Origin of the sequence: Lysobacter cavernae (assembly GCF_042648505.1) — a bacterium.
GTDB classification, from domain to species: Bacteria; Pseudomonadota; Gammaproteobacteria; order Xanthomonadales; family Xanthomonadaceae; genus Lysobacter_L; species Lysobacter_L cavernae.
Genome location: NZ_JBHRXK010000003.1, coordinates 451941 through 505693 on the forward strand (window position 1 = coordinate 451941; position 53753 = coordinate 505693).

The window sequence follows — 53753 nt, forward strand, 5'->3', positions numbered from 1 at the left end:
CTGGAGACGCTGCTGTCGGGCATGGGCGACCACAACGTGGTGCTGATGTGCCTGATCTTCCTGCTCGCTGGCGGCTTCGTCGAAGTGTCCAAGGCGATCGGCGCGGTCGATGCGATCGTCGCGCTCGGCATCGGCAACGTGCATCCGGCGCTGTTGCTGCCGGGATTGTTCGTGGTGGCCGGCTTCATCTCGCTGTCGTTGGGGACCTCGATGGGCACGATCGCCGCGGTCGCGCCGATTGCGCTGGGCGTGTCCGATGCCTCGGGCCTCGACCGAGCGCTGGTGCTGGGCGCGGTGATCGGCGGCGCGACCTTCGGCGACAACCTGTCGGTGATCTCCGACACCGCCATCGTTGCCAGCCGCACACAGGGCTGCACCATGCGCGAGAAATTCCGCGAGAACCTCAAGCTGGCGCTGCCGGCGGCGTTGCTCACCCTGGTGGTGCTCGGCTTCGTCGGCGAAACCGCGCCGGTGCAGACGCTCGATCCGGTTTCGCCGTGGCTGATCCTGCCGTACCTGATCGTGCTCGGCCTCGCGCTGGCCGGTGTCGACGTGATCATCGTGCTGAGCCTGGGCTTGGTCATCGCCGGCCTGTTCGGTGCGTTCTTCACCGACGAGTTCGGTGTCGCGGCCTACGCCAACCACATCTGGGAAGGCTTCGAGAGCATGGTCGAGATCACCTTGCTGTCGCTGCTGGTCGGCGGTCTCGGCGCGCTGCTGAAAGCGACCGGCGGCCTGGCCTGGGTGGCCAAGGTAATCGGCCGGTTCGCGCGCGGCCACAAGAGTCGCCGCGCCGGCGAAATAAGCATCGCCACGCTGTCGGCGACCACCGATGTGTTCACCGCCAACAACACCGTCGCGATCCTCATCAGCGGCGGCCTGGCCCGAGACATTGCCCAGCAGCACGGCGTGCCGCCGGCACGCGCCGCCAGCGTGCTCGACATCTTCGCCTGCGTGACTCAGGGCGTGCTGCCCTATGGCGCGCAGATCCTGCTGGCGGCGTCGCTGGGGGCGGTGTCACCGCTCGCCCTCGCCGGCAGCGTGCATTACAGCTGGTTGCTCGGTGCGATCACGATCGTGGCGATGTTGTGGCCGTCGCGTAAACGGCAGCCGCGACCGGCGTCGGTCGCCGGGGCATGATCGAGTAGATGTGAAAAGGGGCGCGAATCGCGCCCCTTTTCACATCGCCAGCAGGCGCGAGGTCAATCGCGTGATTGCAGCTTGGCCAGCAGTCGCAGGAACTCCACATACAGCCACACCAGCGTGACCATCAGACCGAACGCGCCGTACCACTCCATGTACTTGGGCGCGTTCTGCTCGACGCCGGTTTCGATGAAGTCGAAGTCCAGCACCAGGTTCAGCGCGGCAATCACCACCACGAACAGGCTGAAACCGATGCCGATCAACCCCGACTCGTGGATGAAGGGGATATTGATCTTGAAGAAACCCAGCACGATGGTGGCCAGGTAGACCAGGGCGATGCCACCTGTGGCGGCGACCACGCCCAGTTTGAAGTTCTCGGTGGCCCTGATCAGGCCCGAGCGATAGGCGAAGAGCAGGGCGAACAGGGTGCCGAAGGTCAGCATCACCGCCTGCATCACGATGCCCGGGAAGCGCTGCTCGAACATCGCCGAGATGGCGCCGAGGAAGAAGCCCTCGACCAGCGCGTACAGCGGCGCCGTGACCGGCGACCATTCCTTCTTGAAGGTCGTGATCAGGGCCAACACCAGCCCACCGATCGCGCCGCCCCAGACATAGGGACCGGCGCCGACCACGCCGGCGGAGGTGAACTGCACCTGGTTCCAGGCAAATGCCGCGGTGAGCACGCACAGCAACAGCAAGACGCCGGTCTTGTTGACCGTGCCGTTCAGGGACATGGTGTCGCTGTCGCGGCGTACCACCGTGCCGCTGGCGAGGTCCAGAAAGGTGCTTTCCTTCAAGGCCGGATTGCCGCTGCGCATCATCATGTTGCCCCCTGTTCCCTGGTCAGTGTGAGAGCTCGAGCATACAACGGCACAACCAGAGAGCGGCTGCTCGTTGACAGCGGCCGGCGCGCCACCCAAACTAGTCGGCCTTTCGCGGCGTTGGCGCGCAACGGAAGTCCCGGCTTCGGGGTATAGCTCAGCCTGGTAGAGCGCCAGCTTTGGGAGCTGGATGTCGTGGGTTCGAATCCCTCTGCCCCGACCATCCGGACCCTGTGGCAAGTTCCGAAACGGCGCGTCAGTTAAGATTGAAGACTGGCGCCCGTAGCTCAACCGGATAGAGCACCGGCCTTCTAAGCCGGTGGTTGCAGGTTCGATTCCTGCCGGGCGCGCCAAACGTCGATGCGGTATCCAAGCTTTATGGTGGCTGTAGCTCAGTTGGTTAGAGTACTGGATTGTGATTCCAGATGTCGGGGGTTCGAGTCCCCTCAGCCACCCCAATCACTTGGCGAAATCGATTCAAGTTGTTATGATTTCGCTTCTACGTTGTTCCGGGCCGTTAGCTCAGTTGGTAGAGCAGTTGACTCTTAATCAATAGGTCCAAGGTTCGAATCCTTGACGGCCCACCAATCCGGAAAGCACCTGGCTCTGCCAGGTGCTTTTTTCTTGTCCGCGACCCGGCCTAGAATGCCGCCGCGGCGACCGCGTCCGGCGGCAATGCGAAAGTGGCGGAATTGGTAGACGCCCTGGATTTAGGTTCCAGTGCCTAACGGCGTGCGGGTTCGAGTCCCGCCTTTCGCACCAGCCCGCCTTACCTCCTAGCGGCCAGTGCAGTCCGAGCGAGCGCTCGCGAGTGGCGAGCTGAACGAGCCGGTTTCAAGGTGCAACAGGTCCACGCAGGCCGCCGGGCTAACTTCGTGCCCGGTCCGTCCACAAGCTGGCGGCGGCGGCCGTAATCAGCGAAACTATCCCGTTCCGCTGGCGGGCGACGGCCCCTCGTGCCCGACCAGCGGTCGGACAGGATCATCAACATCGTGCCGCGGCCGGCTGCCGCGGTGGCAGGAGTGGATATGCAAGTTTCGGTCGAAACGCTCGGTAACCTTGAACGCCGCATGACCTTCAGCCTCCCGGCGGATCGCCTGGAAAGCGTGGTCGATGGTCGCCTGCGCGAGATTGCGCGCGGTGCCAAGATCAAGGGTTTCCGTCCCGGCAAGGTGCCGGCCAAGGTGATCGAGCAGCGCTTCGGCGAGCAGGTCCGCGCCGAGGTGCTCGACGGCCTGCTGCGCGAGGGTTTCAGCAACGCGGTGCGTCAGGAGTCGCTGCAGATCGCCGGCAACCCGCAGATCGTGCCGGCCGCCGACCAGACGGAGCTGGCCTATGTCGCCACCTTCGAGGTGGTGCCGGACTTCGGCGACATTGATGTCGCCAAGCTCAACGTGATCCGTCACGCCGCGCAGGTCAGCGACACCGACATCGACGCGATGATCGAGAACCTGCGCCTGCAGCGCCGCAGCTGGAACGCGGTGGAACGTGCCGCGACGACCGGTGATGCGGTCGAGGTCGAGACCTGGTCGCAGATCGGTGACGAGCGTCTGCCGGCTGAGGGCGTCGAGCGCGGCGCCACTGCCATCGGTTCGGGCGCGATGTTCCCGGCAATCGAGGCGGCCCTGGTTGGCCTCAAGGTCGACGAGGAAAAACTGGCCGAGATCGAATTCCCGGCCGACTGGCGCGTGCCGCAGTTCGCCGGCAAGAAGGTCAATGTGCACCTGAAGGCCACCAAGGTGTCCGAGCCGGTTCTGCCGGAAGTCGATGCCACCTTCATCAAGAGCTTCGGCATCAAGAGCGGTGACGTCGCCCAGTTCCGCAACGACATCCGCAGCAACCTCGAGCGCGAGCTCAAGGGCGCGCTGATGACCCGCCTGCGCCGCGAAGTCGGCGAGCAGCTCATCGCCGCCTATGCGCAGGTCGAAATGCCGCCCAGGCTGGTCGAGAACGAGGCCCGCGACATGGCCCGTCAGACCATCGAACAGGCCCGCCGTCAGGGCCGTGCGATCGGCGAGATCCCGGCCGACGCCCATCAGGGCTTCATGGATGCGGCCCGCAAGCGCGTGCTGGTCGGCCTGCTGGTCGGCGAGATCGCGCGTCGCAACGAGCTCAAGCTCGATCCCAAGCGCGTGACCGAGACCATGCAGTTGATCGCTTCCACCTACGAAGAGCCGCAGCAGGTCATCGAGCTGTACCGCAACGATGCGCAGCTGATGTCCAGCCTGCAGTCGCGGGTGATGGAGGAGCAGGTGATCGACTGGATCGCCGAGCGCGCCCAGCACACCGAGCAGCCGCTGTCGTTCAGCGAGGCAATCCGCCAGTAATCGCTGCACCGGGACCACGGCGGGCATCCACCGTGGTCCGATCATTGACACAACGAACGCGCCCCTTGCGCTCCGCTCCGGTTGGCCCCAATTTGACCGGACATTGCTTCCCGCAAGCGCCCACTACAGCCCCAAGGTGCCGTCGAACATGGACAACCGGACCAAAGCCCTGAACCTCGTGCCGATGGTGGTCGAACAGACCAGCCGCGGCGAGCGCGCGTACGACATCTATTCGCGCTTGCTCAAGGAGCGGGTGATCTTCCTGGTCGGCGGCGTCGACGACCATGTTGCCAACGTGATCGTCGCGCAGATGCTGTTCCTCGAGGCCGAGAACCCCGAGAAGGACATCAGCCTGTACATCAACTCGCCCGGTGGCGTGGTCACCGCCGGCCTGGCGATCTACGACACCATGCAGTACATCAAGCCGGACGTGAGCACGATCTGCGTCGGCCAGGCTGCCTCGATGGGCGCGCTGCTGCTGGCGGCCGGTGCCAAGGGCAAGCGCTACGCGCTGCCGAACTCGCGGGTGATGATCCACCAGCCGTTGGGCGGCTTCCAGGGCCAGGCGACCGACATCGACATCCACGCCCGCGAGATCCTGACCCTGCGTCAGCGCCTCAACGAGATACTGGCCAAGCACACCGGCCAGGCGCTGGAGACGATCGCGCGCGATACCGAGCGCGACAACTTCAAGAGTGCCGAAGCGGCGCGCGAGTACGGTCTGGTCGACCAGGTGCTCGAGCGGCGTCCGGAAGACTCCATCCAGCCAGCGTGATCAGCCGGCCTGACCCGCCGGCTGCCGCCAAGCCGTTGATCCGACGACTTTTCAGGCCCGAGAGCCGACCCGCAGGACGGGCCGGAGCGCTGTGTTATTCTCGGGCCGCAGCACCTGAACACGTCCACTCAGGACGGGTTCAAGACATGAGCACCACCAAAAGCACCACTTGGGCACAAGCATGAGCGACGACCGACAGGGCCGCACTACCGGCGACAGCAACAAGATTCTCTATTGCTCGTTCTGCGGGAAGAGCCAGCACGAGGTCAGGAAGCTGATCGCGGGCCCCAGCGTGTTCATCTGCGACGAATGCGTCGAGTTGTGCAACGACATCATCCGCGAGGAGCTCGAGGAGAAGGCGCAGTCGGCACGCAGCCACCTGCCCAAGCCGCGCGAGATCCTCGAAGTGCTCGATCAGTACGTGATCGGCCAGCAGCGCGCCAAGCGCACGCTCGCGGTCGCCGTGTACAACCACTACAAGCGCATCGAGAGCCGGCAGAAGAACGACGACGTCGAGCTGGCGAAGTCGAACATCCTGCTGGTCGGCCCGACCGGCTCGGGCAAGACGCTGCTGGCCGAGACGCTGGCGCGCCTGCTCAACGTGCCTTTCACGATGGCCGACGCCACCACGCTGACCGAAGCCGGTTACGTCGGTGAGGACGTTGAGAACATCATCCAGAAGCTGCTGCAGAAGTGCGACTACGATGTCGACAAGGCGCAGCAGGGCATCGTCTACATCGACGAGATCGACAAGATCTCGCGCAAGTCCGACAACCCCTCGATCACCCGCGATGTGTCGGGCGAGGGCGTGCAGCAGGCGCTGCTCAAGCTGATCGAAGGCACCGTCGCCAGCGTGCCGCCGCAGGGCGGGCGCAAGCATCCGCAGCAGGAGTTCCTGCAGGTCGATACCCGCAACATCCTGTTCGTCGTCGGTGGTGCGTTTGCCGGTCTCGACAAGATCATCCAGCAGCGCAGCACCGAGGCCGGTGGCATCGGCTTTGGCGCCAAGGTCAAGAGCAGCGAGCGCAAGGTCGAGGTCGGCAAGATCCTGGCCGAAGTCGAGCCCGAAGACCTGATCAAGTTCGGCCTGATTCCCGAGTTCGTCGGCCGCCTGCCGGTGGTCGCCACACTCGAGGAGCTGGACGAGGCCGCGCTGGTCACGATCCTGACCGAACCGAAGAACGCGATCACCAAACAGTTCAAGAAGCTGTTCGAGATGGAGGGCGTCGAGCTGGAGTTCCGTCCGGACGCCCTGCAGGCGATCGCCAAGAAGGCGCTCAAGCGCAAGACCGGCGCGCGTGGCCTGCGCACCATCGTCGAGTCGGTGTTGCTGGACACCATGTACGAGCTGCCGTCGCTGGAGAACGTCAGCAAGGTCGTGGTCGACGAGTCGGTAATCGACCACAAGACCGAGCCGTACCTGATCTACCAGACCCCGCCGGCGGCTGCGCCGAAGGTCGCCGCCGCGGACTGAATGCGGCCACGTCGCCGCCTCCTTAGGTGGTGCCTGAAATCAGCTGTAACCGGCTGATTTCAATATGGATTCCCTTCTTGGCCTGGATCGTTGCATCCGGGCCGCTTGCATCCTTTCACGCAGGCCCCCATAACCGTGGCCAGGGGCCATCGCGCCCGCCGTCTTTCCGGGCGACCGCTGCCCGGGTCCCGTCTATCCGGAGCCCCCATCCATGACCGATTCCCCTGAACGCGAGACGCTGGCCCTGCCGGTTTTGCCGCTGCGTGACGTCGTCGTGTTCCCGCACATGGTGATTCCGTTGTTCGTCGGCCGCGACAAGTCGATCCGCGCGCTAGATCTGGCGATGGAGTCCGACAAGCGCATCCTGCTGGTCGCGCAGAAGTCGGCCGAGACCGATGACCCGGGTGCCGACGACATCTACGAGGTCGGCACGCTGGCGCAGGTGCTGCAATTGCTGAAACTGCCTGACGGCACGATCAAGGTGCTGGTCGAGGGCGTGTCGCGCGTGGCCGTGCATGACGTGGTCGAAAACGATGGCGCGCTTGCGGGGCGGGCGGAAGTGGTGGAGCCGCTGATCGACCGCGAGGAGCGCGAGATCGAGGCGATCGCGCGCTCGCTGATGGGCCTGTTCGAGCAGTACGTCAAGACCAACCGCAAGCTGCCGCCGGAGCTGATGCAGACGTTGTCCGGCATCGACGAGCCCGGTCGCCTGGCCGACACCATCGCCGCGCACCTGGGCGTGCGCATCGGCGACAAGCAGAAACTGCTTGATACCCACGCAGTCGGTGCGCGCCTGGAGCAACTGGTCGGTCTGGTCGATGGCGAGATCGACGTGCAGCAGCTGGAGAAGCGCATCCGCGGCCGGGTCAAGTCGCAGATGGAGAAGAGCCAGCGCGAGTACTACCTCAACGAGCAGATGAAGGCGATCCAGAAGGAGCTCGGCGAGATCGACGATGCGCCCAACGACATCGACGAGCTTGCTCGCAAGATCGCCGAGGCCGGCATGCCCAAGCCGGTTGAAACCAAGGCCCGCGCCGAGCTCAACAAGCTCAAGCAGATGTCGCCGATGTCGGCCGAAGCCGCCGTCGTGCGCAACTATCTGGATTGGCTGCTGGGCGTGCCGTGGAAGAAGCGCACCAAGGTGCGCAAGGACCTCAAGGCTGCACAGGACGTGCTCGATGCCGACCACTTCGGCCTGGAGAAGGTCAAGGACCGCATCCTCGAATATCTGGCCGTGCAGTCGCGCGTGAAACAGATGAAGGGGCCGATCCTGTGTCTGGTCGGGCCGCCCGGCGTGGGCAAGACCTCGCTCGGCCAGTCGATCGCCAAGGCCACCAACCGCAAGTTCGTGCGCATGTCGCTCGGTGGCGTGCGCGACGAGGCCGAGATCCGCGGTCACCGCCGCACCTATGTCGGTTCGATGCCGGGTCGCATCGTGCAGAACCTCAACAAGGTCGGCAGCAAGAACGCGCTGTTCATGCTCGACGAGATCGACAAGATGTCGATGGACTTCCGTGGCGATCCGTCGTCGGCGCTGCTGGAGGTGCTCGACCCGGAACAGAACAACTCGTTCAACGACCATTACCTCGAGGTCGATCTCGATCTGTCCGAGGTGATGTTTGTCGCCACTTCCAATTCGCTGAACATCCCCGGGCCGCTGCTCGACCGCATGGAAGTGATCCGGTTGCCGGGTTACACCGAGGAAGAAAAGCTCAGCATTGCCATGCGCTATCTGCTGCCCAAGCAGATCAAGGCCAATGGCCTGAAGCCCGAAGAGCTGAAGGTGGCCGAGAGCGCGGTGCGTGACATCGTGCGCTACTACACGCGCGAGTCCGGTGTACGCAGTCTGGAGCGCGAGATTTCCAAGATCTGCCGCAAGGTCGTCAAGGAGATCGCCCTGGCCGGCCCCAAGGCCAAGAAGGCCGCCCTCAACGTCACGTCCAAGAATCTCGACAAATACCTGGGCGTGCGTCGCTTTGACTTCGGCCGTGCCGAGGAGCAGAGCGAGATCGGCCTGGTCACCGGCCTGGCCTGGACCGAGGTCGGTGGCGACCTGCTGCAGATCGAGGCGACGCTGGTGCCGGGCAAGGGACAGTTGATCCTGACCGGCCAGCTTGGCGACGTGATGAAGGAATCGGCGTCGGCTGCGCTGTCGGTGGTGCGTGCGCGCACTGAGCGGCTGGGCATCGATCTCGACTTTCTGCAGAAGCACGACGTGCACGTGCACGTGCCCGAGGGCGCCACGCCCAAGGACGGCCCGAGCGCCGGCATCGCCATGGCGACCGCGCTGGTGTCGATGCTGACCAAGAACCCGGTCAAGGCCGACGTGGCGATGACCGGTGAGATCACCCTGCGCGGTCGCGTGCTGCCGATCGGCGGCCTCAAGGAGAAACTCCTCGCGGCGCTACGTGGCGGCATCCGCACGGTGATCATCCCCGACGAGAATCGCAAGGACCTGGTCGACTTGCCCAAGAGCGTGACGCAGGGCCTGAAAATCGTCTCGGCGAAGTGGATCGACGAAGTACTCGACATCGCGCTGGAGCGTCCGATCGCGCCGGTGCCGGCGTCGGGTCAAGGTGAGGTGGCGGTGCGTGACGGCAGCAAGTCGGTGAGTCAGGCCGACGTCAAACATTGATCGCAGCCACTTGTCGGAAAACGATCAAAAGCGCTGGAAGGCCCGTCATTGCTAGCTTTCAAGCTTGCACCCCCAAAATGCCGCTGGTATAACGATCGCAACCGCGCGCTGCTGTAAATCAGCATGCGCGCGGCAAGGTCGATCGGAGCAGTTCGCCGTGCGTGGACTGTCCCGATTCTCAGAACATGCGGCAACATCCGCACAGGGAGTCAATACGAATGAACAAGGCTGAGTTTGTTGGTGCCGTCGCCGACGCCGCCGAACTGTCCAAGACCGATGCCGCCAATGCTGTCGACGCCGTGATCAGCACGATCACCAAGGCGTTGAAGAAGGGCGACACCGTCACGCTCGTGGGCTTCGGCACCTTCCAGGTCCGCAAGCGCGCCGCGCGCCAGGGCCGTAATCCGAAGACCGGCGAGACCATCAAGATCAAGGCCTCGAAGAATCCGTCCTTCAAGGCTGGTAAGGCGCTGAAGGATGCCGTAAACTAAGCAACTCGCTCGCGGGTGCTTAGCTCAGCGGTAGAGCGTCTCCTTTACACGGAGAGGGTCGGGGGTTCGAAACCCTCAGCACCCACCATCAAGCACCAACGCCAGCGAACGCTCAGGTTTCAAAGTGCGGAGTGGTAGTTCAGTCGGTTAGAATGCTGGCCTGTCACGCCGGAGGTCGCGGGTTCGAGTCCCGTCCACTCCGCCAGTTTCACCAAAGGCGCCGGAAACGGCGCCTTTGCTTTTAAGTGAGGGCATTGCAATCGTTGCCGACAGGCGCGGTCGCATGGCCGGAAGTTGCAAAACGTGGAGTGGTAGTTCAGTCGGTTAGAATGCTGGCCTGTCACGCCGGAGGTCGCGGGTTCGAGTCCCGTCCACTCCGCCAGTTTTTTGAAGGCGCCGGAAACGGCGCCTTCTTTTTTGCCTGTCCCTTGGGCGGCGGGTCACCGCGACGACGGGCGATGGCCGGCGCGGAAGCGCGCTAAACTGTCCGGCTTACGACTGACGCGACCCGGACATGCTGCAGAAACTCCGTGACAAGACCTCGGGCTGGATCGCCACGGTGATCCTGGGCCTGTTGATCATTCCCTTCGCCTTTGTCGGCATCGAGCAGTACCTCGGCCAGCGCACCGACACCTCGGTGGCGAAGATCGACGTGCCGCCGAGCTGGTGGTCGTCGGCGCCGTCGTGGTGGCCGGTATCGGTGTTCTGGCAGCACGAGCAGATCGGCGTCGACGAGTTCCGCAACCGCTTCGAGCAGGAGCGCCAGCGTCAGCGTGCGGAGCAGGGCGAAGCGTTCGACTCGCGCGCGTTCGAGAGCGTCGAGAACAAGCGTGCGATCCTCGACAGCCTGATCGACGCCCGCGTGCAGCAGCTGAAGGCTTCGCACGACGGCCTGATCGTCAGCGACGCGCTGCTGCAGCAGACCATCCAGGAGATTCCGGGGTTCCAGGTCGACGGCAAGTTCAATTACGACCGCTACCGCCTGGCCCTGGCTTCGCAGGTGCCACCGCAGAGCGAGCGCCAGTTCGAACAGAGCGTGCGCGAGAGCCTGCAGCAATCGCTGTTGGCGATGGGCGTGGGCACCAGCAACTTCGTGACTGCCGGCGAGATGGAGCGGCTGATCAAGCTGATGGGCGAGACCCGTGACGTCAACCTGTTGATGTTGCTGCCACCTGTGGCTGACACGGCGCCGGTCGATGCTGCTGAAATCCAGAAGTGGTACGACGGCCATGTCGCCGAATACCGTGCGCCGGAGACGGTGTCGCTGGAGTACGTCGAGATCAACAGCGCCACCCTGCCGACGCCCGCGCCGGCTGACGAGGCCACCCTGCGCCAGCGCTACGAGCAGGAGAAGAACCGCTTCGTCGAGCAGGAGCAGCGTCTGGCGTCGCACATCCTGGTCCGCGTCGACGAAGGCGCCAATGCCGCCGCGCAGAAGGCGGCTGAGCAGAAGGCGGCGCAGTTGGCGACGCAGGCCAAGGCCGCCGGCGCCGATTTTGCCGCGCTGGCCACTGCCAACAGCGACGACAGTGGCTCCAAGGCCGCCGCTGGCGACCTGGGTTGGGTCAGCAAGGGCATGATGGTCGGTTCGTTCGAGAACGCTCTGTTCGCGATGAAGGCCGGCGAAGTGAGCGCGCCGATCAAGACTGATTTCGGCTGGCACGTGATCCAGTTGCGCGAGGTCAAGGCTGGGGCGCAGGAAACCTTTGAGCAGGCTCGCGAAGCGCTGGCACGCGAACAGGCTGAGAGCGACCGTGAGCGCAGTGCCAGCGAGTTCAGCAGCAAGCTGGTCGATTTGACGCTGAAGAATCCGTCCTCACTGGCGCCGGCCGCGCGCGCGATGAATATCCCACTGCAGAAACTCGGTCCGATCACCCGCGACGCCGCCAAGACCGGTGCGCAGGGCATCGCCGCCAATCCGGCCGTGTTGCGTGCAGCGTTTTCCGACAACCTGATCCAGGACGGCACGGTCAGCGACCCGATCGAGATCAGCCCGGGGCACAGCGTGTTGGTCCGCGTCACTGCGCACACGCCGGAACGCGCGCAGCCGCTGGCGCAGGTGCGTGATCGGATCATTGCCGAGATCCGCGCCGACCGCGCCAGCCAGGCCGCGCAGAAGGAGGCCGATGCGCTGCTCGCGCGCCTGACAGCCGGCGAGACCCTGGACGCCGTGGCTGCGTCGAAGCAACTGCCGCCGCCGCAGGCAATGCCGGGCGTGCCGCGCGGCATGCCGCTACCGGAAGCCAGCGTGTCCGAGGCGATCTTCGCCGCGCAGGCGCCGGCCGCGGGCAAGCTTTCGCCGGGCCAGGCCGTGCTGAGCGACGGCCGCGCCGTGCTGTTCACCGTCAGCAAGGTCACACCAGGCGATGCGGCGACGATACCGCCGCAGCAGCGTGAGATGCTGCAGCAGCAGGTCGCCCAGATCGGCGGTGCCGACGACGTCAAGGTGCTGGTCGCGGCGCTGCGCAAACGGGTCAAGGTGACCGTGGTCGAGCGCAATCTCTGACCGGTTGCTGCGCTTCAACGAGAAGGCCCGGCATTGCCGGGCCTTTTTCGTTCGCGGCTTGCAAGAAGCGCGATGCGCTTCCTGGTTTACTCGGTGTCGATACCGGTCATGCCGACGATGTTGTAGCCGGCGTCGACGTAGGTGATCTCGCCAGTCACGCCTGCGGCCAGGTCCGAGCACAGGAACGCGGCGACGTTGCCAACATCGTCGATCGACACGCTGCGACGCAGCGGTGCCTGGCTTTCGACGTGGCCGAGGATCTTGCGGAAGCCGGCGATGCCGGATGCGGCGAGGGTGCGGATCGGGCCGGCCGAGATCGCATTGACGCGGATACCTTCCGGGCCGAGGTTGAGCGCGAGATAGCGCACCGATGCCTCGAGGCTGGCCTTGGCCACGCCCATGACGTTGTAGTTGGACAGCGCGCGTTCGGCGCCGAGGTAGCTCAGGGTCAGGATCGCGCCCTTGCGGTTCTGCATGTGCGGGCGCGCGGCCTTGGCCAGGGCCGACAGCGAGTACGACGAGATGTCGTGGGCGATGGCGAAGCTCTCGCGGGTCAGGCCATCGAGGAAGTTGCCGGCGATCGCCTCGCGCGGGGCGAAGGCGATGGCGTGGACGAGGATGTCGAAGCCGTCGTTCCAGCGCTGGCCGAGCTGGTCGAAGCAGGCGGCGATCTGCGCGTCATCGCTGACGTCGAGCGGCAGCACGATGTCGCTGCCGTACTCGCTGGCGGCGGACTCGACGCGTGTCTTGAGCTTCTCGTTCTGGTAGGTGAACGCGAGCTGCGCGCCTTCGCGGTGCATGGCCTCGGCGATGCCGCTGGCGATCGAGCGCTCGCTGGCGATGCCGGTGATCAGTGCACGCTTGCCTTGCAGAAAACCCATGAGCCTGTTCCTTTCTGTTTAGTCGTGACCGCGAGTGCGGTCGAGCAAAGGCTCTAGTGTAGCCGGCGACAGCGGGCGGTTGCGGCGATGCGCCGGCGTAGGGTCAGGGCAGGCCGGTTTTTGCGCGGGTGCTGTCGGTGAATGCGACTGAGTCGATAGCCAGTACCTTGCCGGGACGCAGCACGCTGTCGGCGCGCAGGCCGTTGCGTTGCAGCAGGTCGGCGACGCTGACGCCGTAACGGCGGGCGATGGTCGAGACGTTTTCGCCACGGACGACCGTGTGCTGGCGGGCTTGGTCCCCTGACACCCCGGCGCTGGAGGCATCGCCCATCGTGACGGATTGCGAAACGGTCGTTGCCGCGACGCGGGTATCGTCGGGAATGTCGGCGGCCGCGAGCAGGCGCGCCGGTTCACCGCCGGCCTTGCTGATGCGGCCGTCACCGAAGACTGGATTGAAACGCAACAGCTGGGCGGCGTCCTGGCCGTTGCGCGTGGCCCACTGGTCGATGCGTTGGACGTCGGCGGGCAACGCCACCGCCTGCAGGCGCGGTACCGGACGATCGAGCGCACGCAACCATTCCTCGCGGTCGTCGGCCTGCTCCATCAGGCACGACAACGCGTGCAGTTTGCGTACGTAGGCCTGGGTGATGTCGGACAGACCGGGCAATTGCGCCGGCTCGGCATTGCGCGCGGCCTGGCCGCTGCGCTTGAGTGCGCCGAGCACGCGGTATTCGCCGGCGTTGTAGGCCATTACCGCCAGTCGCCAGTCACCGGCAAACATGCCGTGCAGTGTCTTGAGGTAGCGCACCGCGGCCCGGGTCGAATCGATCGGCGAGAGGCGGCCGTCGTAGCCGCTGCGGATCGGCACGCCGTGGTCGCGTGCGGTCAGGGCGATCATCTGCCACAAGCCGGCCGGGCCGCTGGGGCTGCGTGCGCCGGGGCGGTAGCCGCTCTCGACGAATGGGATCAGCGCGTATTCGGTCGGCAGGTGCGCCTCGCGCAGGGCCTCGACCACGTAGCCGAACAGCGGCAGCAGATCGTCGTTGCGCGCCGCCAGGCGCTTGGGCGCACTGGCGAAGTGCTGGCGCCAGCGCGGGGAGCTGTCGTCGGTATCGCAATCGGGGTCGGCCAAGCCGCCGCGGAAACGCTCGTAGATCTCGCGGCCGTTGCGGTTGCCGGCCGTGGCGGAAGCGTTTGTGGCCTCGGCTACGTCCGCCGTGACTATCGGTGCGGCCGTCTGAGCGAACGCCGGCGCGGTGAGGCTGGCGATGACCAGGCCGAACCCGGCCACCCACTGGTGGCGCATGCGGGTGCCACTCACGCGACGAACCCGTCCTTCCAGCGCCGCAATTCGGCGAAGGCATCGACGCTGTCGCGTACCTCGCGACCCAGCTGCCGGCGCAGGGCGGCCCGGACATCGGCGCTGTCCACGCGCAGGAACGGATTGGCGGCGCACTCGCCGGCGATGGTACTGGGCAGGGTGGGGTGTCCGCGCTCGCGCATGGCCTGAGCTTCCTCAATGCGGCGCGCCAGCGCCGGGTTGTCGGGTTCTACCACGCGGGCGAAGGCCGCGTTTGCGAGCGTGTACTCATGTCCGCAACAGACCCGGGTGTCGCCGGGCAGAGCCGACAGGCGCGACAGGGACGCATGCATCTGCGCCGGACTGCCCTCGAACAGGCGCCCGCAGCCCAGGCTGAACAGGGTGTCACCGCAGAACAGCAGGCCATCGCCGACGTAGGCCACGTGGCTGAGGGTGTGGCCGGGCACAGCGATGACCTCGAAGCGCCAGCTGCCCAGCTCGACCGTATCGCCATCCCCGACCCGACGGGTGGCGGTGGTGATGCGTTCGTCGACCGGGGCGATCACCGGCAACTGCGGCCAGTGCGCCAGCAGCGCCGGGACGCCGCCGATGTGGTCGGGGTGGTGGTGGGTCAGCAGGATGCCGGCCGGTTCCAGCCCCGCCGCGGCGGCGGCCAGTACCGGGCCGGCTTCGCTGGGGTCGACGATCACGGCTGGGCCGCCGCCGTCGTGGGCGGCGATCCAGATGTAGTTGTCGCGCAGTGCGGGCAGGGGCGTCAGCTGCATGGGTTGCTCGGAAGGCTTACCTGGAAGACGCGGCTGTACCGCACAATCGGGGCTCTGGCCGTCGCCATGGGCGCTGGCCACCCGAACCGGTCCCGACCATGCCCGTGCCATCCCAACCCCGTCAACCCGATGCCGACCCCGGCGCGTTGGCCTGGTTCAGCAGCGAGCCCGGCCAGGGGCTGCTGGCGGTCGAAGAGACCGCGATGCTGCGGGTGTTGGCCGCCTGCCCGGCGGCGGCGTGGGCGTGGCTGGGCGTCAGCGGTGCGGCGCCGCCCGAGATCGGTCGCGGCCTGCTGTTGCGGCGCCACACGCGTGGTTTCCACGGCGCCGTGCAGTGCCGCCTGCCGCTGCCGGTGGCGAGCGAGGCGCTCGGCGCCGTGCTGCTGCAGCATGCGCTGGACGACGACGTGCCGATCGACCCGCTGCTGGACGAATGCGCGCGCGTGCTCGCACCGGGCGGGACGCTGTGGCTGGCGGTGCTCAACCCGTGGAGCCCGTACCGGCTGCGCTGGGCGCGCAGCGGTCTGCGCGCGCGCGATCCGGGCGTGTGGCAGGCGGCGCTGCGTCGGGCCGGGTTTGCCGCCGACACGGTCAGCCTGCAGTGGCTGGGGCCGCATTGGCGCGTGGCGCACGGCGAGGTCGGCGTCGGCGCGGCGGATCGCCTGCGCGCCGGCGTCGCGCTGACCGTCAACAAGCGCGTGCATGCACTGATCCCGCCCAAGCCGCTGCGCAACCTGCGCTGGCAGGCCAGTCGCGTCGGCGTCACCCATCCGAGCGTCTGCGACGGCGTGCGGCGATAATGACGCGATGACATCGAATACCAAGAAACACATCGAAGCCCACACCGATGGCGCCTGCCTCGGCAATCCGGGCCCCGGCGGCTGGGCCGCGCTGCTGCGCTACAACGGACGCGAGCGCGAACTGGCCGGCGGCGAAGCCGACACCACCAACAACCGCATGGAGCTGATGGCCGCGATCATGGCGCTGGAGGCGCTCAGCGAGCCGTGCGAGGTCATGCTGCAGACCGACTCGCAGTACGTGCGCCAGGGCATCACCGAATGGATCGGTAACTGGGTGCGCCGCGGCTGGAAAACCGCCGGTGGCGATCCGGTCAAGAACCGCGACCTGTGGGAGCGCCTGCACGCGGCCGCGCAGCGGCACACGGTCGAGTGGCGGTGGGTGAAGGGCCATTCCGGCGACCCCGACAACGAACGGGTCGATGTGCTCGCCCGCAACGAGGCGTTGCGCTTCCGCCAACCCGCCGCCGTGCGCTGAGGCCATGCGAGAATCCCCGACGATGCGGCAGATCATCCTCGATACCGAAACCACCGGCCTGAGCTGGGAACGTGGCAACCGTGTGGTCGAAATCGGCTGCGTGGAGTACATCGAGCGCCGCCCCAGCGGCCGCACGTTCCACGTCTACCTCAAACCCGACTGCGACTTCGAACAAGGCGCGCAGGAAGTGACCGGCCTGACTCTGGAGTTCCTGGCCGACAAGCCAGCTTTCGCCGAGATCGCCGACGAGTTCATCGACTTCATCGACGGCGCCGAGCTGATCATCCACAACGCGGCTTTCGACGTCGGCTTCCTCGACAACGAGCTGCGCCTGCTCGGCCCGCAGCACGGTCGCCTGCGCGACCGCTGCACGGTCGAAGACACCTTGCTGATGGCGCGGCAGCGCTTCCCCGGCCAGCGCAACTCGCTGGACGCGCTGTGCAAGCGACTGGGCGTGGACAACTCGCACCGCCAGCTGCACGGCGCCCTGCTCGACGCCCAGATCCTCGCCGAGGTCTATCTGGCGCTGACCTCGGGTCAGGAAGAGATCGGGTTCGGTGACGAGGCATCGGCGGCAGCGCCGGAAACCGTCAGCTTCCGCACGCTCGCGGGCGCAACGCGGCCGCGGGTGCAGGTCAGTGCCGAAGAACAGGCCGCCCATCAGGCGCGACTGGAAAAGCTGCGCAAGAAGGCCGGCAAGTGCGTCTGGGACGAGTTCGCGGCCGTCGAAGCCGGCGCCGAGGCGAACGAGCCGGTACTGGCCTGAGGCTGGCGCCGCCGGTTGCGCATGCGCCGGCTGATCCAGCACGGCCGCAACCGTCAGTGGTTGCGGACCAGCACCACCGTGACGTTGTCCGAGCCGCCGCCGTCGAGCGCGGCGGCGACCAGCGTGTCGACGCATTCCTGGGCGCTGCAGTCGTCGTGGGCGAGTACCTTGGCGATGCTGCGGTCGTCGACTTCCTCGGTGAGGCCGTCGCTGCACAGCAGCAGCTGCATGCCCGGCTTGAGCTCGCCGGTCATGGTCTCGACATTGAGGTTGCGCGGGTCGGTCACGCCCAGCGCCTGCGTCACCACGTTGCGGTGCGGGTGGCTGCGCGCCTGCTCGTGGGTGATCGCGCCGTTGGCGATCAGTTCCTGCACGTAGCTGTGGTCCTGCGACAACTGCGCCAGGTGGCCGTCACGCCACAGGTAGACCCGGCTGTCGCCGACCCAGGCCACCTCGAAGCGGTTGCCGTTGACCCGGGCCGCGACCACGGTCGTGCCCATCGGCAACGCGTCGTTGCGGCGCTTGGAGGTGCGGATGATTTCCTCGTCGGCGATGCGGATCGCCTGGGCGAGCGGCGTGCCGTCACGGATTTCGCGGACGATGGCCTCGCGGGCCAGCGCGCTGGCGACTTCGCCGTACTCGTGGCCACCCATGCCGTCGGCCACCAGCCAAAGGCCCAGCTCGCTGTCACCGTAATAGGTGTCTTCGTTGAGTTCGCGGCGCAGGCCGACGTGCGTCAGGTGTCCGAATTCGATCATGAGGGGATCATGCCGGTCGCGTCGTCGGGCTCTTCAAGGCGGTTAACGGCATGATCGTGGTCGAACGGCCGTGAGGCAAGGCGCCATGCCATCGGGACAGATTCCATCCGGGCAGGCGTGCTGCGGCGCGAAAAAAGAAACGGGCCCGTGTGGGCCCGTATCCGTATCTGGCGGAGAGGGGGGGATTCGAACCCCCGGTACGCTATAAACGTACGCCTGATTTCGAGTCAGGTACATTCAACCACTCTGCCACCTCTCCGGGTGCAGTGAGCCGATAATGATACGGGGCGAAAGCGCCTGCGACAAGGTATCCCGCCGGCCGGCTACACTGTGTCCCCCTGAACGAACAACGATGCCATGTCCGAAATCCTGGTTCCGGTGTCCTTTGGTGAACTGCTCGACAAGATCGCGATCCTGCAGATCAAGTCCGAGCGCATGACCGACGAGGCCAAGCTGGTCAACGTCCGCAACGAGCTGTCGGCGTTGGAGCGGACCTGGATGGCGCACCCGGCCGCGGGCAACGATATCGCCCGCTTGCGCGCGCAGCTCAAGGCCGTCAACGAGCGCCTGTGGGTGATCGAGGACGACATCCGCATCAAGGAGAAGGCGCAGGCCTTCGACGACGAGTTCGTCAAGCTGGCGCGCAGCGTCTATTTCGAGAACGACGAGCGCGCACGCATCAAGAAGGACATCAACCTGGCGCTGGGCTCGTCCTACGTCGAGGAAAAGTCCTACCAGGACTACAAGACCGGCAACGCGCCGTAAGCCTGGCCCGCTGGTCAGCGGGCCAGGGCGTAGGCGGCGATCGCAAAGGCCAGCAATGCCGCCGTTGCGGCCACTGCCGAGACGATCTGGGAACCGCGGAGTCGGCGTTCCAGCTCGGTCTGGCTGCGCTGCAGGCCGGCCAGGGTGCGTTCCAGATCGACTGACGCCTGCTTCAGCGCAGCCAACGTCTGCTCCATCTCGCTGGCCAAGGTCTTGATGGCCTGGTCGTTGTGGTCGACCGCGTCCTGCAGTTCGCGGATCTGCTGCGGAATCTGCGTGGGCTCGCGGCTGCGGGTGAACATCGGCCGCGCGGCCCGGATCAGCTCGGGCAGCAACGGGGCGACGATGGTGAACCATGCGGCCATCAGCGGCTCCTGTGATCGAGTGTCGGGTGGTCGGCGCGGTAGCGTTCGAACGCAGCGATGCCGTCGTCGACCGTGATCAGGTCCATGACGCCGTCGTGCTCGATCTTGGTGCCCCAGCGCAAATCGGCGGCCGGTTTGTGCAAAAACCTGCGCGCGGCATCGTCGTAGCGGTCGGCGCAGTAGCGGCGGTCGCTGTAGGGGCCACTGCGCGCCGGGTTGCTGGCCGCGTGCAGGCCCAGCACCTTGGTGCCCATGGCGTTGGCGATGTGCATCGGGCCGGAGTCGGGCGTCATCAACAGCTGCCCGCGCTCCAGCAGGGCCGGCAGCTGCTTGAGTGTGTCCTTGCCGACCAGGTCCAGTGCCGGCTGCCGCATCGCGGCGAGGATCGCGTCGGTGGTCTGTCGCTCCAGTTCGCTGCGGCCGCCGCACAGCACCACCCGCCAGCCTTGCGCGATGGCATGGTCGGCGACCGCGGCGTAGCGCTCGGCCCGCCAGTTGCGTCGCACATGGCTGGAGCACGGCGAGACCAGCAGCGTCGGCGTGCCGTCCTGCGGCCATTGGGCGCGGGCCCATGCGCGGGCCTCGTCCGGTACCGGCAGATCCCAGCGCACCTGCGCCTGGTGCAGGCCGAGCGGTTCGCAGAAGCTGCCGATCGCATCGAGCACGTGGATGCCCGGGCGGTCGGGGATGCGTTCGTTGACGAACAGCCCGTGCAGATCCTTGGAACGCGACCGGTCATAGCCGATCCGGCGCGTCGCCGGCACGAACGCCGAGAGCAGGTTGGCGCGCGCGGCCACCTGCATCTGCAGCAGCGCATCGAAGCAGCTGGCGTCGCCGAGCTGCGCGTGCAGTTCGCGACGCAGCGCGCGCATGCCAGCCAGACCGGTCTTCTTGTCGTATTCGACGAAGTCGACGCCGGGCAGGCCGGCGAGCAGGCGGTGCTCGCCCTTGCCGATCACCCAGGTCAGTCGCGCCAGCGGCCACGCCGCCTGCAGGGTGTGCACCAGCGGCGCGACATGGGTCACATCGCCGAGCGCGGACAGGCGCAGCAGGCAGATCGAAGCGGGGGCTGCGGTGGTAGAGGGTGCAGCGTGCACGTGAATTGTTAGACTCCCAAGAATGACGGGGTTCGATGCTGCCGAAGAATTGACGCCGTTCCGTGACGACAGCGGCTACGGTGCGATTCTGTTCGACCGTGCCCGGGTGCGGCAAGCGAGCCCGGAATGGTTCTCGCCGTCGTTCTGGGGTCAACACGCGCGCCCGGTCGACAGCGGCGGCCGTGGCGGCGCCTGGTTCATCGATGCGCCGTTTGGCCCGACGTTGTTGCGCCGCTACCTGCGCGGAGGAGTGGTGGCGCGCTTCAATCGCGACCGCTACTGGTGGCATGGCGCGGCGCAGACCCGCAGCTTTGCCGAGTTCCGCCTGACCCGCGCCGTCGCCGAGAAAGGGGTGCCGGTGCCGCGGCCGATCGCCGCCTATTACCGCCGCGATGGCCTGCATTACCACGCCGCCATCCTGCTCGAGCGACTCGACGACGTGCGCACGCTGGCCGATCGTGCCGCGGTCGCCGGCGACGGCGCGCCGTGGGAGGAGGCGGGGCGGCTGATCGCCCGCAGCCACCGAGCCGGGCTCGACCACGCCGATCTCAACGCGCACAACCTGCTGTTCGACCCGGCCGGTCGTGGCTGGGTGATCGACCTTGACCGCGGCCGCATGCGCATCCCGGCCACCGGTTGGCGCGAGCGCAACCTGGCACGGCTCAGGCGTTCGCTGCTGAAGTTGCGCGGGGCGCATCCAGTCGAGCAGGTCGAGCGTGACTTCGCACGGCTGCGCGGTGCCTACGACCGGGCCTGGGACCGAGGTTACTGAGATGAACTGGCAACTGCGCCTGCACGGAGTCGGCAATGCCTCGGCGGTCGAACTCGGCTCGGCCATGGCGACGATCGAGCACCACGGCACGCCGTGGCTGACCATCGACTGCGGTGGCGAAGGCCTGACCGCTTACCTTGCCCATTACGGCGAGCCACCGCGCGCGTTGTTCATCACCCACACTCATCTCGATCACGTCGCCGGCTTCGAGCGATTGTTCGTGGCCAGTTATTTCGATCCGACGCGGCGCGGCCGGGTGCGGCTGTACGTGCCCGCGACCGTGGTGCCGTGGCTGCACCAGCGCGTCGGCGACTATCCCAACGCACTGGCCGAGGGCGGCGTGAATTTCTGGGACGCGTTCCAGGTGATCCCGGTCGGCGCCTCGTTCTGGCACGAGGGCGTGCGCCTGGAGGTGTTCCCGACCCGCCACCACTGGCCCGAGACCGCCTACGGCCTGCGCCTGCACGGCAGTGCGGTGTGGACCGGTGATACCCGGCCGATTCCGGAGATGCTGGCCCGGTTCGCCGATGCCGGCGAACTGGTCGCCCACGATTGCGCACTGCATGGCAACCCCTCGCACAGCGGCATCGAGGACCTGGAGCGTGAGTACCCGCGCGAGCTGCTCGACCGTTGCCTGCTGTACCACTACGGCAACCGCGAGGAAGGCGAGATCCTGGCCGCACGCGGCTACCGCGTCGCCCATCCGGGCGAGGTGGTGGTGCTGAACGAACCGACGGCGCCACGGTCAGAACCGGTATGAACGCCGCTGCCGCCGTGCACGCCCTGTCGCCGCCGCACGATCGGCTCGGCCGGCCGTTGCGCGACCTGCGCCTGTCGGTGATCGAGGCCTGCAATTTCCGTTGCCCGTATTGCATGCCGGCCGATCGTGTGCCGGATGACTACGGCTTCGATGCCGCCTCGCGGTTGTCGTTCGACGAGATCGAGACGCTGGTGCGCGGTTTCGTCCGGCTCGGTGTCAGCAAGCTGCGCCTCACCGGTGGCGAGCCGCTGCTGCGCAAAGGCCTGCCGCAGCTGGTCGAGCGCCTCGCCGCGATCGAAGGGCTGGACGACATCGCCTTGACCACCAACGGGTCGCTGTTGGCGCCGCAGGCACGCGCGTTGCGCGCGGCCGGTCTGAGCCGCATCACCGTCAGCCTCGACGCGCTCGATCCGCAGCGCTTCCGCGAGATGTCCGGTGGCCGCGGCGACGTCGCGCAGGTGCTGGCTGGCATCGGCGCGGCACAGGCGGCTGGGTTCGCATCGATCAAGCTCAACTGCGTGGTCGAGCGTGGCGTCAACGACGACCAGGTGTTGCCGTTGGTGGCGCACTTCCGCGGCAGCGGCCATGTGCTGCGTTTCATCGAATACATGGACGTCGGCACCTGCAACGGCTGGCGCCGCGAACGCGTGGTGCCTTCGAGCGAGTTGCGCGACCGCATCGCCGCGCATTGGCCGCTGCAGCCGCTGGATGCGCAGTACCGCGGCGAGGTGGCTTCGCGCTACGCCTTCGCCGATGGCCAGGGCGAGATCGGGTTCGTCAGTTCGGTCAGCGCACCGTTCTGCGGGGACTGCCACCGGGCCCGTGTGTCCGCCGACGGCCGGCTCTACACCTGCCTGTTCGCCGCCGAGGGCCATGACCTGCGACCGGCATTGGCGCAGGGCGGCCCGGCCCTGATCGAGCGTGTCGCCGGATTGTGGGCGCGACGCGGTGATCGCTACAGCGAGCTGCGCGATGCCGTCGGCAGCCCGCGCAAGCACGTCGAGATGTTCCTCATTGGCGGTTGAATGAAAGCGAAGCCGAAGCAACTTACCCACCTCGATCCTGCCGGTCGTCCGGCCATGGTCGACGTATCCGCGAAGCCGGTGAGCGCACGCGAGGCGTGCGCCGAGTGCCGCGTGCGCTTCCCCGCAGCGGTCGCCCTGCAACTGCGCGCATCGGGCCTCAAGAGCGCCAAGGGCGGCATCGTCGAGACGGCGATCATTGCCGGCACGATGGCGGTCAAACGCACCCACGAGCTGATTCCGTTCTGCCACCCGCTGCCGATCGACGGTTGCCGCATCGCCATCGACTGGGACGGTGACAACGCGCTGCGCATCGTGTGTGCGGTCAAAACCACGCACCGCACCGGGGTCGAGATGGAGGCGCTGACTGGCGCCACCGTCGCCGCGCTCACCGTCTACGACATGTGCAAGGCGTTGTCGCACAGGATCGTGCTGGGGCCGGCCCGGCTGCTGGCCAAGCAAGGCGGCAAGCATGACTTCGGCAAGCACGACATCGGAGCGGCGTGATGGGCCAGGTCACCGTGCTGTACTTCGCCAGCCTGCGCGATGCCGCCGGCGTTGCCAGTGAAACCGTCGAGGCCACCGCCGACCTGTGCGCGCTGTATGCCGCGCTGCGCGAGCGTCATGGCTTTGTCTTGCCGGTCGAGCGCCTGCGGGTGGCGGTCGATGGCGAATTCGCACGCTGGGGCGATGCCGTGCGCGCGGGCAGCGAGGTCGCCTTCATTCCGCCGGTAAGCGGGGGGTGAGCGGATGCGCTTGCGAACCACTGGTTCGCGCATCCGCGAACGCCCGGCCATGGATGGCCGGGCCGGACGATCCGTGAGCCATTACCGTTGCGCCATGGAAGGCAGTGGATGCACTGCAAATGTGGAAACGTCACGATGAAGCGCTTTGCCTTGGCCGACACGCCATTCGATACCGCCACCCTGCGCGCGCAGTTGCTCGACGAGCGCGTCGGCGGCTACGCCAGCTTCGAGGGCTGGGTGCGTAACCACAACGACGGCCGAGACGTGCGCGGCCTGCGCTACGAAGCCTACGCCGCGCTGGCCGCAGTCGAAGGCGAGCGCGTGCTGGCCGAGGCGATGGCGCAGTTCACCATTCTCGATGCGCGTTGCGTGCATCGTATTGGCGATCTCGCGATCGGCGAACTGGCGGTGTGGGTCGGCGTCAGCGCGGCGCACCGCGATGCGGCTTTCGCGGCCTGTCGCTACATCATCGACGAGGTCAAGGCGCGCGTGCCGATCTGGAAGCACGAGCGCTACGATGATGGCGATGCCGGCTGGCTGCATCCCGGCACGTCCGGTTGAGGAGGTCACGATGATCCGCGCCATGCTGTTGTTATCGATCGCATTGACGGCCGTGCCGGTTGATGCGGCCGAGTTGCTGGTCGGCAACAAGTCGGCCGACAGCGTGTGGCGCCTGTCGACCGCGGATGGGCGCAAGCTCGGCGAAATCGCGACCGGGCAGGGGCCGCACGAGATCGCGGTCAGTGCCGACGGGCGCCTCGCCCTGGTCAGCAACTACGGGGCGGCCGCACCCGGGCACAGCCTCAGCGTGCTCGACCTGCACGACGGCAAGTCGCCGCGCACGCTCGACCTGGGCGAACACGGCCGGCCGCACGGCATGCGCTGGCTGCCGGACGGCCGCCGCGCCGTGGTCACCACCGAGGCTTCGCGCCGCCTGCTGCTGGTCGACATCGCCGCGGGCAAGACCGAGGCCGCCGTCGACCTGGGCGACGGGCGCGGCCACATGGTCGCGCTGTCTGCCGATGGCAAGGTGGCCTACGTCACCAAGATCGATCGTGGCACGCTGAGTCGCATCGACCTGGCTTCGCGCCGCAAGACGCACGAAATCGGCGCCGGTGCCGGTGCGGAAGGTGTGGCCACAAGGCCCGACAGCGGCGAGGTGTGGGTCAGCAATCGCGAGGCCGGTACCGTCACCGTGCACGACCCCGCCACGCTGGCGATCCGCCACACCGTGCCGAGCCCGGGCTTTCCGATCCGCGTGGTGTTCACGCCCGATGGCCGTCATGCACTGGTGACCAATGCCCGCGCGGCCACGCTGGCGGTGATCGATGCCGAGAACAAGCGCGTCATCCAGACCGTCGAACTGGCGCGTGCCGGCGCGGCGTACCGCGACACCATGCTGGGCCGCGCAGCGCTGCCGATCGGCGTGATCGCCGATCCACTACGCCCGCGGGCCTATGTCGCGATCAGTGGTGGCGACGAGATCGCGGTGATCGACACCCGCGAGTGGAAAGTCGTCGAGCACTGGAAGACAGGGCGTGAACCGGACGCGCTCGGCATCGTCGAGTGAGGTGTTTGACTGCAGAGGCAGCATCACTCCGCGATCCCCGGCCATCGTGCATAGCGCCGCGCGAGCCCATGGCTCGCAAGCAGCGGCACTTCGCCCCGCCTTCGCAGGGATGACGGACAGCCACTGCGGGTTTAGGGGTGAGCTCATGCAGCGAGCAGAGTGCCCACTGGAGCAAAGCCCCCTTGGTAAGGGGGCGCCCCGAAGGGGTGGGGATCGGAGGCACATAGCCGGGGCCCAAGATTAGCGGCGCAGCCGCGAAGCTTGGGTTTTCTGTGCGCAGCACAGAAAAGGCGGTGGCCCTGCCGGCTGACCTCGGCACCCGCGTCAGTCGATACCGTTGCTGCCTTCCGGCCCTGGCGGGGTTTTCGACCTAGCGTCGCGAGGGGCCGACAGGGCCACCATAGAGACTTGCTATGGACTGGCTCACACCGGGGCGTGGGCCATGGAACCTTCCTTTGCAAAGTCCGCGCAGGGATGTGCGGGCTCGACGAAGGACTTGCAGTATGGCGGAGAGAGGGGGATTCGAACCCCCGAAGCGCGGTTTAGACGCTTACACACTTTCCAGGCGTGCTCCTTCAACCACTCGGACACCTCTCCGCACCTGGTACTGCTGGCCTGAATGCGGGGTCCGGCGTACAACCGGCTGCCTTCAGGGCCGCAAATTCTAGCCGTGACGGGGTTTTGGAACAAGCTCGGAACAAGCCATGCGATCGCGTCGCAGGCGGTGCGAGCGGGCGTGGCACACTATGCCGGTCTCTTCTCCCAGTCCGGTCGTCCCTGACCGGGCCTCCAACAAGGCTGCGATGTCCTACCTCGTCCTCGCCCGCAAATGGCGTCCGAAGCGCTTCGCCGAACTGGTCGGGCAGGAGCATGTGGTGCGTGCGCTGACCAATGCGCTCGATACCGGCCGCGTCCACCATGCCTTCCTGTTCACCGGCACCCGCGGCGTCGGCAAGACCACCATCGCGCGCATCTTCGCCAAGTCGCTGAACTGCGAGCAGGGCACCTCCGCCGACCCCTGCGGCGAGTGCCCGTCCTGCCGCGACATCGACGCCGGCCGCTTCATCGACCTGCTCGAGATCGACGCGGCCAGCAACACCGGTGTCGACGACGTGCGCGAGGTGATCGAGAACGCCCAGTACATGCCTGGTCGCGGCCGGGTGAAGGTCTACCTGATCGACGAAGTGCACATGCTGTCGAAGGCGGCGTTCAACGCACTGCTGAAGACGCTGGAAGAGCCGCCCGGGCACGTGAAGTTCCTGCTCGCCACCACCGACCCGCAGAAGTTGCCGGTGACGGTGTTGTCGCGCTGCCTGCAGTTCAATCTCAAGCGCCTCGACGAGACCCAGATCAGCGGCCAGATCGGCCGGATCCTCGAGGCCGAAGGCATCGCCGCCGAGCCCGGTGCGATCCGCCAGCTCAGCAAGGCCGCCGACGGCAGCCTGCGCGATGGCCTGTCGCTGCTCGACCAGGCTATCGCCTACACCGGTGCCAACAGCGCCGGCGCCCAACTCGGCGACGCGGCGGTGGCGAGCATGCTCGGCACGGTCGACCGCACCCGCGTCGGTGCGCTGCTCACCGCGCTGGCCGACGGCGATGGCGAGCGCTTGCTGGCGGAGGTGGCGGCCCTGGCCGAATTCTCGCCGGACTGGGGCAGCGTGCTCGAAGCCCTGACCGACGCCTTGCACCGCATCCAGGTGCGACAGCTGGTGCCGGAAGCACAGGTCGAGGCCGATGGCGTCGATGTCGACACCTTGGCCGCGCAGTTGCGTGCCGAGGTGGTGCAGCTGTGGTACCAGATGGCGCTCAACGGTCGCCGCGACCTGCCGCTGGCGCCGAGCCCGCGCGCCGGTTTCGAGATGAGCCTGCTGCGCATGCTCGCGTTCCGCCCGGCCGAAGGCGAGGGCGCACGCGCGCCCTCGTCGGCGCCGACGACGCGTGAGACGCCATCACGCACTGCGACCGCCGTTGCACCTGCGACCGCGGCTCCGCGTGAGCGGGTCGCACCGCCCAACCCGTTCGTATCCCAGCCCGCCACCGCGGTGGCGGTGCCGGTCGAACCCGCGCGACACGACACGCCCGAGCCGCCGCGTGATGCTGCACCAACCCCCGCAGTTCCCCCGCCGGCCGTTTCCGATGCGGGTATCGCCGATGCCGATGCCTGGCACGCGCTGGTCGATGGCAGCGGCCTGCGCGGCCCGGCGCGGCTGCTGGCCGAGCATGCCGGTTTCATCGGCTACACCGAGGGCGTGTTGAGCCTGACCCTGCCGCCGACCGACGACCACCTGCGCGGTGCGACGCTGGTCAAGATGGTTGCCGATGCGCTCGCGCCGGCCCTGGGGGCCGCGCCTCAGATCAAGTTCGTCGACGCCGCCAAGTCGGTCGAGTCGCTGCACCAGCGCAACACGCGTGCGCGTGATGAGCGCCAGACCTCGGCCGAGACCGCCTTCATGGGCGACCCCGACGTGCAGCGCCTGATCTCGCAGCACGGCGCCAAGCTCGTGCCCGATTCGATCCGGCCGTACGACGAGGGCTGAGCTCCGCAACCCCGCAGTTCCGCTTGCGCGGAGCTGCTGCCCTTGACTCAAGGGACACCCATTCACCTTTTTAGTGAGCAGACGACCATGCGTGGAAATATCGCCCAATTGATGCAGCAAGCGCAGAAGATGCAGGAGAACGTGCAGCGCGCGCAGGAAGAGCTGGCCAGCCTCGAAGTCACCGGCAACGCCGGCGGCGGCATGGTCAGCATCACCATCACCGGCCGCATGGAGTGCCGCAAGGTGCGCATCGACCCGAGCGTGCTGAGCGACCCGGAGATGGCCGAGGACCTGATCGCTGCCGCCTTCAACGATGCGGTCAACAAGGTCAACAGCGAATCGCAGGCGAAGATGTCGGCCGCGACCGCGGGCATGCCGATCCCGCCGGGCATGAAGATGCCGTTCTGATCCTTGCTTGTCATTTCTGTGAAGGCGGGAATCCAAGGACATTACGCTCTCAAAGCAAGGTCCATGGGTTCCCGCCTGCGCGGGAATGACGGCAACAGATGCTGATGACCTCATCACTTCTCGAACAACTGATCGACGCCTTCCGTGTGCTGCCCGGCGTCGGCCAGAAGTCGGCACAGCGGATGGCCTACCACGTGCTCGAACGCGAGCGCGCCGGTGGCCAGCGTCTGGCCGATGCCCTGGCCGCGGCGGTGGAGAAGATCGGCCACTGCGTGCGCTGCCGTGACTTCAGCGAGAGCGAGGTCTGCGCGACCTGCGCCAGTGCCGCACGCGACGCGCACCTGTTGTGCGCGGTGGAGTCGCCGGCCGATCGGCTGGCGATCGAGCAGGCCACCGGCTACCGCGGCCTGTACTTCGTGCTGCAGGGGCGGTTGTCGCCACTGGACGGCATCGGCCCGCGCGAACTCGGCCTCGACACGCTGGCGCAGCGCCTGGCCGAGGGCGAGGTGCAGGAACTCATCATCGCCACCAACCCGACGGTGGAAGGCGAGGCGACCGCGCACTACCTGGCGCAGCTGGCGCGCCAGCACCGGGTGCGGCCGAGCCGGCTGGCGCACGGCGTGCCGTTGGGTGGCGAGCTCGAGTACGTCGACCGCGGCACGTTGTCGCATGCCTTCGGCAGCCGCAGCGAAATGCCGCCGACATGACCCGAGTCCGCTCGTTGCGAACCCCCGCGCACGACGTCGAACGACCCGGACCAGCACCCCTTGGAGCCGCAGGAGACCGTCATGCCCGACACCATCTTCCACAAGATCATCCGTCGCGAAATTCCGGCCGAGATCGTCTTTGAAGACGAGCATCTGATCGCGTTCCGCGACATCGCGCCGCAGGCGCCGGTGCATGTGCTGTTCGTGCCTAAGACCGACATCGCCACGCTCAACGACGTGTTGCCGGACCAGGCCGCGATCGTCGGTCGCCTGGCGCTGGCCGCGGCCGATTACGCCAAGCAGCAGGGCCTCGACCAGGACGGCTACCGGATCGTGATGAACTGCAACGGCCACGCCGGGCAGACCGTGTTCCAGATCCACCTGCACCTGTTGGCCGGGGCGCCGCTGGGGCGGTTCGGGACATCGCGGTGAGAGCCGTGAATCGTGATTGGTGATTCGTAAAGGCGAAGCCTTGTAGCGGGGCGCGGTAGCGCCAACGAGAAAGGCCTGCCATCCGGCAGGCCTTTCTGCTTTTCGAATCACGAATCACGAATCACGAATCACGACCTCACCACCAGCCCCACCACGGCCACGGTGCCGCATACGGCGCGGCGATCACGTCGACCTGCTCGCGCAGAGGCCACAGGTAGACCACGTCGGCGTCCACCATCGGGAAGCGATAGTCGTACTGGCCGATGCGGCGGTTCTCGTAACCGCTGACGCGGCCGATGAAGGTGACCTCGCGGTTCTTCTCGAACACGGCCGGATCGTAGAAGCCGGTGCGGCAGGCGAGGAAGCGGCCGCCGGTGTCGTCACTGCCCCAGTACGGCCGGCCGCTGGAGCCGAGGTTGGTCGAGATCATCTCGAAGCAGGTGCGGTCGGCCTGCGGTTCGACCGTGACGATGCGGCCGCCCCAGCGCACGGCAGCACCGGTGTTGTCGGCGGCGGTGGCATCGCGTGGGGTGATCGCGGTGAAGGTGCCTTGCAGCGGCTTGGGTTGTGTCGCGCAGGCGGCGAGCAACAAGGCGCCTGCGGCGAGTACGGCGAGACGGGCGTTCATCGGCGTTCTCCTTGGTACGAATCCTGGGCGGACCCCCGCGGCGGTGCATGCGGACGGTTCGATGACGGGCGGTGCGCGCGCAGCGCCTTGACCAGCGCGTGGGCGGCGCGTCCCCCGGGTTGGGCTCCAGCGTACCGCCAATCGCTGAAACGTTGGCTGAGTTTGTGCAGGGCGTCGGCGAGGTCGGGACGGGTCTGGCCGACGCGGCTGGCCCAGGCGCCGGCGGGCTCGTGCGGCTCGCGTGCCAGACCCAGGCGGCGGTAGCGCCGGCCCAGCGCATGCCAGGCCCGCAGCACCGGGTCGCGCTCGCGTTCGTTGCGGCTGCTGAGCCAGACCATCCACAGCAAGGCCAGCGCCGCGATCGTGGCGAACAGGGCCGACAGGGCGGCGCCGTCGAGCCGGTCGATGCCGAGCGGGCGCAGCAGGCGCTGCTGGCGGTTGGCGTCGAAGCCGAGCACGAAGTCGTTCCAGCCGCGCCGCAGCCAGTCGCCGACGTCGACCAGCGAGCGCGCGCTGCCGAGGCCGCCGAGCAGGCCCTCGGCGCCGGGGGCACGGTCGGCGAGGGTGTCGTAGATGCGCTCCGGCGCGACCGCCGCGGTCGGGTCGACCCGGGTCCAGCCGCGGCCGCGCAGCCAGACCTCGGCCCAGGCGTGGGCATCGGAGCGGCGCACCAGCCAATAGCCGCCGATCGGGTTGCGGTAGCCGCCGGTGTAACCGGTGACCACGCGGGCGGGGATGCCGGCGCCGCGCATCAGCACCACGAACGCAGAGCTGAAGTGTTCGCAGAAACCGGCCTGCTGGTCGAACAGGAACTCGTCGACCGAGTGGCGGCCGAGCAGCGGCGTTTCCAGGGTGTAGGCGAAATCGCGACGGACCCAGTCCAGCGCGCGCGTGACGATGGCGGCGTCGCCCAACGGCCCAGCGTCGTGGCGCCATTGCCGCGCCAGCGCCAGCGTGCGCGGGTTGTAGCCGGGCGGCAGTTGCAGTGCGTACTCGCGCAGCTCGCGGGGCAGGCGAGGCTGGTAACGCAGCGGTGGCGACGACTGCATGCGCCAGCGTGTTATCGCGCTCAGCACGCGTGTCGCCTGCAGGTTGTGGTCGGGACCGAGCTGGCTCTCGGCCGGAGCCGCCAGGAGCAGGTCGAGCGCGACCAGCTGGTGGCGGTCGCTGGGCTCCAGCTCGATCTCGTAGTCCCAGCGCGCCGCGCCGGGCTCGACGGCCGCGGCCGGGAAGCCGGGCTGCCAGCGCGGCTGGGTCCAGGTGTGGCCGTCGAAGTCCCACATCACCGGGCCGCGCCAGTACAACTGTTCGGGGCGCGGCGTGGCACCGTAGAAACGCGCGCGCAGGGCCGGGCGGTCGTCGCCGAGCAGGTCGATCCAGTCACCCGGGCTCATGCGGTCCGACAGCCCGGTGCGGGCCAGTGTGCGTTCCGGGATGCCCCACAACGGCGTACCCAGGCGCGGGAACAACCAGAACGCGGTCAGCGTCAGTGGCAGGCCGATCGCCAGCAGCCGGCCGATGCCGACGAAGCGCTGGCGCAGCGACGGTGCCCGCGCGACGTCGCCGGATTCGAGCTCGGCCAGGCGCTGCAGCGCCGCCAGCGCCAGCAACGCGGCGGCCAGGCCGAGTGTCAGCGACAGCGGCCCCTGGTCGAGCAGGAAGGTCGCGAACGGCGCGAACAGGGCGAAGCCGAGCAGACTGCGTGCGTCGCGCAGGCCGAAGGTCTCGGCCGGCTTGATCGCGATCATCGCCGCGAGCAGCGCGCAGCCGGTGTCGCGGCCGACCGAGAACTTGCTCAGGGCCAGCACCACGCCGACCAGCGCCAGCGCCAGTAGCAGGCGCAGCAGGCCGGGTAGCGGCTGCCGCCATGACAGTCCGGCCACGGCCAGCGCGCTCAGGCCGATCGTCAACGCCAGCGCTGTGGGCAGTTGCAGCAGCAACGGCAACAGGCAGGCGGCGCCGGCGAGCAGGGCCCAGCGCCGGCTCAACGGATCGAGCCGCAGGGGCGCGTGCTCAGCCATGCGGCATCAGCGCCAATGCGCGCAGGCAGGCATGGCGGTGCTGCGGCCCGCAGCCGGGGCCGAGCGTGGCTTGGCCGGGCAGGCGCAGCTGATAACGGCGGCCGTCGCGCTCGGCCTCGTCGACCCAGCGTGCCAACCGGGCGATGCGTGCCTCGACGGCGAGGCCGGTCAGCGTGCGCCAGTCGAGCACGACCTCGGCGCCGAGTGGCTGTTCGTACTCGCGCACCAGCAGCGTGTCGCGCCGTGCCGAGGGCTTCCAGGCGATCGCGCGCCGCGCGTCGCCGGGGCGATAGGCGCGCAGGTGGTGGACGTCGTCGCCGCGCGGGTGCAGCCGCGCCTGCACGCGATCACCGTGACCGGTCGGCAGCGGCGGACCGTGCGCTTCCGGTGCCGGATAGACCAGCAGCGGCGTCTCCGGCCACACGTAGGCCCAGGCCCGCGCCAGGCCCAGCGGGCGCGTCGTTGACAGGCGCAACCGTGGCAGGTCGAACCAGCCGCGTCGCTGCGTCGCAAGCAGCAACTGCGCCTCGCCGGCACCGGCGACCAGATTGAGCACGGACGGGTCGGCATCGAGGCGGCCGTCGTCGTCGAGGCGCAGGCCGCGACGCGCGCGACCGGCCGCGGCGCGTGCATGCACGCGCACGGCCAGCGGCGCACCGGCGGCGACCGGCTCGGCGTCGACGGCGATCACGCCCAAGCCGGACAGCTGCATCTGCGCCGCGATCAGGCTGGCAAGCCCGGCGCCGCCCAGCAGCAGGCCGAGCAGCAGCGCCGGGTTGTTGTTGTAGTTCAAGGCGCCGACCAGCATGGTCAGCAGCAGCGCGCCGTAGAACAGGCCGAAGCCGGTCGGCAGCACGTAGATGCGGCGGCGATGGAACACGACCGGCAGCGCTTCCGGTTCGCGCGGCCGCGTCCACACCATCGCAAACGCATGGATGCGCGCGCGCAGGCGCGCCGCCGGTGATGCCTCCATGGCGCGCTCAGTCCACCGGCACCGCGTGCAGGATCGCCTTGGCCAGCGCCGCGTCCTTGCTGGCATCGACCTCGGCGACAAGACGATGTGCCGCCACCGCCGGGAACAAGGCCTGCACGTCCTCCGGCAGCACATGGTTGCGGCCGAGCAACAGCGCATACGCGCGTGCGGCGCGCAGCAGCGCCAGGCCGGCGCGCGGCGACAGGCCAACGCGCACGCCGGGGTGGCGGCGGCTGCGCGCGAGCAGCGCCTGCACGTAGCCGATCAGCGCCTCGCTGGCATGCACCGCGGTCACCGCGCGACGCGCGGCCAGCACGTCCTCGCTGCCGAGCAGCGGCAGCGTCTGCGCGATCAGGTCGCGGCGGTCGGCGCCAGCGAGCAGGTCGCGCTCGGCGGCTTCTCCCGGATAACCCAGCGCCAGCCGCAGCAGGAAGCGGTCGAGCTGCGAATCCGGCAGCGGGTAGGTGCCGGCCAGGTCGACCGGGTTCTGCGTCGCAATCACGAAGAACGGATCGGGCAACGGGTGGCTGGTGCCGTCAACGGTGACCTGGTGCTCGGCCATCGCTTCGAGCAGCGCGCTCTGCGTGCGCGGCGGTGCACGGTTGATCTCGTCGGCGAGCAATACCTGGGTGAACACCGGGCCGGGGTGGAACTGGAAGTTGCGCGACTGTGGGTCGAACACCGACACGCCGACGACATCGGCCGGCAACAGGTCGGAGGTGAACTGCACGCGCTGGAACTCGAGCCCGAGCGTGGCCGCCAGTGCGTGCGCCAGCGTGGTCTTGCCAAGACCGGGCAGGTCTTCGATCAGCAGATGGCCGTCGGAGAGCAGCGCGACGAAGGCCAGACGCACTTCGTGCGGCTTGCCGAGCACCAGCGCATTGACCTGGGCCTGGGCGCGGTCGAGGGTGGCGCGCAGACCATCGGTTAGCATGGGCGCTGTCGAAAGGGATGCCGCCATCGTGCGTCTTCTCCTCAGTTGCGATCACAACACTGGCCGGCCCGGCCATTGCCGTGCAGGTCCGGTCTGGTCTGGTTCCCTTGTCCGGCGCGGCTGCGTCGTGGTGCGACGCAGTGGTTGGTGTCGCACCGACTCCCATCAGCAAGTGTAGCGAGGTCACCAACGAATGCACGATGAGGTGCAGGCACGGCGCGGTTTCTGGGTGCTCTGGGTCGCCGTTGCGCTGGTCAAGCTGGTGGTCGCCGCGCGCTTGCCGCTGTTCGTCGACGAGGCGTTTTACTGGCAGGAAGGCCAACACCTGGCCGCGGCGTATTCCGACCTGCCCGGTCTGACCGCGTGGTTGACCCGCGTCGGCGTCGTGCTCGGTGGCGGCCACGCCTTCGCCCTGCGGTTGCCGTTCCTGCTGATCGCGGCATTGCTGCCGTGGCTGGTGGTGCACATCACCGCGCGAGAGTTCGGTGCGCGCGACGGTTGGCAGGCCGGCTGTTTCGCGCTGCTGCTGCCGCTGGCCGGCACGCTCGGTCTGATGGCCCTGCCCGACGCGGCGATGGCGCTGGCGACGCTGTTGTGCCTGGATGCCGGCGCGCGCCTGCTGCGCCAGGTCAGCCCGGGCGCGGCGCTGGAGCTGGCGCTCGGCCTGACGATCGGCGCACTGAGTCATTACCGTTTCATTGCCGTGATCGCTGTCGGTTTCATCGCCTTGCTGCTGCTGGCCGACGGACGCCGCGCGCTGCGCGATGTGCGCGTGCTGATCGCGATCGCGTTTGGCGCTTCGGCGTGGGTGCCGCTGGTGGCCTGGAACCTGGACAACGCCGATGCCGGGCTGCGCTTTCAGCTGGTCGAGCGCCACCCGTGGGCATTCCATGCCGACGGCCTGTGGTTCATCGCGATCCAGGCGTTGCTGGTGACGCCGCTGTTGTTCACCGCATTGGCGGTGGCGGCGTGGCGCGGCCAGCGCAGCGCGTTGCCGGTTTCGCGTTATTTCGCCCTGCTCGGCGGGCTGGTGGTGTTGGGGTTCTTCGCCCTGGGCTTCTTTGCCGACACCGAGCGGGTGAGCTTCCATTGGCCGTTGCCGGGCTACCTCGCGCTGTTGCCGTTGTTGCCGATGACGCTGGCGCGCTGGCCGCGTTGGTTGCGCGTGGCGACCTGGTCGCTGGCCGGGCTCGGACTGGTGGCGACGCTGGGCTATTACGTGACGGTGTCGCAGCCGCACTTGCGTGCTCGCAGCGCCGCCGAGAAGTGGTACCCGGCCAACTTCGCCGGCTGGGACGAGCTCGCCGAGGCGGTGCGCGCCCAGCGTGCGGCGATGCCGGATGGCACGCGCGTGGTGGCGGACAACTTCAAGGTCGCCGCGGAGCTCGGCTTCGCCCTCGGCGATCCACGCATCGCCGTGCTCGATCACCCGCTCAACCACAAGCACGGACGCGCACCGCAGTTGGCGCTGTGGGGGCTGCAGACACCGGGCCGCGAGGCCTGGGGTGACACGCCGGTGCTGCTCGTCGTCGGCGTCAGCGAGGTGCCGTACAAGCACCTGCTCAGTCGCTACCACGGCCTGTGCGCGATGGTCGGGCCGCTGCCACCGCCGCGCGTGCTCAATGTCGACCACGGCCGCCAGCGTTTCCTGTTGTTCGCTTTGGACGGCGAGCGCCGTGCAGGCGAATGCACGACGCCGGCGATGGTCTGGATCGACGCGCCGGTGGCCCGGGCGGCAGTCGGCCGCCGCTTCGAGGTGCACGGCTGGGCGTTCAAGGACGGGGTCGGACTGGCGGGCGTCGAGGTGACGCTCGATGGGCGGGTCGTCGCCCAGGCCGAATACGGTCGCCCGTTCGCCGGCCTGCAGCAGGCCTGGCCCGGGTCTAACGATCCACAGCATCCGCAGGTCGGTTTCAGCGCGCAGGTCGATCTGCATGGCCGCGACGAACTCGCGCCCGGGCGGCACTGGCTGGGCCTGCACCTGCACGGCCGTGATGGCAGCATCGAGATCTGGCCGGAGCAGCCGCTTGAGCTGCGCCCGGATTAGCTGCCGGGCCGGTTTGCACCACTAAGGCAGGGCGAAGCCGGCCTGGCGCAGCAGGCGCGCGGTCGCAATCAGCGGCAGGCCGATCAGCGCGGTCGGGTCGCGCGTCTCGATCGCCTCGAACAGGCCGATGCCCAGGCCTTCGGACTTGAAGCTGCCGGCACAGTCGTAGGGCTGCTCGGCATCGACGTAGCGGGCGATCTCGTCGGGTGCCAACACCCGGAAATGCACCGTGGTGCAGTCCAGCGCCTGCAGCGGCGGCTGGCCGTCGCGCAGCAGGCACAGTCCAGTGTGGAATCGAACCGCCTGGCCCGACATCGCCGTCAACTGCGTGATCGCGGCGTCGCGGTGACCGGGCTTGCCGAGCGCCTGGCCAGCGAACTCGGCGACCTGGTCGGAGCCGATCACCCAGGCCCGCGGGTGCGCGGGCGCGATCGCCGCGGCTTTGGCGAAGGCCAGCCGCTGCGCCAGCGCCGACGGCGCCTCGCCGGGATGGGGCGATTCGTCGGTATCGGGGCGGGCGGTGTCGAACGGCAGCCGCAGGCGGGCGAGCAGCTCGTGGCGGTAGCGCGAGGTCGAAGCGAGGATCAGGGACGGCATCGAATTGTTCAGGTCAGCGGGGTGCGAGGCGGGCGCGGGCGATCTGGGCAAGCTGGTGCTCGATTTCGGCGCGTGCGGCGTCGATCGAGGCGCGCACCTGGCTCAGCTGCGCCAGGCTGGCCCCGCGGCCGTGGTCGCGCAGCCACAGCCGCTGCCGCAGCATCTCGCGCATGGCCTCGCCGACCGGGTCCTCGCCGCGCTCGCCGGCGACGGCCTCGATCTCGGCGCGGGCCGTGCGCAGGCGGGCTTCAAGAGCATCGGCGGCATCAAGCACCTCGCGCACCGCCCGCTCGTGGCGACCGCCGCCGCGACGGAAAAGGTAGGCCAGGGCCGCGGCCACGAGCACGGCGAGAAGCAGGGACAGGGTGGTGGTCACGGCGTGGCTGGCTGAACGGGAGCGGAGCCCGCAGTCTGACCCGATGCCGTGCATTCCGGCAAATCGGCGCCGCCAGCTATGCACACAAGCACTTACTGGAACGACTTGCAGGGACGCCTGCAGGAACGCCTGCAGGAACAGACGCTTAGGTTTGACAGTGGCTGGCCGTGTCTCTAAAATTCCGCGGCTTATGTCAGCGAACCTGCCCGAGATGTTGGATGCTTGGCGCATGGTGGCGGCACGGCGCGGCGTGGAAGGCCGCGTGCCGCTGTCATCGTTGACACGGTTGCAGGACAGTCTGGTCGACACGGAAGGTGAGGTGCGCTTCGCGCTCGATTTCGATCGCGACGCGCTGAAAGTGCCTTATGTCGAGCTGCGTATCGATGCCGAGCTGCCGCTGACCTGTCAGCGCAGCCTGGAACGGTTCCTGCTGCCGGTGCAGATCGTGCAGCGGCTCGGCCTGATCCGCGACGAAGCGGAAGAGGCTGCGCTGCCGCCGGGTTACGAGCCGCTGCTGATGCCGGAAAACGGCATGTTGCGGACGGTTGAGCTGGTCGAGGATGAATTGATCCTGGCCGTGCCGGTGGTGCCGATATCACCCGGCACCGAGACGGTGGAAGGCGACTGGCCGGCCGAAGAGGCCGAGTCCGAGCGACCGAATCCGTTCGCGGCGTTGTCGGCATTGAAGAAATCGAACTAGCTACATCGCGTTTCAGTTATCACAGTTTTTCTTGGAGCAAGACCATGGCTGTCCAGAAGTCCCGCGTTTCCCCGTCCAAGCGCGGCATGCGCCGTTCGCACGATGCGCTGTCCGCCAAGCAGCTGGCCACCGACCCGACCACGGGCGAGACCCACCTGCGCCACCACGTCACCGCCGACGGTTACTACCGTGGCAAGAAGGTGATCGACACCAAGTCCAAGGTCGCCGACGAAGAGTAATCTTCGGTCACCCGCCGCGCCGCGCGTCCGCTCAAACGGCGCGTGCGAGGCCGTCGCCGATCCTGCTCATTGCTGGTTGTCCCGATCCAGGTGCACCAGGCCGGTCCGATACGGGCTGGTCCAGTGCCAGGTCGATCCAGGGCGAGGACTTTCGGCCGGTCGCGGTGGGTCATGCCGCCAGCCCGGCTGGCGGACCCTGACTACGGCTGTGCAGCGGAGTGGTGATGACTGAACAGATTTATGCCCGCATTGCGGGCACCGGCAGCTACCTGCCTCCCAAGGTGCTGACCAACGACGACCTGGCCAAGATCGTCGATACCAGCGACGAATGGATCGCTGCGCGTACCGGCATTCGCGAGCGCCACGTCGTCGTCGACGGCGAGACCACCAGCGAACTTGCTTTCCACGCCGCGACCCGCGCCCTGGAAGCCGCCGGCGTCAGCGCCGACGAGATAGACCTGATCGTGGTCGGCACCACCACGCCCGACCTGATCTTCCCTTCGACCGCCTGCCTGCTGCAGCATCGCCTGGGTGTCAGTGGCTGCCCGGCGTTCGACGTCAACGCCGCCTGCTCGGGCTTCGTCTACGCGCTGACGGTGGCCGACAAGTTCGTCCGCTCGGGTGCCGCCAAGACGGTGCTGGTGGTCGGTGCGGAAACGCTGACCCGCATGCTCGACTGGAGCGACCGCTCGACCTGCGTGCTGTTCGGCGACGGTGCCGGCGCGGTCGTGCTCAAGGCCGACACCGAGACCGGCATCCTCAGCACCCACATGCACGCCGATGGCGCCAAGAAGGAGCTGCTGTGGAACCCGGTCGGCGTCTCGGTCGGCTTCAAGCCGGAAGAGCACAACGCCGGCGTCAAGGTGCTGATGACCGGCAACGAGGTGTTCAAGCACGCGGTCAAGGCGCTCGACTCGGTGGTCGAGGAAACGCTCGAGGCCAATGGCCTGGACCGCCACGACATCGACTGGCTGATCCCGCACCAGGCCAACCTGCGCATCATCGAGGCCACGGCCAAGCGTCTGGACATGCCGATGGACCACGTCATCGTCACCGTCGACAAGCACGGCAACACGTCGTCGGCCTCGGTGCCGCTGGCGCTGGACGAAGCGGTGCGCTCGGGCAAGGTGCAGCGTGGCCAATTGGTGCTGCTTGAGGCCTTTGGCGGTGGCTTCACCTGGGGCTCGGCGCTGCTGCGCTACTGATCCGCGCGGGTCACACGATCGCGAACGCCTCCGCCGTTGCCGGCGGGGGCGTTGTCGTATCCGGGACGTGATCACGTTCAGTACGCGCGAGTACAGACGCACTAGAGCAATCACTCGTATCATGCGCACTCTTGCTCGCCAGGATCCACGCGTGACCGCTGCACAGACACAACACACCACCGACGCGCAGCTCGCGTTCGTGTTTCCCGGACAGGGCTCGCAGTCGCTTGGGATGCTCGCCGAACTGGCCGAGTTGCACCCGATCGTCCGCGAGACGTTCGTGGAAGCCAGCGATGGCGCCGGCGCCGATCTGTGGGCACTGAGCCAGGGCGGCCCGGAGGAAATGCTCAACCGCACCGAATACACCCAGCCGGCGTTGCTCGCCGCGGGCGTGGCGGTGTGGCGCCTGTGGCAGCAGCGCGGTGGCGCACAACCGGCGGTTCTGTCCGGGCACAGCCTCGGCGAGTACAGCGCCTTGGTCGCCGCCGGTGCGCTGTCGTTGAAGGACGGCGCGCACCTGGTGCGCCTGCGCGGACAATTCATGCAGGACGCGGCACCGGCCGGGACCGGCGCGATGGCCGCGGTGCTTGGCGCCGAGGACGCGCTGGTGCAGGAAGTCTGCACGGCCGTGTCCGGCAGCGAGGTCGTGGTGCCGGCCAACTACAACTCGCCGGGCCAGATCGTGATCGGTGGCCATGCCGCCGCGGTCGACAAGGCGCTGGTCGTGCTGGCCGAGCGCGGCGTGCGCAAGGCGGTGAAGCTGGCGGTCAGCGTGCCGTCGCACACCCCGCTGATGCGCGATGCCGCCAACCGTCTGGCCGAGGCCATGGCCGGCCTGACCTGGCATGCGCCGACGCTGCCGGTCGTGCAGAACGTCGACGCCCAGGCACACGCCAACGTTGAGGCGATCCGCGATGCGCTGGTACGCCAGCTTTACCTGCCGGTGCAGTGGACCGGCTGCGTGCAGGCGCTGACCGTGCGAGGCGTGAGCCGCATCGCCGAGTGCGGTCCGGGCAAGGTGCTGGCTAGTCTGGTCAAGCGCATCGACAAGTCGCTCGACGCGCGTGCGCTCGGCACGCCGGGCGAGTTTGAAACCGCATTGAACGAATGGAACAACGCATGAGTCACCATGACGTATTGAAGGGCGAGGTCGTACTGGTCACCGGCGCCAGCCGCGGTATCGGCGCGGCGATCGCCGATGAACTGGCCGCGCAGGGCGCGACCGTGATCGGTACCGCCACTTCCGAAGCCGGCGCGCAGGCGATCGGCGAGCGCCTGGCGGCGCACGGCGGCCACGGCCGCGTGCTCGACGTCAGCGACGCTGCCTCGATCGAGGCATTGATCGACGGCATCGGCAAGGAGTTCGGCGCGATCACTATCCTGGTCAACAACGCCGGCATCACCCGCGACAACCTGCTGATGCGGATGAAGGACGAGGACTGGCAGGCCATCCTCGACACCAACCTGACCAGCGTCTACCGCACCAGCAAGGCGGTGATGCGCGCGATGATGAAGGCGCGCAAGGGCCGCATCATCAACATCGCCTCCGTCATTGGCGTGACCGGCAACGCCGGCCAGGCCAACTACGCCGCGGCCAAGGCCGGCATCATTGCCTTCAGCAAGTCGCTGGCGAAGGAGATCGGTTCGCGCGGGGTCACTGTCAACGTGGTCGCGCCGGGCTTCATCGACACCGACATGACCAAGTCGCTGCCCGAGGACGCCAAGAACGCGATGCTCGGCCAGATCGCGCTCGGCCGTTTCGGCGAGCCGGCGGACATCGCCCGTGCGGTGGCGTTCCTGGCCGGCCCGTCGGCGGCCTACATCACCGGTGAGACACTGCACGTCAACGGCGGCATGTACATGCCGTAAGCGTCGCTGGTGACGCTAACCATTTGAACCCAAAGGGCTTTCGCGTATGCTCGCGATCGCCAACGTTTCCATTAGACTATTCCGTCGAATATCCCGTCCGGGAGGAGTGAGTACCCATGAGCAGCATCGAAGAGCGCGTCAAGAAGATCGTGGTCGAACAGCTTGGCGTTAAGGAAGAAGAAGTCACCAACAACGCTTCGTTCGTCGACGACCTCGGCGCTGACTCGCTCGACACCGTCGAGCTGGTGATGGCCCTCGAAGAAGAGTTCGAGTGCGAGATCCCGGACGAGGAAGCCGAGAAGATCACCTCGGTGCAGCAGGCGATCGATTACGTCAAGGCGCACGTCAAGTCGTAAGCCTTGCCGACGGGAGCGGGTCTCAACGGCCACTTGCTTCCAGTAGTCAAACCGGGGCCGCATTGCGGCCCCGCGTTTTATCAGCCGGACGATACGCCGGCGTAGTGTAGATGGAGTGTTTCATGTCCAATCGTCCGGCCTTCAACCGTCGTGTCGTCGTCACTGGCCTGGGGGCCGTTTCGCCGCTCGGCAACGACGTGGCCACCACCTGGGACGGCATCGTCAACGGTCGTTCCGGCATCGGCCCGATCACCCATTTCGACGCTTCCAGCTTCACCACGCGCATCGCCGGTGAAGTGCGCGACTTCGACATCACCCGGTGGGTGAATCCGAAGGACGCGAAGAAGATGGAAGAGTTCATCCATTACGGTGTGGCTGCCTCGCTGATGGCGATGCAGGACGCGGGTCTGACCGTCGACGAGTCCAACGCCGAGCGCATTGGCGCGCTGATCGGTTCGGGCATCGGCGGCCTGCTTGGCATCGAAGAGCAGACCATCAAGTACCACGAGGGCGGCCCGCGCAAGGTCTCGCCGTTCTACGTGCCCAGCACCATCATCAACATGCTGCCCGGCCAGGTCTCGCTGCTGACCGGCATCAAGGGCCCCAATTTCTCCGCCGTCTCGGCCTGCGCCACCGCCAACCATTCGATCGGCATGGCGATGCGCATGATCCAGTACGGCGATGCCGACGTGATGGTCGCCGGCGGTGCCGAGCGCGGCTCGTCGCCGACCTCGGTCGCCGGCTTCTGCTCGATGAAGGCGATGTCCACGCGCAACGACGATCCGACCCACGCTTCACGGCCGTGGGACAAGGACCGTGACGGCTTCGTGCTCGGCGATGGCGCCGGCATCCTCATCCTCGAGGAGTACGAGCACGCCAAGGCCCGCGGCGCGCGCATCTACTGCGAGCTCGCCGGCTTCGGCGCCAGTTCCGACGCGTTCCACATGACCGCGCCGAGCGAGAACGGCGAAGGCCCGGCGCGCTGCATGGTCGCCGCGCTCAAGGATGCCGGCATCAACGCCGACCAGGTCGGCTACCTCAACGCGCACGGCACCTCCACGCCGCTGGGCGATCTCGCCGAAACGCTGGCGATCAAGCGCGCGCTGGGTGATGCCGCCTACAAGACCATGGTCAGCTCGACCAAGTCGATGACCGGCCACCTGCTCGGCGCGGCCGGCGGTGTCGAGGCGATTTTCTCGGTGCTGGCGCTGCACCACGGCATCATCCCGCCGACCATCAACCTGTTCGAGCCGGGCGAGGGGTGTGACCTCGACTACGTGCCCAACGTCGCGCGCCAGGTCCAAGTCGACGTGGCCGTTTCCAACGGCTTCGGCTTCGGCGGCACCAACGGCACGCTGGTGTTCAAGCGGGTGTGATCGTTCGCTCGGCGTGACCCACGCGATCCCCGCTGCGGCGGGGATCGTCGTTTGTGCCTCTGTTCGAAGAATACTCGGGGTGCGACAGAAACGCGGTCTAATACGCAGATGCTCGTAACCCGCTCGCTGCCGTCCACGATCGATCTGCTGTCGCTGCAGCGCCTGGCGCCGCAGCGCTATCCGTTGCTGTTGGAGTCCAGCGCCCACGGCACCGCGCAGGGGCGTTGGGACCTGCTGCTGGTGGGCAATGGCGAGGTGCTGCGGCTTGATGCGCAGGGTGTCACGCGCGATGGCGACGGACGCGTGCTCGGGTCCGATTTCTTCGACGCGCTGGACAGTGCCTGGCAGGCCGAGCGTGTGCCGCGCGATGAGCCGCGCTGGCCGTTCCGCGGCGGCTGGGCGCTGTTCTTCGGATACGAGGCCGCCGCGCAGGTTGAGCACGTGCTGACGTTGCCCCGTGCCGCCGGCGACCTGCCGGTGGCGCTGGCATTGCGGTGCCCGGCGGCGGTGCTGCGCGATCACACCAGCGGCGAGTGCGTGGCGGTGACCGAGTCGCAGCATCAGGCGTTGCTGGCATCGGTGCTGGCCGATGCCGAGGCTGCCTCGCGCCTGCCGCCATTGCCAGTCTGGCAAGGGCCACGCGAGTTGGACGAAGACGAACCCGTGCGTTTCACCGACGGTGTCAAGCGCGTGCTCGGCTACCTGGCGGCCGGCGATGTGTTCCAGGCCAATCTGTCGCGCGGCTGGTCTGCGCGTTTTGACGTGCCACTGGACCCGGCGGCGCTGTTTCAGCGGCTGCGCGAGAACAACCCGGCGCCGTTCGCTGGCGTGTTTTCTGGTGACGGTTGGGCGGTGGTCAGTGCCTCGCCGGAACGCTTGGTATCGGTGCGCGGAGAGGTGGTGGAAACCCGACCCATCGCCGGCACGCGCCCGCGCTTACCCGACAGTGAGGACGATTCGGCGCGCATCCAGGAGCTGATCGGCAACCCCAAGGAGCGCGCCGAGCACGTGATGCTGATCGACCTGGAGCGCAATGACCTTGGCCGCGTGTGCACGCCAGGCAGCGTCGAGGTCGACGAGCTGATGACGGTGGAAAGCTACGCCCACGTCCACCACATCGTCAGCAACGTACGCGGTCGCCTACGACCCGAGGTGACGCCGGGGCAGGTGATCCGCGCGGTGTTTCCCGGTGGCACCATCACCGGTTGCCCGAAGGTGCGCTGCATGCAGATCATCGCCGAGTTGGAAGGCGTCGGCCGCGGCGCCTACACCGGCGCGATGGGCTGGCTCAACCGCGACGGCGACCTCGACCTCAACATCCTGATCCGCAGTGCCGAAGTGGAGGGCGACACGCTGCGCTTCCGCACCGGCGCCGGCATCGTCGCCGACTCCGATCCGCAACGCGAACTCGACGAGACCCGGGCCAAGGCGCGCGGCATGCTGCGTGCGCTGGGAGTGGCCGGATGAGCGTGCGCTGGTTTTCCGGCGAGCGCGCGGTACCGGCCTGGCCGGATCACGACCGCGGCACGGCGTACGGCGACGGCTTGTTCGAGACGATGCGTGCGCATCGCGGCAACGTGCTTTGGTGGGATGCGCACTGGCAGCGGTTGGCGCGCGGCGCAACCGCACTGCGGCTGCGCCTGCCCGATCAGGCCCGGGTCCGTGATGAAGTCAACGCGCTGCTCGATGGCGGCGACGGCGTGCTCAAGCTGATCGTTACCCGTGGCAGCGGCGGGCGCGGCTATGCTCCGCCGCCCGATGCAGAGCCCAATTGGAACCTCGCCGTGCACCCGCTTCCCGCCGTTCCAACGGCGGGATTGCAACTGCGCTGGTGCGACACCCGGCTGGCCTTGCAGCCGGCACTGGCCGGTATCAAACACTGCAACCGGCTCGAGCAGGTGCTGGCGCGCGGCGAGTGGAGCGATCCCGACGTCCACGAAGGCCTGATGCTCAGCCAGGCGGGGGACGTGGTCAGCGCGATCGCGGCGAATGTCTTCGTGCTGCACGAGGGGCAGTGGAAAACACCACGCATCGACCGTTGCGGCGTGGCCGGAGTGTGCCGATCCTGGGCATTGGATACGCTCCAAGCGCAGGAGGCGCGCCTGGCTGTGACCGAAGTCGAAGCCGCCGACGCGGTTTTCCTGTGCAATGCCGTGCGCGGTATCCTGCCGGTGGCGCGGCTGGGCGCATGCACGTGGCGACCGCACCCGCAGGTGGCGCAGTTGCAGCGGCACCTGGCCGCCGAGCATCCCGCATTCGCCACGGAGGTTTCGTGAGTCGCAAACGCAAGCGCCGCCTGGGCGGCTTTTTCCTGTTGTTGCTGTTGATCGCCGCCGTTGCCGGTGCCTGGTTGTGGCAGCGCTATACGAGCTTCGCCGATGCACCGCTGTCCGGGATCGAAGCCGGTGAGAGCGTGCTGGTCGAGCGCGGCGACTCGCTGCCGGCGGTGGTGCGCAAGCTGCGCGAGGCCGGTGTCCGTGAAGGCGACCTGCTCGAATGGCGCGCGCTGGCCAAGCAGCTCGATGCCGCCGGCAAACTGCAGGTGGGTGAGTACGCGCTGACGCCCGGCACCTCGCCGCGTCAACTGCTGCTGGCGATGCGCGACGGCAAGGTGATCCATCACCGCTTCACCCTCGTCGAGGGTTGGAACATCCGCGAACTGCGCGCCGCGCTGGCCAAGGCGAAGCCGTTGAAGCAGGAAGCCGGCACGCTTGACGATGCAGCACTGATGAAGGCGCTCGGCCAACCCGGCCAGCATCCCGAGGGCCGCTTCCTGCCCGAGACCTACCTCTACACCGGCGGCGACAGCGACCTCGACGTGCTCAAGCGTGCGCACGTGGCCATGGCCAAGGCGCTCGCCGGCGCCTGGCAGCGGCGCAGCGCTGACAGCGTGCTGAAGTCGCCCGAGGACATGCTGATCCTCGCCTCGATCGTCGAGAAAGAGACCGGCATCGCCTCCGAGCGCCCGCGCATCGCCGGCCTGTTCGAGCGTCGCCTCAAGATCGGCATGCGCCTGCAGACCGACCCGACCGTGATCTACGGCATCGGTGCGAGCTACGACGGCAACATCCGCAAAAGCCACCTGCTGACCGACACGCCGTACAACACCTACACCCGCGCCGGCCTGCCGCCGACGCCGATCGCGATGCCGGGAAGCGACGCGCTGCACGCGGTGGCGCGGCCAGCATCGGGCGAGGATTTGTACTTCGTCGCCGTCGGTGACGGCAGCGGCCGCCACCTGTTCGCCAGGACCCTGGCCGAGCACCAGGCCAACGTGCGCAGCTACCTGCAGAACTACCGCCGCGCCACGCAGGCATCGAGCGCGCAATGAGCCCGACGACGAAGCATTTGTCGACGGATGCGCTGCAACGCTGGCCGCGCCTGATCACGCTCGAAGGCGGCGAGGGCGCTGGCAAGTCGACCGTGCTCGGGGCGCTGCGTGCGGTGCTGGAGGACACTGGCGACGAGGTCGTCAGCTCCCGCGAGCCCGGCGGCACGCCGCTGGCCGAGCAGATCCGTGGACTGCTGCTCGACACCCACCACGAGCCGCCGACCACCGAAGCCGAGTTGCTGCTGGTGTTCGCCGCGCGCGCGCAGCACGTGCGCGAAACCCTGCTGCCGGCGTTGCGGCGCGGTGCCTGGGTGATCAGCGACCGCTTCACCGACGCCAGTTACGCCTACCAGGGCGCAGCCCGCGGCGGTGATCCGGCATTCATCGCCGAGTTGGAGCGACGCGTGGTCGGCATCGTGCCGGCGTTGACCCTGCTGCTCGACGTGCCAGTCGCCGTCGGTCTGCAACGCGCGCGCGGACGTGGCGCCACCGATCGCATCGAGAGTGAGCGTGAGGACTTTTTCGAGCGCGTCCGCAGCGGTTATCTCGCCCGGGCCGAGGCCGAGCCGCAACGCTTCCGTGTGATCGATGCCTCACAGCCGCCCGAGGCAGTCGCCGCGCAGGCGGTCGCGCACCTGCGCGTGCTGATCGAGGCGTCGGTATGAGCGCGACAATGCCGGCTTTCGCGCCGTGGCAGCGGCGCATCTACGAACAGGCCGCGGCCGCGCTCGACGCCAGCCGCCTCGGCCACGGCCTGCTGTTCTGCGGTCCGGCCCAGCTCGGCAAGCGCGCCGTCGCCGAGCGCCTCGCGCAGCGCCTGCTGTGCCAGCAACGCGGCGCCGACGGCGAACCTTGCGGTGCCTGCCGCAGCTGCCACCTGCTCGCCGCCGGCACCCATCCGGATTTCCAGGTGGTGTCGTTCGTGCCGAACAAGGAGGGCACGCGACTGCGCACCGAGATCGTGATCGAACAGGTGCGCCGCCTGTCCGAACAACTGTCGCTGACCCCGCAGTACGGCGGTGCGCAGGTCGCGATCCTCGATCCGGCCGATGCGATCAACCACGCTGCCTGCAATGCCTTGCTGAAGACGCTGGAGGAGCCGGTGCCTGGCCGCTACCTGTGGCTGGTGAGCGCGCATCCGGCGCGACTGTCGGCGACGATCCGCAGCCGTTGCCAGCGCCTCGAATTTCGCCTGCCGCCGCCGGACGAAGCGTTGGCCTGGCTGAAGACGCACGGGCATGCTGACGTGGTCGCGCGCGAGGCACTCGAGGCCGCGCGCGGCCATCCGGGCCTGGCGCACGAATGGCTGCAAGGCGATGGCCTCAAGCTGCGCCGCGAAGTCGCCACCGACCTGGCCAAGCTGGGCCGCGGCGAGGCAGCCGTGGTCGAGACCGCGCAACGCTGGGTCGGCGACGACAACGCCGCCCTGCGTCTGCGCCACGCTGCCGACCTGGCCTTGGCCGAGGCGGCCGGCTTGACCGACCCGGTGCGAGCGCGCAGTCTGGCCGCGTGGTTCGATCAAGCGAACCGGACACGCGATCTGCTGCGGACCACGGTCCGCGCTGACCTCGCAGTCGTCGAATTGTTGCTGGCCTGGCGTGCCGAAGAAGGCAGGCGGGCCAACGGGGGAAGCAGGGGATGAGCAGCAACATGAGTGCAGGCAGTGCGCGGCAGGGCATCCTGTCGCTGGCGATCAAGGACAAGGCGGCGCTGTACAGCGCCTACATGCCGTTCCTGAAGCAGGGCGGCGTGTTCGTGGCGACGCCGAAGCGTTACTTCCTCGGCGACGAGGTGTTCGTGCTGCTGACGTTGCCGGAATCGAACGAGCGTCTGCCGGTCGCCGGCAAGGTGGTCTGGGTCACACCGGTCGGCGCGCAGGGCAACCGCCCGGCCGGCATCGGCGTGCAGTTCGCCGACAGCGCCGAGGGCGAGACGGTGCGCGGCAAGATCGAAGCGTTGCTGGCGGGCACGCTCAATGCGGAGCGGGCGACGCATACGATGTGAGTGCTCCCTCCCTCACGCGTAGCGCAGGGAGTGGCTAGGTGCTCTTGCTCGTCATTCCCGCGAAGGCGGGAATCCAGTGGCTTTGATTTCCTCCATGGTGTGGCCTTTCTGGGCAACGGCCGAAGGACAACACGCGTAGCCCGGGTAAGCGAAGCGCACCCGGGGGCTATCGTGACGTGATGACTCGACCCCGGGTGCGGCCTTCGGCCTTACCCGGGCTACCTCAGTTGCGCAGGGCGGGTGAATCCCAGCCCGGTCGCGGCGCAAACCGATCGCCATAGCGCGCGTGCAGTTGCTTGAGGCGTTCCAGCAGCGCATCGGCACCGGTTTCGCGGATGTACTGGATCGGGCCGCCGCGGAACGGGGCGAAGCCGGTGCCGAAGATCACGCCGGCATCGAGCAGATCCGCATCGCTGACCACGCCGTCGTGCAGGCAGGCCACCGCTTCGTTGAGCAGCGGCAGGATCAGACGATCTTCCAGGTCCGACGGGGTCTGGTAGTCCTTCGCCAGCGCCGGCTTCACCGCCTTGCCGTTCTCCCACTTGTACAGGCCCTGGCCGTCCTTCTTGCCGCGCTTGCCTGGCTCCGGCGGCGTCGCCAGCGCGGCCGGGATCGGCAGACCGAGGAACGGGGCCAGCTCCGCGCCGACACCGGCGGCGACATCGAGACCGACCGTGTCGATCAGCTCGATCGGCCCCATCGGCATGCCGAATTTCACCGCGGCCTTGTCGATGGCCGGACCGGGGATGCCTTCGGCGAACGCGGTCGCCGCTTCGAGCATATACGGGAACAGCACGCGGTTGACCAGGAAACCCGGCGTGCCAGCGACCGGCACCGGGAGCTTGTCGATCGCCTTGCAGAACGCCGCCAGGCGCTGTTGTGTCTGCGGCGCGATGCGATCGTGGTGGATGATCTCGACCAGCGGCATCAGCGCGACCGGGTTGAAGTAATGCAGGCCGGCAAAATGTGCGGGACGGCCGATGTGCTCGCGCAGCTCGCCCAGCGGGATCGACGAGGTGTTGGTGGTCAGCAGGGCGTCGAACTTCATGCGCGGCTCCAGCGCCGTGTACAGCTCGCGCTTGGCCTCGGCCTGCTCGATGATCGCCTCGATCACCAGGTCCGCCGCCGGCACGCCGTCGCCGGCGAGATCGCCCTTCAAGCGCGCCGACACCGTCGCGCACTTGGCCTCGTCCTTGACCTTCTTCTCGAACAGCGTCTGCGCGCGGGTCAGGGCGCCGTCGATGAAGCGCTGCTCGCGGTCCTGCAGGGTGACGTTGAAGCCCTTGTAAGCCGACCAGGCGGCGATGTCACCGCCCATCACGCCGGCGCCGACCACGTGCACGTTGGTGATGCCGTGGTCCTTGCCGCCCTGGCCCTTGAGGCGCTCCTGCAGGAAGAACACGCGGATCAGGTTGCGCGCGGTCGGCGTCGAGGCGAGCTTGACCACCGATTTGCGCTCGGCCGCCAGCCTTGCCTGCACGCCACCACCGGACCTGGCCCAGGTGTTGATCAGCGCATACGGCGCCGGGTAGTGCTCCTTGCGCGCCTTGCGCGCGACCTGCTTGGTCAGCATCGGCGCGAGCAGCTTGCGCGCGGGCAGGGTGTTGGTCGCCCAGCCGAGGGCGCGCTGCTTGAACGGCCGCTGCGTGCCGCGCCGGGCCAGTGCGACGGCGACGTCGATCAGGGTGGAGGCGTCGGTGACCTTGTCGACCAGGCCGTTGGCGCGCGCGGCCGAGGCCGACAGGGTGCGGCCGGTCAGCATCATGTCGAACGCCGCCGGGGCGCCGATCAGGCGCGGCAGGCGCACGCTGCCGCCCCAGCCGGGATAGATGCCCAGCTTCACTTCCGGCAGGCCGATGCGCGTGGACGGGTCGTTGCTGGCGACACGGTAGCGGCAGGCCAGCGAGATCTCGGTGCCGCCGCCCATGCAGAAACCGTGGATTGCGGCGACGGTCGGGCAGGGCAGTTCGGCCAGGCGCTGGAAGGTCTGCTGGCCGCGACGGATCGCGTCGCCGACCGTGCCCTTCTGGTCGAAGGCCTGGAACTCCTTGATGTCGGCGCCGGCGATGAAGCCCGTGGCCTTGGCCGAGCGCAGCACCAGGCCCTTGGGCGGGTCGAGTGCGAGGCGTTCGAGCAGGGCGTCCAGTTCGATCAGGACGTCCTGGGCAAAGGTGTTGACCGGCGAGTCAGCGCGATCGAACGACAGCAGCAGGATGCCGTCGGCGCGCAGCTCGGTCTGCCAGTGTTGGAAGCGAAGACCGTCGAGGCCTGCGATCATGCCGCACCATCCGTTCAGGTATGGAATCTGCCGCTATCATCCCGATCTGACTTCGGTGCCGTCAAATCCGGACGCACCGCACGCCATCCGACGGGGCGTATGACGCCTGGCCGTTGCGCTGTCGCCGGCCATCCCCATTAATGATCGTGATTGAACTTTTGCCCAACAGGGCTGTCCCATTGTTCGGCCAAGGCCGAGCTGACAGGAGTGCCGGCGCGGCATGGCCGAAATATCGTTGCCCAAAGATTTGGAGTTGGACCAGGAGCTGGTCAGGCGTGTCCAGCGCGGCGACAGTGCGGCCTTCGATGCCCTGGTGCGCAAGTACCAGCATCGGATCACCGCCCTGATCGGGCGCTACATACCCGACTGGAGCGAATGCCAGGACGTCGCCCAGGAAACCTTCATCCGCGCCTACCGGGCGCTGCCGAACTTTCGTGGCGATGCCCAGTTCTATACGTGGTTGCACCGGATCGCAGTGAATACCGCCAAAAATTACCTCGTCGCGCAGAACCGCAGGCCGCCGACCGACGACATCGACGCCGGCGACGCCGAGCAGTTCGACACCGGCACGCGCCTGCGCGACACCGACACGCCCGAACATGAACTGTTGCGGCAGGAAATCGAACTCACGGTGATGCGCGTGGTCGAATCCCTGCCGGAAGAACTGCGGACCGCGATCACCCTGCGCGAGGTGGACGGCCTGAGCTACGACGACATCGCGCAGAAGATGGGCTGTCCTATCGGCACCGTCCGCTCGCGCATTTTCCGTGCGCGAGAGGCCATCGACGCCGAACTGCGGCCCTTGCTCGATAACGACACTGCGAAACCTACCCACTGATTATGTCCAATACCCGCTCCTTCGATGATCGCCAGACGTCCGACCATGAGGTCCTCAGCGCGCTGTTTGACGGCGAACTGGACGGCGATGCCGCGCGGTTTGCGCTGAAGCGGCTCGGCCACGATGCGCAGTGGCGCCAGGCCTGCGGTCGCTGGCAGCTGTGCGGCGACGTGCTGCGCGGCGAGGCGACCGGTATCGCCGCCGGCGGTTTTGCCGAGCGCGTGGCTGCGGCCATTGCCCTGGAAACCGTCCATGTGCAGGCGGTCGCTCCGGCGGTGAGTGCACCGGTCAGCCGACGTGGCTGGATCGGCGGCGCGCTGGCGGCGTCGGTCGCGGTCGCGGCGCTGTTCGTGGTGCGGCCGTTCTCCAGCGATCCGAGCGATCCAGTGTTGGCCGGCGCGCCCGCGCCCGCCCAGGTCGCCAGCACCGCTCCGGCGCCACCCGTGCCGGTACAAGAAGCGTCGGTGCCGCCGGTGCCGGATGCCTCGATCGGCTTGGCGGCCGCCGCTGTGGCGGTCGCTGAGGTGCCGCGCCGTGCCGCCGAACGCCGCACTTCGCGCGGACAGAGCCAGCGTGCCGCGCTGCGCGCGCCTAAGCGTCAGCTGCAGAGACCGGCGGTGGCCGCCGCCGTGACAGCGCCCGCGCTCGCCGTAGCCAGCAACGACACCGGCAACGCCGCGACAGCCTTGCCGGCCAAGCCCTTCCTGCCGCAGCACAACGAAATCGTCACCCGGCCGTGGCCGCGCGCGGTGCTGCCGCAGGCGGCAGCCGCTGGCCTCACCGCGAGCTATGGCAACGGCGCGGCTGCCGCGCAATCGTTCTATCCGTTCGAGCCGAGCCTGCAGGCGCCGCCGGACGCGAGCGGGACGAATGCGGCGGTCGATGTGCCCGGGCCGCAGCCCTGACATCACGGCCTGATGGCGCGCGGCCAGGCAGCCTGCGCCCACCCATGCGTTACTTCAACCAACCCAACCATTTCCGAGGCCGATTCCCATGAACCGTCCGCTTCGCTCCCTTGCCCTGGTCGGCGCACTTGCGGCGCTGTCGCCGGTCGCCTGCACCGCGCAGCCGCCGGCCACGCCGATCGCCCCGCCGCCCGCGGCGACGCCGGCGGCACCGCTGGTCAGCGGCCTGCCCGATTTCACCACGCTGGTGCAGCGCGTCGGTCCCGCGGTGGTCAATATCCGCGCCGAAGTCACGCCGCGCCGCAGCGCCCGCGGGCAGATGCCGGACGAGGCCGAGATTCCCGAAATCTTCCGCCGCTTCTTCGGCGATGAGATGCCCTTTCCGGGCGGTCCCGGTGGCCCGCGCGGTCCGCGCGGCGGTGGCACCTCGCTCGGCAGCGGCTTCCTGATCTCCGACGACGGCTACGTGATGACCAATCATCACGTCGTCGAAGGCGCCGACGAGGTCAAGGTGACGCTGTCCGATCGCCGCGAGTTCACCGCCAAGGTCATCGGCAGCGACGAGCAGTCCGACGTGGCCCTGCTCAAGATCGACGCCAAGGGTCTGCCGTTCCTGCGCATGGCCAAGGCCGACTCGGCCAAGGCCGGGCAGTGGGTGGTGGCGATCGGCTCGCCGTTCGGCCTCGACCATTCGGTCACCGCCGGCATCGTCAGCGCGGTCGGTCGCAGCAACCCGTACGCCAACCAGCAGTACGTGCCGTTCATCCAGACCGACGTGGCGATCAACCAGGGCAATTCCGGTGGCCCGCTGCTCAACACCGGTGGCGAGGTGGTCGGTATCAACTCGCAGATCTTCAGCAACTCCGGTGGCTACATGGGCGTGAGCTTCGCCATTCCGATCGATGTGGCGATGGGCGCGGCCGAGCAGCTGCGTACGACCGGCAAGGTCAGCCGTGGCCAGCTGGGCGTGCAGGTACAACAGATCAATGGCGAGTCGGCCAAGGGGCTGGGGCTGCCCGACAGCAGCGGCGCTCTGGTCGCCGACGTGGTTTCCGGCAGTCCGGCAGAAAAGGCCGGCATCGAGCGCGGCGACGTGATCCGCGCGGTGAATGGCCGCGCGATCTCGCAATCCAGTGACCTGCCGCCGATCATCGGCGCCATGGCACCGGGCACCAAGGCCAAGGTCACCGTGTTCCGCAATGGCAAGAACGTCGACCTCAATGTCGTCGTCAACGAGCTCGAGGGCCCGCTGGTGGCCGCAGGCGGCGGCAATCGGACGCCGCCGGGCAGCGATTCGGCGCGCCCGACCGCCGGCAATGCCCTCGGCCTGGTGGGCCAGGACCTGTCGGTCAGCGAGCGCCAGCGCCTGGGTCTGCGGGCTAACGAGGGCGTGCTGGTGCGCAACCCCGGCGATGCCGCGGGCGAGGCCGGGCTGCGTCCGGGCGATGTGGTGTTGTCAGTCGGCCGCAACTCGGTCAGCAACGCCACCGCGCTGGACCGCGAGCTGGCCGGCACCAAGCCGGGTCAGACCGTGATGCTGCTGGTGCGCCGTGACGGCGCGACCCAGTTCATCGCGGTGACCGCCGACAGCAAGACCGGTTGATCCAGTCCCGCCTTCGGAAGGTCCTGCGCCCGCCCTCCAGCGGGCGCAGGGCTGTCATGGCCATGCCGTATGCGATAATTGCCCGTTAATTTCCATGGAACCGGCGAGCCTCGCGCCGCCTCGCATGCAGCAGATCAGAAACTTCTCCATCATCGCCCACGTCGACCACGGCAAGTCGACCCTGGCTGACCGCATCATCCAGCTCTGTGGCGGCCTCGAGGCGCGCGAGATGGAGGCGCAGGTGCTCGACTCCAACCCGATCGAGCGCGAGCGCGGCATCACCATCAAGGCCCAGTCCGTCTCGCTGCCGTACACCGCGAAGGACGGCAAGACCTACCAGCTCAACTTCATCGAC

Annotated in this window: 54 protein-coding genes, 10 tRNA genes and 1 other RNA gene (2 of these 65 cut by a window edge); 48 read left to right on the plus strand and 17 right to left on the minus strand. The window is 67.9% G+C overall.

Annotated features, from left to right (window positions below):
* A protein-coding gene (locus ACFOLC_RS09215) for a Na+/H+ antiporter NhaC family protein (RefSeq protein ID WP_386758943.1) crosses the window boundary here: on the plus strand, positions 1-1140 show its 3' portion. Its footprint begins 195 nt before the window's first position; 1140 of the gene's 1335 nt are visible here — the last part of the coding sequence; its start codon lies beyond the left edge, outside the window; the stop codon is at positions 1138-1140.
* 62 nt (positions 1141-1202) lie between these two features.
* Here ACFOLC_RS09215 and ACFOLC_RS09220 read toward each other — a convergent pair whose 3' ends face one another.
* Positions 1203-1967 carry a Bax inhibitor-1/YccA family protein gene (locus ACFOLC_RS09220; RefSeq protein WP_386758944.1) on the minus strand — a complete coding sequence of 255 codons (765 nt, stop codon included), beginning with the start codon at positions 1965-1967 and terminating at the stop codon, positions 1203-1205.
* 143 nt (positions 1968-2110) lie between these two features.
* Here ACFOLC_RS09220 and ACFOLC_RS09225 point away from each other — a divergent pair.
* The 14 genes from ACFOLC_RS09225 to ACFOLC_RS09290 all read left to right on the plus strand — a co-directional run bounded on the left by ACFOLC_RS09225 (position 2111) and on the right by ACFOLC_RS09290 (position 12172).
* Positions 2111-2187, plus strand: a tRNA-Pro gene (locus ACFOLC_RS09225).
* 53 nt (positions 2188-2240) lie between these two features.
* Positions 2241-2317: transfer RNA gene (locus ACFOLC_RS09230), tRNA-Arg, on the plus strand.
* A 28-nt stretch (positions 2318-2345) separates the two neighbouring features.
* A tRNA-His gene (locus ACFOLC_RS09235) sits at positions 2346-2422 on the plus strand.
* Between the two features lie 53 nt (positions 2423-2475).
* Positions 2476-2551, plus strand: a tRNA-Lys gene (locus tag ACFOLC_RS09240).
* Positions 2552-2641: 90 nt separating this feature from the next.
* Positions 2642-2726, plus strand: a tRNA-Leu gene (locus ACFOLC_RS09245).
* A gap of 266 nt (positions 2727-2992) precedes the next feature.
* Complete coding sequence (tig, locus tag ACFOLC_RS09250) at positions 2993-4291, plus strand: trigger factor (RefSeq protein ID WP_386758945.1); 1299 nt, start codon at positions 2993-2995, stop codon at positions 4289-4291.
* Positions 4292-4439: 148 nt separating this feature from the next.
* Positions 4440-5066: an ATP-dependent Clp endopeptidase proteolytic subunit ClpP gene (gene clpP / locus ACFOLC_RS09255; protein WP_386758946.1), complete on the plus strand. Its 627-nt coding sequence runs from the start codon at positions 4440-4442 to the stop codon at positions 5064-5066.
* Between the two features lie 181 nt (positions 5067-5247).
* Complete coding sequence (gene clpX / locus ACFOLC_RS09260; RefSeq protein ID WP_386758947.1) at positions 5248-6540, plus strand: ATP-dependent Clp protease ATP-binding subunit ClpX; 1293 nt, start codon at positions 5248-5250, stop codon at positions 6538-6540.
* Between the two features lie 211 nt (positions 6541-6751).
* Complete coding sequence (gene lon / locus ACFOLC_RS09265; protein ID WP_386758948.1) at positions 6752-9175, plus strand: endopeptidase La; 2424 nt, start codon at positions 6752-6754, stop codon at positions 9173-9175.
* Positions 9176-9393: 218 nt separating this feature from the next.
* A complete protein-coding gene (locus ACFOLC_RS09270; protein ID WP_386759041.1) occupies positions 9394-9666 on the plus strand; it encodes an HU family DNA-binding protein in 273 nt (90 codons plus the stop codon).
* 13 nt (positions 9667-9679) lie between these two features.
* Positions 9680-9754, plus strand: a tRNA-Val gene (locus tag ACFOLC_RS09275).
* A gap of 40 nt (positions 9755-9794) precedes the next feature.
* Positions 9795-9871: transfer RNA gene (locus ACFOLC_RS09280), tRNA-Asp, on the plus strand.
* Between the two features lie 100 nt (positions 9872-9971).
* Positions 9972-10048: transfer RNA gene (locus ACFOLC_RS09285), tRNA-Asp, on the plus strand.
* 132 nt (positions 10049-10180) lie between these two features.
* A complete protein-coding gene (locus tag ACFOLC_RS09290; protein WP_386758949.1) occupies positions 10181-12172 on the plus strand; it encodes a peptidyl-prolyl cis-trans isomerase in 1992 nt (663 codons plus the stop codon).
* An 86-nt stretch (positions 12173-12258) separates the two neighbouring features.
* Here the strand turns inward: ACFOLC_RS09290 and ACFOLC_RS09295 are convergent, their stop codons facing one another.
* The 3 genes from ACFOLC_RS09295 to gloB all read right to left on the minus strand — a co-directional run bounded on the left by ACFOLC_RS09295 (position 12259) and on the right by gloB (position 15138).
* Complete coding sequence (locus ACFOLC_RS09295) at positions 12259-13053, minus strand: enoyl-ACP reductase FabI (protein ID WP_386758950.1); 795 nt, start codon at positions 13051-13053, stop codon at positions 12259-12261.
* Between the two features lie 103 nt (positions 13054-13156).
* Positions 13157-14359: a lytic transglycosylase domain-containing protein gene (locus ACFOLC_RS09300; RefSeq protein WP_386759042.1), complete on the minus strand. Its 1203-nt coding sequence runs from the start codon at positions 14357-14359 to the stop codon at positions 13157-13159.
* 11 nt (positions 14360-14370) lie between these two features.
* Positions 14371-15138, minus strand: a complete 768-nt coding sequence (gene gloB, locus ACFOLC_RS09305; protein ID WP_386758951.1) for a hydroxyacylglutathione hydrolase — start codon at positions 15136-15138, stop codon at positions 14371-14373.
* 98 nt (positions 15139-15236) lie between these two features.
* Here gloB and ACFOLC_RS09310 point away from each other — a divergent pair, with 98 nt between their 5' ends.
* From ACFOLC_RS09310 to dnaQ, 3 genes are read left to right on the plus strand one after another with little or no spacing between them, the layout of a single operon-like run.
* Positions 15237-15938: a hypothetical protein gene (locus tag ACFOLC_RS09310; protein ID WP_386758952.1), complete on the plus strand. Its 702-nt coding sequence runs from the start codon at positions 15237-15239 to the stop codon at positions 15936-15938.
* A gap of 7 nt (positions 15939-15945) precedes the next feature.
* Positions 15946-16413 carry a ribonuclease HI gene (gene rnhA, locus ACFOLC_RS09315; RefSeq protein ID WP_386758953.1) on the plus strand — a complete coding sequence of 156 codons (468 nt, stop codon included), beginning with the start codon at positions 15946-15948 and terminating at the stop codon, positions 16411-16413.
* Between the two features lie 22 nt (positions 16414-16435).
* Positions 16436-17179 (plus strand): DNA polymerase III subunit epsilon, encoded by a 744-nt coding sequence (gene dnaQ / locus ACFOLC_RS09320; protein ID WP_386758954.1) that lies wholly within the window; start codon positions 16436-16438, stop codon positions 17177-17179.
* A gap of 53 nt (positions 17180-17232) precedes the next feature.
* On the opposite strand, the gene ACFOLC_RS09325 is transcribed toward dnaQ, so the two are convergent.
* Together ACFOLC_RS09325 and ACFOLC_RS09330 are read right to left on the minus strand one after the other, a co-directional pair.
* Complete coding sequence (locus ACFOLC_RS09325; protein WP_386758955.1) at positions 17233-17937, minus strand: PP2C family protein-serine/threonine phosphatase; 705 nt, start codon at positions 17935-17937, stop codon at positions 17233-17235.
* Between the two features lie 168 nt (positions 17938-18105).
* Positions 18106-18196 (minus strand) — tRNA-Ser (locus ACFOLC_RS09330).
* A gap of 98 nt (positions 18197-18294) precedes the next feature.
* Here ACFOLC_RS09330 and ACFOLC_RS09335 point away from each other — a divergent pair.
* Entirely contained in the window at positions 18295-18702 is a 408-nt protein-coding gene (locus tag ACFOLC_RS09335; protein WP_386758956.1) for a DUF6165 family protein, read from the plus strand.
* A gap of 14 nt (positions 18703-18716) precedes the next feature.
* Here ACFOLC_RS09335 and ACFOLC_RS09340 read toward each other — a convergent pair whose 3' ends face one another.
* Both ACFOLC_RS09340 and ACFOLC_RS09345 read right to left on the minus strand, forming a co-directional pair.
* Positions 18717-19067 (minus strand): hypothetical protein, encoded by a 351-nt coding sequence (locus tag ACFOLC_RS09340; RefSeq protein ID WP_386758957.1) that lies wholly within the window; start codon positions 19065-19067, stop codon positions 18717-18719.
* Positions 19067-20164, minus strand: coding sequence for a glycosyltransferase family 9 protein (locus ACFOLC_RS09345; protein ID WP_386758958.1), 1098 nt, complete (start codon positions 20162-20164; stop codon positions 19067-19069). Before ACFOLC_RS09345 ends, ACFOLC_RS09340 begins: the two co-directional genes overlap by 1 nt.
* Positions 20165-20186: 22 nt before the next feature.
* On the opposite strand from ACFOLC_RS09345, the gene ACFOLC_RS09350 reads away from it, so the two are divergent.
* The 7 genes from ACFOLC_RS09350 to ACFOLC_RS09380 all read left to right on the plus strand — a co-directional run bounded on the left by ACFOLC_RS09350 (position 20187) and on the right by ACFOLC_RS09380 (position 25034).
* Entirely contained in the window at positions 20187-20936 is a 750-nt protein-coding gene (locus tag ACFOLC_RS09350) for a 3-deoxy-D-manno-octulosonic acid kinase (protein WP_386758959.1), read from the plus strand.
* Between the two features lies 1 nt (position 20937).
* Positions 20938-21696 (plus strand): MBL fold metallo-hydrolase, encoded by a 759-nt coding sequence (locus tag ACFOLC_RS09355; RefSeq protein ID WP_386758960.1) that lies wholly within the window; start codon positions 20938-20940, stop codon positions 21694-21696.
* Positions 21693-22721, plus strand: a complete 1029-nt coding sequence (moaA, locus tag ACFOLC_RS09360) for a GTP 3',8-cyclase MoaA (protein ID WP_386758961.1) — start codon at positions 21693-21695, stop codon at positions 22719-22721. The genes ACFOLC_RS09355 and moaA overlap by 4 nt, the downstream gene beginning before the upstream one ends.
* Positions 22722-23225 carry a cyclic pyranopterin monophosphate synthase MoaC gene (moaC, locus tag ACFOLC_RS09365; RefSeq protein ID WP_386758962.1) on the plus strand — a complete coding sequence of 168 codons (504 nt, stop codon included), beginning with the start codon at positions 22722-22724 and terminating at the stop codon, positions 23223-23225.
* Positions 23225-23464 carry a MoaD/ThiS family protein gene (locus ACFOLC_RS09370; RefSeq protein WP_386758963.1) on the plus strand — a complete coding sequence of 80 codons (240 nt, stop codon included), beginning with the start codon at positions 23225-23227 and terminating at the stop codon, positions 23462-23464. Before moaC ends, ACFOLC_RS09370 begins: the two co-directional genes overlap by 1 nt.
* 135 nt (positions 23465-23599) lie before the next feature.
* Positions 23600-24025: a molybdenum cofactor biosynthesis protein MoaE gene (locus ACFOLC_RS09375; protein WP_386758964.1), complete on the plus strand. Its 426-nt coding sequence runs from the start codon at positions 23600-23602 to the stop codon at positions 24023-24025.
* A gap of 10 nt (positions 24026-24035) precedes the next feature.
* Positions 24036-25034 (plus strand): YVTN family beta-propeller repeat protein, encoded by a 999-nt coding sequence (locus tag ACFOLC_RS09380; protein ID WP_386758965.1) that lies wholly within the window; start codon positions 24036-24038, stop codon positions 25032-25034.
* 296 nt (positions 25035-25330) lie between these two features.
* Here the strand turns inward: ACFOLC_RS09380 and ffs are convergent.
* Positions 25331-25427, minus strand: an RNA gene (gene ffs / locus ACFOLC_RS09385) — signal recognition particle sRNA small type.
* 111 nt (positions 25428-25538) lie between these two features.
* Positions 25539-25631: transfer RNA gene (locus ACFOLC_RS09390), tRNA-Ser, on the minus strand.
* 206 nt (positions 25632-25837) lie between these two features.
* Here ACFOLC_RS09390 and dnaX point away from each other — a divergent pair.
* The 4 genes from dnaX to ACFOLC_RS09410 all read left to right on the plus strand — a co-directional run bounded on the left by dnaX (position 25838) and on the right by ACFOLC_RS09410 (position 29118).
* Positions 25838-27571 (plus strand): DNA polymerase III subunit gamma/tau, encoded by a 1734-nt coding sequence (gene dnaX, locus ACFOLC_RS09395; RefSeq protein ID WP_386758966.1) that lies wholly within the window; start codon positions 25838-25840, stop codon positions 27569-27571.
* 87 nt (positions 27572-27658) lie between these two features.
* Positions 27659-27979, plus strand: a complete 321-nt coding sequence (locus tag ACFOLC_RS09400; protein WP_386758967.1) for a YbaB/EbfC family nucleoid-associated protein — start codon at positions 27659-27661, stop codon at positions 27977-27979.
* Positions 27980-28083: 104 nt separating this feature from the next.
* A complete protein-coding gene (recR, locus tag ACFOLC_RS09405) occupies positions 28084-28686 on the plus strand; it encodes a recombination mediator RecR (RefSeq protein WP_386758968.1) in 603 nt (200 codons plus the stop codon).
* Positions 28687-28767: 81 nt separating this feature from the next.
* The gene (locus ACFOLC_RS09410; RefSeq protein ID WP_386758969.1) at positions 28768-29118 is read left to right on the plus strand and encodes a histidine triad nucleotide-binding protein; all 351 of its coding nucleotides are present in this window, start codon (positions 28768-28770) and stop codon (positions 29116-29118) included.
* 136 nt (positions 29119-29254) lie between these two features.
* Here the strand turns inward: ACFOLC_RS09410 and ACFOLC_RS09415 are convergent, their stop codons facing one another.
* The 4 genes from ACFOLC_RS09415 to ACFOLC_RS09430 are packed head-to-tail and all read right to left on the minus strand — an operon-like array spanning position 29255 to position 33701.
* Positions 29255-29746, minus strand: a complete 492-nt coding sequence (locus ACFOLC_RS09415) for a Slp family lipoprotein (protein ID WP_386758970.1) — start codon at positions 29744-29746, stop codon at positions 29255-29257.
* A complete protein-coding gene (locus tag ACFOLC_RS09420; protein WP_386758971.1) occupies positions 29743-31767 on the minus strand; it encodes a transglutaminase TgpA family protein in 2025 nt (674 codons plus the stop codon). The genes ACFOLC_RS09415 and ACFOLC_RS09420 overlap by 4 nt, the downstream gene beginning before the upstream one ends.
* Positions 31760-32740 (minus strand): DUF58 domain-containing protein, encoded by a 981-nt coding sequence (locus ACFOLC_RS09425; RefSeq protein WP_386758972.1) that lies wholly within the window; start codon positions 32738-32740, stop codon positions 31760-31762. Before ACFOLC_RS09425 ends, ACFOLC_RS09420 begins: the two co-directional genes overlap by 8 nt.
* A 7-nt stretch (positions 32741-32747) precedes the next feature.
* Positions 32748-33701, minus strand: a complete 954-nt coding sequence (locus tag ACFOLC_RS09430; protein ID WP_386758973.1) for an AAA family ATPase — start codon at positions 33699-33701, stop codon at positions 32748-32750.
* A 166-nt stretch (positions 33702-33867) separates the two neighbouring features.
* Here ACFOLC_RS09430 and ACFOLC_RS09435 point away from each other — a divergent pair, with 166 nt between their 5' ends.
* Complete coding sequence (locus ACFOLC_RS09435; protein WP_386758974.1) at positions 33868-35721, plus strand: ArnT family glycosyltransferase; 1854 nt, start codon at positions 33868-33870, stop codon at positions 35719-35721.
* Between the two features lie 21 nt (positions 35722-35742).
* Here ACFOLC_RS09435 and ACFOLC_RS09440 read toward each other — a convergent pair whose 3' ends face one another.
* The gene (locus ACFOLC_RS09440) at positions 35743-36318 is read right to left on the minus strand and encodes a Maf family protein (protein WP_386758975.1); all 576 of its coding nucleotides are present in this window, start codon (positions 36316-36318) and stop codon (positions 35743-35745) included.
* A 13-nt stretch (positions 36319-36331) separates the two neighbouring features.
* A complete protein-coding gene (locus ACFOLC_RS09445; protein WP_386758976.1) occupies positions 36332-36694 on the minus strand; it encodes a hypothetical protein in 363 nt (120 codons plus the stop codon).
* Between the two features lie 190 nt (positions 36695-36884).
* On the opposite strand from ACFOLC_RS09445, the gene ACFOLC_RS09450 reads away from it, so the two are divergent.
* The 13 genes from ACFOLC_RS09450 to ACFOLC_RS09510 all read left to right on the plus strand — a co-directional run bounded on the left by ACFOLC_RS09450 (position 36885) and on the right by ACFOLC_RS09510 (position 47774).
* The gene (locus ACFOLC_RS09450) at positions 36885-37394 is read left to right on the plus strand and encodes a YceD family protein (protein WP_386759043.1); all 510 of its coding nucleotides are present in this window, start codon (positions 36885-36887) and stop codon (positions 37392-37394) included.
* A 44-nt stretch (positions 37395-37438) separates the two neighbouring features.
* On the plus strand, positions 37439-37633 hold the full coding sequence (rpmF, locus tag ACFOLC_RS09455; protein ID WP_115842959.1) for a 50S ribosomal protein L32: 195 nt from the start codon (positions 37439-37441) through the stop codon (positions 37631-37633).
* A 224-nt stretch (positions 37634-37857) separates the two neighbouring features.
* Complete coding sequence (locus ACFOLC_RS09460) at positions 37858-38838, plus strand: beta-ketoacyl-ACP synthase III (RefSeq protein WP_386758977.1); 981 nt, start codon at positions 37858-37860, stop codon at positions 38836-38838.
* 151 nt (positions 38839-38989) lie between these two features.
* Positions 38990-39961 carry an ACP S-malonyltransferase gene (gene fabD, locus ACFOLC_RS09465; protein ID WP_386758978.1) on the plus strand — a complete coding sequence of 324 codons (972 nt, stop codon included), beginning with the start codon at positions 38990-38992 and terminating at the stop codon, positions 39959-39961.
* Positions 39958-40707, plus strand: coding sequence for a 3-oxoacyl-ACP reductase FabG (gene fabG / locus ACFOLC_RS09470; protein WP_386758979.1), 750 nt, complete (start codon positions 39958-39960; stop codon positions 40705-40707). The genes fabD and fabG overlap by 4 nt, the downstream gene beginning before the upstream one ends.
* 116 nt (positions 40708-40823) lie before the next feature.
* On the plus strand, positions 40824-41063 hold the full coding sequence (gene acpP / locus ACFOLC_RS09475; protein ID WP_031373652.1) for an acyl carrier protein: 240 nt from the start codon (positions 40824-40826) through the stop codon (positions 41061-41063).
* Between the two features lie 122 nt (positions 41064-41185).
* Positions 41186-42439, plus strand: a complete 1254-nt coding sequence (gene fabF / locus ACFOLC_RS09480; protein WP_386758980.1) for a beta-ketoacyl-ACP synthase II — start codon at positions 41186-41188, stop codon at positions 42437-42439.
* A 108-nt stretch (positions 42440-42547) separates the two neighbouring features.
* Complete coding sequence (locus ACFOLC_RS09485) at positions 42548-43906, plus strand: aminodeoxychorismate synthase component I (RefSeq protein WP_386758981.1); 1359 nt, start codon at positions 42548-42550, stop codon at positions 43904-43906.
* Positions 43903-44715 carry an aminodeoxychorismate lyase gene (gene pabC / locus ACFOLC_RS09490; RefSeq protein WP_386758982.1) on the plus strand — a complete coding sequence of 271 codons (813 nt, stop codon included), beginning with the start codon at positions 43903-43905 and terminating at the stop codon, positions 44713-44715. Before ACFOLC_RS09485 ends, pabC begins: the two co-directional genes overlap by 4 nt.
* Positions 44712-45770 (plus strand): endolytic transglycosylase MltG, encoded by a 1059-nt coding sequence (gene mltG / locus ACFOLC_RS09495; protein WP_386758983.1) that lies wholly within the window; start codon positions 44712-44714, stop codon positions 45768-45770. The genes pabC and mltG overlap by 4 nt, the downstream gene beginning before the upstream one ends.
* Positions 45767-46435, plus strand: coding sequence for a dTMP kinase (gene tmk / locus ACFOLC_RS09500; protein WP_386758984.1), 669 nt, complete (start codon positions 45767-45769; stop codon positions 46433-46435). Before mltG ends, tmk begins: the two co-directional genes overlap by 4 nt.
* Before the next feature lie 8 nt (positions 46436-46443).
* Positions 46444-47412 carry a DNA polymerase III subunit delta' gene (locus ACFOLC_RS09505; RefSeq protein WP_386758985.1) on the plus strand — a complete coding sequence of 323 codons (969 nt, stop codon included), beginning with the start codon at positions 46444-46446 and terminating at the stop codon, positions 47410-47412.
* Positions 47413-47420: 8 nt separating this feature from the next.
* Entirely contained in the window at positions 47421-47774 is a 354-nt protein-coding gene (locus ACFOLC_RS09510; RefSeq protein ID WP_386758986.1) for a PilZ domain-containing protein, read from the plus strand.
* A 223-nt stretch (positions 47775-47997) separates the two neighbouring features.
* On the opposite strand, the gene ACFOLC_RS09515 is transcribed toward ACFOLC_RS09510, so the two are convergent.
* Entirely contained in the window at positions 47998-50052 is a 2055-nt protein-coding gene (locus ACFOLC_RS09515) for a 3-hydroxyacyl-CoA dehydrogenase NAD-binding domain-containing protein (RefSeq protein WP_386758987.1), read from the minus strand.
* A gap of 220 nt (positions 50053-50272) precedes the next feature.
* On the opposite strand from ACFOLC_RS09515, the gene rpoE reads away from it, so the two are divergent.
* The 4 genes from rpoE to lepA all read left to right on the plus strand — a co-directional run.
* The gene (rpoE, locus tag ACFOLC_RS09520; RefSeq protein WP_386758988.1) at positions 50273-50890 is read left to right on the plus strand and encodes an RNA polymerase sigma factor RpoE; all 618 of its coding nucleotides are present in this window, start codon (positions 50273-50275) and stop codon (positions 50888-50890) included.
* 2 nt (positions 50891-50892) lie between these two features.
* Entirely contained in the window at positions 50893-51795 is a 903-nt protein-coding gene (locus ACFOLC_RS09525) for a sigma-E factor negative regulatory protein (RefSeq protein ID WP_386758989.1), read from the plus strand.
* Positions 51796-51883: 88 nt separating this feature from the next.
* Positions 51884-53398 (plus strand): DegQ family serine endoprotease, encoded by a 1515-nt coding sequence (locus tag ACFOLC_RS09530; protein ID WP_386758990.1) that lies wholly within the window; start codon positions 51884-51886, stop codon positions 53396-53398.
* 124 nt (positions 53399-53522) lie between these two features.
* Positions 53523-53753, plus strand: the beginning of a protein-coding gene (lepA, locus tag ACFOLC_RS09535; protein WP_386758991.1) for a translation elongation factor 4. The gene runs 1563 nt beyond the window's last position; only the first 231 of its 1794 coding nucleotides appear in the window; it begins with the start codon at positions 53523-53525; its stop codon lies off the right edge, out of view.

What these genes read in the sequence shown, in the direction of transcription:
- ACFOLC_RS09355 (WP_386758960.1), top strand. Translation starts at nt 20,938, where the DNA reads ATGAACTGGCAACTGCGCCTGCACGGAGTCGGCAATGCCTCGGCGGTC.
- ACFOLC_RS09510 (WP_386758986.1), top strand. Translation starts at nt 47,421, where the DNA reads ATGAGTGCAGGCAGTGCGCGGCAGGGCATCCTGTCGCTGGCGATCAAG.
- ACFOLC_RS09270 (WP_386759041.1), top strand. Translation starts at nt 9,394, where the DNA reads ATGAACAAGGCTGAGTTTGTTGGTGCCGTCGCCGACGCCGCCGAACTG.
- clpX (WP_386758947.1), top strand. Translation starts at nt 5,248, where the DNA reads ATGAGCGACGACCGACAGGGCCGCACTACCGGCGACAGCAACAAGATT.
- ACFOLC_RS09375 (WP_386758964.1), top strand. Translation starts at nt 23,600, where the DNA reads ATGAAGCGCTTTGCCTTGGCCGACACGCCATTCGATACCGCCACCCTG.
- ACFOLC_RS09530 (WP_386758990.1), top strand. Translation starts at nt 51,884, where the DNA reads ATGAACCGTCCGCTTCGCTCCCTTGCCCTGGTCGGCGCACTTGCGGCG.
- ACFOLC_RS09290 (WP_386758949.1), top strand. Translation starts at nt 10,181, where the DNA reads ATGCTGCAGAAACTCCGTGACAAGACCTCGGGCTGGATCGCCACGGTG.
- rpmF (WP_115842959.1), top strand. Translation starts at nt 37,439, where the DNA reads ATGGCTGTCCAGAAGTCCCGCGTTTCCCCGTCCAAGCGCGGCATGCGC.
- ACFOLC_RS09515 (WP_386758987.1), bottom strand. Translation starts at nt 50,052, where the DNA reads ATGATCGCAGGCCTCGACGGTCTTCGCTTCCAACACTGGCAGACCGAG.
- tmk (WP_386758984.1), top strand. Translation starts at nt 45,767, where the DNA reads ATGAGCCCGACGACGAAGCATTTGTCGACGGATGCGCTGCAACGCTGG.
- ACFOLC_RS09525 (WP_386758989.1), top strand. Translation starts at nt 50,893, where the DNA reads ATGTCCAATACCCGCTCCTTCGATGATCGCCAGACGTCCGACCATGAG.
- acpP (WP_031373652.1), top strand. Translation starts at nt 40,824, where the DNA reads ATGAGCAGCATCGAAGAGCGCGTCAAGAAGATCGTGGTCGAACAGCTT.
- ACFOLC_RS09335 (WP_386758956.1), top strand. Translation starts at nt 18,295, where the DNA reads ATGTCCGAAATCCTGGTTCCGGTGTCCTTTGGTGAACTGCTCGACAAG.
- moaA (WP_386758961.1), top strand. Translation starts at nt 21,693, where the DNA reads ATGAACGCCGCTGCCGCCGTGCACGCCCTGTCGCCGCCGCACGATCGG.
- fabF (WP_386758980.1), top strand. Translation starts at nt 41,186, where the DNA reads ATGTCCAATCGTCCGGCCTTCAACCGTCGTGTCGTCGTCACTGGCCTG.
- ACFOLC_RS09450 (WP_386759043.1), top strand. Translation starts at nt 36,885, where the DNA reads ATGTCAGCGAACCTGCCCGAGATGTTGGATGCTTGGCGCATGGTGGCG.
- recR (WP_386758968.1), top strand. Translation starts at nt 28,084, where the DNA reads ATGACCTCATCACTTCTCGAACAACTGATCGACGCCTTCCGTGTGCTG.
- ACFOLC_RS09370 (WP_386758963.1), top strand. Translation starts at nt 23,225, where the DNA reads ATGGGCCAGGTCACCGTGCTGTACTTCGCCAGCCTGCGCGATGCCGCC.
- ACFOLC_RS09220 (WP_386758944.1), bottom strand. Translation starts at nt 1,967, where the DNA reads ATGATGATGCGCAGCGGCAATCCGGCCTTGAAGGAAAGCACCTTTCTG.
- ACFOLC_RS09460 (WP_386758977.1), top strand. Translation starts at nt 37,858, where the DNA reads ATGACTGAACAGATTTATGCCCGCATTGCGGGCACCGGCAGCTACCTG.
- moaC (WP_386758962.1), top strand. Translation starts at nt 22,722, where the DNA reads ATGAAAGCGAAGCCGAAGCAACTTACCCACCTCGATCCTGCCGGTCGT.
- tig (WP_386758945.1), top strand. Translation starts at nt 2,993, where the DNA reads ATGCAAGTTTCGGTCGAAACGCTCGGTAACCTTGAACGCCGCATGACC.
- ACFOLC_RS09340 (WP_386758957.1), bottom strand. Translation starts at nt 19,067, where the DNA reads ATGGCCGCATGGTTCACCATCGTCGCCCCGTTGCTGCCCGAGCTGATC.
- dnaQ (WP_386758954.1), top strand. Translation starts at nt 16,436, where the DNA reads ATGCGGCAGATCATCCTCGATACCGAAACCACCGGCCTGAGCTGGGAA.
- pabC (WP_386758982.1), top strand. Translation starts at nt 43,903, where the DNA reads ATGAGCGTGCGCTGGTTTTCCGGCGAGCGCGCGGTACCGGCCTGGCCG.
- ACFOLC_RS09505 (WP_386758985.1), top strand. Translation starts at nt 46,444, where the DNA reads ATGCCGGCTTTCGCGCCGTGGCAGCGGCGCATCTACGAACAGGCCGCG.
- rpoE (WP_386758988.1), top strand. Translation starts at nt 50,273, where the DNA reads ATGGCCGAAATATCGTTGCCCAAAGATTTGGAGTTGGACCAGGAGCTG.
- ACFOLC_RS09485 (WP_386758981.1), top strand. Translation starts at nt 42,548, where the DNA reads ATGCTCGTAACCCGCTCGCTGCCGTCCACGATCGATCTGCTGTCGCTG.
- ACFOLC_RS09310 (WP_386758952.1), top strand. Translation starts at nt 15,237, where the DNA reads ATGCCCGTGCCATCCCAACCCCGTCAACCCGATGCCGACCCCGGCGCG.
- ACFOLC_RS09425 (WP_386758972.1), bottom strand. Translation starts at nt 32,740, where the DNA reads ATGGAGGCATCACCGGCGGCGCGCCTGCGCGCGCGCATCCATGCGTTT.
- ACFOLC_RS09325 (WP_386758955.1), bottom strand. Translation starts at nt 17,937, where the DNA reads ATGATCGAATTCGGACACCTGACGCACGTCGGCCTGCGCCGCGAACTC.
- ACFOLC_RS09380 (WP_386758965.1), top strand. Translation starts at nt 24,036, where the DNA reads ATGATCCGCGCCATGCTGTTGTTATCGATCGCATTGACGGCCGTGCCG.
- ACFOLC_RS09420 (WP_386758971.1), bottom strand. Translation starts at nt 31,767, where the DNA reads ATGGCTGAGCACGCGCCCCTGCGGCTCGATCCGTTGAGCCGGCGCTGG.
- ACFOLC_RS09435 (WP_386758974.1), top strand. Translation starts at nt 33,868, where the DNA reads ATGCACGATGAGGTGCAGGCACGGCGCGGTTTCTGGGTGCTCTGGGTC.
- ACFOLC_RS09415 (WP_386758970.1), bottom strand. Translation starts at nt 29,746, where the DNA reads ATGAACGCCCGTCTCGCCGTACTCGCCGCAGGCGCCTTGTTGCTCGCC.
- ACFOLC_RS09300 (WP_386759042.1), bottom strand. Translation starts at nt 14,359, where the DNA reads ATGCGCCACCAGTGGGTGGCCGGGTTCGGCCTGGTCATCGCCAGCCTC.
- dnaX (WP_386758966.1), top strand. Translation starts at nt 25,838, where the DNA reads ATGTCCTACCTCGTCCTCGCCCGCAAATGGCGTCCGAAGCGCTTCGCC.
- ACFOLC_RS09295 (WP_386758950.1), bottom strand. Translation starts at nt 13,053, where the DNA reads ATGGGTTTTCTGCAAGGCAAGCGTGCACTGATCACCGGCATCGCCAGC.
- ACFOLC_RS09410 (WP_386758969.1), top strand. Translation starts at nt 28,768, where the DNA reads ATGCCCGACACCATCTTCCACAAGATCATCCGTCGCGAAATTCCGGCC.
- ACFOLC_RS09440 (WP_386758975.1), bottom strand. Translation starts at nt 36,318, where the DNA reads ATGCCGTCCCTGATCCTCGCTTCGACCTCGCGCTACCGCCACGAGCTG.
- ACFOLC_RS09350 (WP_386758959.1), top strand. Translation starts at nt 20,187, where the DNA reads ATGACGGGGTTCGATGCTGCCGAAGAATTGACGCCGTTCCGTGACGAC.
- fabG (WP_386758979.1), top strand. Translation starts at nt 39,958, where the DNA reads ATGAGTCACCATGACGTATTGAAGGGCGAGGTCGTACTGGTCACCGGC.
- ACFOLC_RS09400 (WP_386758967.1), top strand. Translation starts at nt 27,659, where the DNA reads ATGCGTGGAAATATCGCCCAATTGATGCAGCAAGCGCAGAAGATGCAG.
- clpP (WP_386758946.1), top strand. Translation starts at nt 4,440, where the DNA reads ATGGACAACCGGACCAAAGCCCTGAACCTCGTGCCGATGGTGGTCGAA.
- rnhA (WP_386758953.1), top strand. Translation starts at nt 15,946, where the DNA reads ATGACATCGAATACCAAGAAACACATCGAAGCCCACACCGATGGCGCC.
- lon (WP_386758948.1), top strand. Translation starts at nt 6,752, where the DNA reads ATGACCGATTCCCCTGAACGCGAGACGCTGGCCCTGCCGGTTTTGCCG.
- gloB (WP_386758951.1), bottom strand. Translation starts at nt 15,138, where the DNA reads ATGCAGCTGACGCCCCTGCCCGCACTGCGCGACAACTACATCTGGATC.
- ACFOLC_RS09430 (WP_386758973.1), bottom strand. Translation starts at nt 33,701, where the DNA reads ATGGCGGCATCCCTTTCGACAGCGCCCATGCTAACCGATGGTCTGCGC.